Raw genomic sequence first — 56,070 nt, 5'->3', positions numbered from 1 at the left:
GGCTGGGGCGCCCTGCACACCGTCGTGTGCGCCGGTGGCGCCGTCGCCCTCGGCACGGCGGCCGCACGCGCCGTACGCCCCTCCCGCGCCCTCTCCGTCGCACTGACCGCCGCCGCCACCTGGTCGGTCGTCGGCGGCACCTCGCTCGCCCGGGAGGCCCGCACCATCGGGCGCGCCCTGGAGCGCGGCGACGTCGAGGCGGCCCGCGCGCGGCTGCCGCACCTGTGCGGCCGGGACCCGCAGGCGCTGGACGCCGACGGGATAGCCCGGGCCGTGGTCGAGTCGGTCGCCGAGAACACCTCCGACGCCGTCGTGGGCGCCCTGGTCTGGGGCGCCGTGGCCGGCGTGCCCGGGCTGCTCGGGTTCCGGGCGGTCAACACCCTCGACGCGATGGTCGGTCACACGTCGCCCCGGTACCGGCGCTTCGGCTGGGCCTCCGCCCGCCTCGACGACGTGGCCGGCTGGCCCGGCGCCCGGCTGACCGCCGTACTCGCCGCCGCGGCCGGACCCGATCCGCGCGGTGCCCTGCGCGCCTGGCGGGCCGACGCCCACCGCCACCCGAGCCCCAACGCGGGCCCGGTGGAGGCGTCCTTCGCGGGCGCCCTCGGGGTCCGGCTGGGCGGCACCCTCTCCTACGGCGGCCGGGTCGAGCACCGGCCCGTGCTCAACGGCGGCGCGGGACGGGCGGTCCGGGTCACCGACATCGACCGGGCCGTACGGCTCTCCCGCCGGGTCGGCCTCCTCGCGCTCGGCGTCACGGCCGCCGCGCGCCTCATCGTGAAGGGACGCGGGAAGTGAACGGTGGTCTCCTCGTCGCCGGCACCACCTCCGACGCGGGCAAGAGCGTCGTGACGGCCGGAATCTGCCGGTGGCTGGTGCGCCAGGGCGTGAAGGTCGCGCCGTTCAAGGCGCAGAACATGTCCCTCAACTCCTTCGTCACCCGGGAGGGCGCGGAGATCGGACGGGCCCAGGCCATGCAGGCCCAGGCCTGCCGGACCGAACCGACCGCGCTGATGAACCCGGTGCTGCTGAAGCCGGGCGGCGAACAGAGCAGCCAGGTGGTGCTGATGGGCAAGCCCGTCGGCGAACTGAGCGCCCGCGGCTACCACGGCGGCCGGCAGCAGAAGCTGCTCGGCACGGTGCTGGACTGCCTGGCCGAGTTGCGGGGCACGTATGACGCGGTGATCTGTGAGGGGGCGGGCAGCCCGGCGGAGATCAACCTGCGCCGGACCGACATCGTGAACATGGGCATCGCCCGCAACGCGCGGCTGCCCGTGCTGGTGGTCGGGGACATCGACCGCGGGGGCGTCTTCGCCTCCTTCTTCGGCACGGTCGCCCTGCTGTCCCCCGAGGACCAGGAACTGGTCGCCGGGTTCCTGGTCAACAAGTTCCGCGGGGACGTCTCCCTGCTGGAGCCCGGCCTGGACATGCTGCACGGCCTCACCGGGCGGCGCACGTACGGCGTGCTGCCCTTCCGGCACGGGCTCGGCATCGACGAGGAGGACGGGCTGCGGGTGTCCCTGCGGGGCACGGTCCGCGAGTCCACCGTCACTCCCCCGCTCGGCGCGGACGTGCTGCGGGTCGCCGTGTGCGCGATCCCGCTGATGTCCAACTTCACCGACGTGGACGCGCTGGCCGCCGAACCGGGCGTGGTGGTGCGGTTCGTGGACCGCCCCGAGGAGCTGGCCGACGCCGACCTCGTGGTGATCCCGGGCACCCGCGGCACCGTGCGCGCGCTGGAGTGGCTGCGCGAGCGCGGGCTCGCCGACGCCCTCGTGCGCAGGGCCGCCGAGGAACGCCCGATCCTCGGCATCTGCGGCGGCTTCCAGATCCTCGGCGCGCACATCGAGGACGAGGTCGAGAGCCGCACGGGACAGGTGGACGGCCTCGGACTCCTGCCCGTACGGGTGCGGTTCGCCCGCGAGAAGACCCTCACCCGGCCCAGCGGGCACGCCCTGGGCGAGCCGGTCGAGGGGTACGAGATCCACCACGGGGTGGCCACCGTCGAGGGCGGCGAGCCCTTCCTGGACGGCTGCCGGGTCGGCCACACCTGGGGCACCCACTGGCACGGCTCGCTGGAGTCGGACGGCTTCCGGCGGGCCTTCCTGCGCGAGGTGGCCGGCGCCGCGGGCCGCCGCTTCGTGCCGGCCCCCGACACCTCCTTCGCCGCGCTGCGCGAGGAGCAGCTCGACCGGCTCGGCGACCTGATCGAACAGCACGCGGACACGGACGCGCTCTGGCGGCTCATCGAGTCGGGCGCGCCGCAAGGACTGCCTTTCATTCCACCGGGAGCGCCCGCATGAGCACAGTGTTGTTGTTGTCGACCGCCGACACGGATCTGCTGGCGGCCCGGGCCTCCGGCGCCGGCTACCGCATCGGCAACCCGACCCGGGTCGACGTCACCGAGGAGCTGCCCGGCCTGATCCGGGGCGCCGACCTCGCGGTCGTACGGCTGCTCGGCGGCAAGCGCGCCTGGGAGGACGGGCTCGCCGTGCTGAAGGCGTCCGGGATCCCGACCGTGCTGCTGGGCGGCGAGAGCGTGCCGGACGCCGAGCTGATGGCCGAGTCCTCGGTGCCCGCCGGTGTCGTCGCGGAGGCCCTGAAGTACCTGGTCGAGGGCGGCCCCGCCAACCTCCTGGAGCTGTCCCGGTTCCTGTCGGACACCGTGCTGCTGACCGGCGAGGGCTTCGAGGAGCCGCGGAAGATGCCGGAGTACGGCGTCCACGGCTCGTACGAGCGTGCGGACGGCCGTCCGACCGTGGGCGTGCTCTTCTACCGGGCGCACGAGCTGAGCGGCAACACCGGCTTCGTGGACACCCTGTGCGAGGCGATCGAGGCGCAGGGAGCCAACGCCCTGCCCGTCTACTGCGGTTCGCTGCGCGGTGCCGACGCCGGGCTGTACGAGCTGCTGGGCCGGGCCGACGCGCTGGTGGCCACCGTGCTCGCGGCCGGCGGCACCCACGCCTCGCAGGCGTCCGCGGGCGGCGACGAGGAGGCCTGGGACATCGGCGCGCTCGCCGAGCTGAACATCCCGGTGCTGCAAGGCCTCTGCCTCACCTCCTCGCGGGCCGCCTGGGACGAGTCCGACGCGGCCCTGTCCCCCATGGACGCGGCGATGCAGGTCGCCATCCCGGAGTTCGACGGCCGGCTGATCACCGTGCCGTTCTCCTTCAAGGAGCAGGGCCCGGACGAGGTCCCGGTGTACGTCGCCGACCCCGAGCGTGCCGCCCGGGTGGCCGGGATCGCCGTACGCCACGCCCGGCTGAAGCACAAGCCGAACCCGGACAAGAAGATCGCGCTGGTCTTCACGGCCTACCCGACCAAGCACTCCCGCGTCGGCAACGCGGTCGGTCTGGACACCCCCGCCTCGGCGGTCCGGGTGCTGGACGCGCTCCGGGACGCCGGGTACGGGGTCGACGGCTACCCCGACAACGGCGACGAGCTGATCCACCGGCTGATCGAGGCCGGCGGCCACGACGTGGAGTGGCTGACCGAGGACCAGCTGCGCGCCGCGCCCGCGCGGGTGCCGCTGGCCGACTACCGGGCCTGGTTCGAGAAGCTGGACCCGGAGCTGCGGGAGGCGATGCGCGAGGCGTGGGGCGAGCCGCCGGGCAGCCTGTACGTCGACGGCGACGACATCGTCCTGGCCTCCTTGCAGTTCGGGAACGTCGTGGTCATGATCCAGCCGCCGCGCGGCTTCGGGGAGAACCCGATCGCGATCTACCACGACCCCGACATGCCGCCCTCGCACCACTACATGGCCGCCTACCGCTGGCTGGACCACAGCTTCGGCGCGGACGCGATCGTGCACATGGGCAAGCACGGCACGATGGAGTGGCTGCCGGGCAAGGGGCTCGGGCTGGGCGCCGGGTGCGCCCCGGACGCGGTCCTCGGCGACCTGCCGCTGATCTACCCGTTCATCGTCAACGACCCCGGCGAGGGCACCCAGGCCAAGCGGCGCGGCCACGCCACGGTGGTCGACCACCTGGTGCCGCCGATGGCCCGCGCGGACACCTACGGCGACCTGGCCAAGCTGGAACAGCTGCTGGACGAGTACGCGCTCGTCTCCGACCTGGACCCGACGAAGGCACCGGCGGTCCGCGCGCAGATCTGGACGCTGGTCAAGGCGGCCGAGCTGCACCACGACCTGCATGTGGACGAGCAGCCGGACGAGGACGAGTTCGACGAGTTCGTCATGCACATCGACGGCTATCTGTGCGAGATCAAGGACGTGCAGATCCGTGACGGCCTGCACGTCCTCGGCGGCGGCCCGGTGGGCGAACCGCGGGTCAACCTGGTCCTCGCCGTGCTGCGGGCGTCCCAGGTGTGGGGCGGGCAGGCGAACGCGCTGCCCGGTCTGCGGGCCTGTCTGGCGGCCCACTTCGGACTGGCCGAGAAGGAGCTGCTGGCCGAGCCGGGCGCGCCGGTGAAGGTGCCGGTGGAGCTGACCGACCTGGTGGACGGTCCGGCGCGGACCGCGTCCGACGCGATCGACCTGCTGGAGCAGCTGTGCCGGCGGATCGCGGAGGAGCTGGAGGCCCGGGCGTGGGACCGCACGGTCGCCGCCGCCGTGCTGCGGGGCGTCCTCGGCACCGAACTCCCCGACGCCGTCGCGGTGCTGGAGTTCGCCTGCGAGGAGGTCGTACCCCGGCTGGCGCGCACCACCGACGAGATCGGGCACATCCTGCGGGCCCTGGACGGCGGCTACGTCCCGGCCGGCCCCTCCGGCTCCCCGACCCGCGGCCTGGTCAACGTCCTTCCGACCGGCCGGAACTTCTACTCCGTCGACCCCAAGGCGATCCCGTCCCGGCTGAGCTGGGAGGTCGGACAGGCGCTGGCCGACTCCCTGGTCGCCCGCTATCTCCAGGACACCGGCGCGTACCCGAGGTCCGTGGGCCTGACCGTGTGGGGCACGTCCGCGATGCGCACCCAGGGTGACGACATCGCCGAGATCCTCGCGCTGCTGGGCTGCCGCCCGGTCTGGGACGACGCCTCGCGCCGGGTGACCGGCTTCGAGGTGATCCCGCTCGCGGAGCTGGGGCGGCCGCGCATCGATGTCACGGTCCGCATCTCCGGCTTCTTCCGGGACGCGTTCCCGCACGTGGTGGGGCTGATCGACGACGCGGTACGGGCGGTGGCCGAGCTGGACGAGCCGGCCGAGTCCAACTTCGTCCGGGCGCACGTGGAGGAGGACGCGGCCCAGCACGGCGACCGGCGGCGCGCCACGGCCCGTGTCTTCGGCTCGAAGCCGGGCGCGTACGGCGCGGGCCTGCTGCCGCTGATCGACGCGCGGAACTGGCGCAGCGACGCGGACCTCGCCGAGGTCTACGCGGTCTGGGGCGGCTACGCCTACGGCCGCGGGCTCGACGGGCGGGCGGCGCGCGGGGACATGGAGACGGCGTTCCGGCGGATCGCGGTGGCGGCGAAGAACGTCGACACGCGCGAGCACGACCTGGTCGACGCGGACGACTACTTCCAGTACCACGGCGGCATGGTCGCCATGGTCCGGCACCTGACCGGCGAGAACCCCGAGGCGTACGTCGGCGACTCCGCCACCCCGGACCAGGTGAAGACCCGGACGCTGGGTGAGGAGACGCACCGGGTGTTCCGTGCGCGAGTGGTCAACCCGCGCTGGATGGCGGCCATGCGCCGGCACGGCTACAAGGGCGCCTTCGAGATGGCGGCGACCGTGGACTACCTGTTCGGCTACGACGCCACGGCCGGCGTGGTGGACGACTGGATGTACGAGAAGCTCAGCGCCGAGTACGTCTTCGACCCGGAGAACCGGGACTTCATGAAGAAGTCCAACCCGTGGGCGCTGCGCGGCATCACCGAGCGCCTGCTGGAGGCGGCGGACCGCGGGCTGTGGGCGGAGCCGGACGCGGACACCCTGGAGCGGCTGCGCGCCACCTACCTCGAGCTGGAGGGCGACTTGGAGGGCGACGACCAGTGACCACCCCCTTTCCTTTCACGGCCGTCGTCGGCCAGGACGATCTGCGGCTCGCGCTGCTGCTGAACGCGGTCAGCCCCGCCGTCGGCGGTGTGCTGGTGCGCGGCGAGAAGGGCACCGCCAAGTCGACGGCCGTGCGTGCCCTTTCGGCGCTGCTGCCCGAGGTGGCCGTGGTGCCCGGGTGCCGGTTCTCCTGTGACCCCGGCTCGCCCGACCCGGCGTGCCCGGACGGGCCGCACGAGCCGGGGGCCGGTGCGGCGCGGCCCGCGCGGATGGTCGAGCTGCCGGTCGGCGCCTCCGAGGACCGGCTGGTCGGTGCGCTGGACATCGAGCGGGCGCTGGCGGAGGGCGTGAAGGCCTTCGAGCCCGGCCTGCTGGCCGACGCGCACCGCGGGATCCTCTACGTCGACGAGGTCAACCTCCTCCACGACCACCTGGTGGACCTGCTGCTGGACGCGGCGGCGATGGGTGCCTCGTACGTGGAGCGCGAGGGTGTCTCCGTACGGCATGCCGCGCGGTTCCTGCTGGTCGGCACCATGAACCCCGAAGAGGGCGAGCTGCGGCCGCAGTTGCTGGACCGGTTCGGGCTGACCGTCGAGGTCGCCGCCTCGCGGGAGCCGGACCAGCGGGTGGAGGTCGTGCGGCGCAGGCTCGCCTACGACGACGATCCGGCCGGTTTCGCCGCGCGTTGGGCGGACGAGGAGGCGGCCGTACGGCAACGGATCGTGGCGGCGAGGGAGTTGCTGCCCTCGGTGCGGCTGGGCGACGGCGCGCTGCGGCAGATCGCGGCGACCTGTGCCGCCTTCGAGGTGGACGGCATGCGGGCCGACATCGTGATGGCGCGTACGGCGACCGCGCTGGCCGCGTGGGCCGGGCGGACCGATGTGCTGGCCGAGGACGTACGGCAGGCGGCGCTGCTGGCGCTGCCGCACCGCAGGCGGCGCAACCCCTTCGACGCTCCCGGTCTGGACGAGGACAAGCTGGACGAGACCCTGGAGCAGTTCTCCGGGGACGACTCCGAGGGCGACGAGGACCCCGATCCCGACGGTCCCGGCGGGGGCGGCGGACAGCCGCAGCCCGATTCCGGTCCGCAGGGCGGCGGGGACACCGCCGCGCGGCCGGAGGCCGGTGAGGGCGGGGAGCCGCAGGCGTCCGGGGCGAAGGAGCAGTCGCCCGTGCGGGCGGCCGAGCCGTTCCGGACCAAGGCGCTGAGCGTGCCCGGGATCGGCGAGGGCGCCGCCGGGCGGCGCTCGCGGGCGCGGACCGAGCACGGGCGCACCACCGGCGCCCGGCGGCCGCAGGGGGCGCTGACCAAGCTGCATCTGGCGGCGACCGTGCAGGCGGCGGCGCCGCACCAGCGGGCGCGCGGCCGGTCCGGTCCCGGGCTGGTGGTCCGCCGGGACGATCTGCGGCAGGCGACCCGGGAGGGGCGCGAGGGCAACCTCGTGCTGTTCGTGGTGGACGCCTCCGGGTCGATGGCGGCCCGGCAGCGGATGGGCGCGGTGAAGGGTGCCGTGCTGTCGCTGCTGCTCGACGCCTATCAGCGGCGGGACAAAGTGGGGCTGGTGACCTTCCGGGGCGCCGGTGCGGAGGTGGCGCTGCCGCCGACGTCCTCGGTGGACGCCGCCGCCGTACGGCTGGAGTCGCTGCCGACCGGGGGCCGTACGCCGCTGGCGGCCGGGCTGCTGAAGGCGCATGACGTGCTGCGGGTGGAGCGGCTGCGGGATCCGGCGCGGCGGGCGCTGGTCGTCGTGGTGACGGACGGACGGGCCACCGGGGGTCCGGAGCCGGTGGCGCTGGCCGGGCGGGCGGCGCGGCTGTTCGCGGCCGAGGGGGTCGCGTCGGTGGTCGTGGACTGCGAGACCGGGCCGGTGCGGCTGGGGCTCGCCGGGCAGCTGGCCGGTGAGCTGGGCGGTACGGCCGTCACGCTGGACGAGCTGCGGGCCGACTCGATCGCCGGGCTGGTCAGGGATGTGCAGGGGACGTCGAGGAGGGCCGCGTAATGCCGCAGGGACAGCCGAGTGTGGTGCCGGACGACGGTCTGACGACGCGTCAGCGTCGTAACCGGCCGCTGGTGGTCGTGCACACCGGGATCGGCAAGGGCAAGTCGACCGCCGCGTTCGGGCTCGCGCTGCGTGCCTGGAACCAGGGGTGGCCCATCGGGGTGTTCCAGTTCGTCAAGTCGGCGAAGTGGAAGGTCGGCGAGGAGAACGCGCTGCGGGTGCTCGGTGCCTCGGGCGAGGGCGGCACGGTCGACTGGCACAAGATGGGCGAGGGCTGGTCGTGGGTGCAGCGGGACGCCCAGATGGACAACGAGGAGAAGGCCCGGGAGGGCTGGGAGCAGGTCAAGCGGGACCTGGCCGCCGAGACGTACCGGCTGTACGTGCTGGACGAGTTCGCCTATCCGATGCACTGGGGGTGGGTGGACACCGATGAGGTGGTCGAGGTGCTGCGGGACCGTCCGGGCACCCAGCACGTCGTCATCACCGGGCGGAACGCGCCGGAGAAGCTGGTGGACTTCGCGGATCTGGTGACCGACATGTCCAAGGTGAAGCACCCCATGGACGTGGGGCAGAAGGGCCAGAAGGGCATCGAGTGGTGATGTCGTCGGTGCCTCGGCTGGTCATCGCCGCGCCCGCCTCGGGGAGCGGCAAGACCACCGTGGCCACGGGGCTGATGGCCGCGTTCGCCGCGCGGGGGCTCGCCGTGTCCCCGCACAAGGTCGGGCCGGACTACATCGACCCCGGGTACCACGCGCTCGCGACCGGGCGGGTGGGGCGCAACCTCGACGCGTATCTGTGCGGGCCGGAGCTGGTCGCTCCGCTGTTCCTGCACGGGGCGCGGGGGTGTGACCTCGCGGTCGTCGAGGGTGTGATGGGGCTGTACGACGGGGCGGCGGGGGAGGGCGAGCTGGCCTCCACCGCCCATGTGGCCAAGCTGTTGGGCGCTCCGGTGGTGCTGGTCGTCGACGCGTCGTCGCAGTCCCGGTCCGTCGCCGCGCTGGTGCACGGGTTCGTGTCCTGGGATCCGGAGGTGCGGGTCGGGGGCGTGATCCTGAACAAGGTGGGGTCCGACCGGCACGAGGCGCTGTTGCGGGAGGCGCTGGAGTCGGTGGGCGTGCCGGTGGTGGGCGCCTTGCGGCGGGCTCAGCAGGTCTCGACGCCCTCTCGGCATCTGGGGTTGGTGCCGGTCGCCGAACGGCGTTCCGCTGCGGTCGACGCCGTCGCTGATATGGCGGCGCTGGTGGCTCGGGGATGTGACCTGGAGGCCCTCGAAGCGCTTGCCCGTGCTGCCGGTCCCCTCCCAGGGGGCTCCGCCCCCTGGACCCCCGCCTCGCCCACCCTCCACCCGACTCGGTCGGCCGGGAGGCCGGACGGCCTGTCCGCGTCGGCCCCCGTCGTCGCCGTCGCCGGCGGGTCCGCCTTCACCTTCTCCTACGCCGAGCACACCGAGCTGCTCACCGCCGCCGGTGCCGAGGTCGTCACCTTCGATCCGCTGCGGGACGAGGAACTCCCGGAGGGCACCGCGGGGCTGGTCGTCGGCGGCGGCTTTCCCGAGGTGTACGCGGCCGAGCTGTCCGCCAACGAGCCGCTGCGCAAGGCCGTCGCCGAGCTGGCGGGCAGCGGCGCCCCGGTCGCGGCGGAGTGCGCCGGGCTGCTGTATCTCTGCCGGGAGCTGGACGGGCAGCCGATGTGCGGAGTGCTGGACGCCTCCGCGCGGATGACCGAACGGCTGACGCTCGGCTATCGGGACGCCGTGGCCGTCGGGGACAGTGTGCTGGCCGCCGCGGGGACCCGGATGCGGGGGCACGAGTTCCATCGCACGGTCGTCGAGCCGGGTGCCGGCGCCGCTCCCGCGTGGGGGGTGCGGGCCCCCGTACGGCGGGTCGAAGGTTTCGTACAGCAGGGCGTGCACGCGAGTTATCTGCACACGCACTGGGCCGCGCGGCCCGGTGTCGCCCGTCGGTTCGTGGAGAGGTGCCGGACGTCATGAGCAGCAGGCTGGTCGGGGTCGGGGTCGGTCCCGGGGATCCGGAGCTGGTGACCGTCAAGGGGGTCAACGCGCTGCGGGCCGCCGAGGTCGTCGTCGTACCGGTGATGGACACCGGTGAGCGGGGGCGGGCGGAGGCGACCGTGCTGCACTACGTGGCGCCGGAGAAGGTCGTCCGGGTGGTGTTCGCGCTGAACGAGCGGGAGGACCGGGCGCGCCGGGAGGCGGCCTGGGACGCGGCCGGTGCCACCGTCGCCGGGCTGCTGGAGCGGCATGGCTCGGTCGCCTTCGCGACCATCGGGGACCCGAACGTGTACTCGACGTTCACCTATCTCGCGCAGACCATCGCGGAGCTGGTGCCGGGGGTGGTGGTGGAGACGGTGCCGGGGATCACCGCGATGCAGGATCTGGCGGCGCGGTCGGGTGCGGTGCTGACCGAGGGCACCGAGCCGCTGACCCTGGTGCCGGTCACCGCCGGGTCGGCGGTGCTGAAGGAGGCGTTGGCCGGGCCGGGGACCGTGGTGGCGTACAAGTTCGGGCGGCAGGCGGCGGAGGTCGCGGCGGCGCTCGCGGAGACCGGACGGCTCGGGGACGCGGTGTGGGGCTCGGCGCTGGGTCTGCCGGAGGAGTCGGTGCGGCCGGCCGCCGAGCTGGACGGCGCTCCGCTGCCGTATCTGTCGACGCTGATCGCGCCGCCGCGGCGGGACGGCGGGCGGGGCGGCAAGCTGTGAGACCCCGTCCGCGCTCCCGGCGGCGGCACGCGCTCGTGCCGTCAGCCGGACAGGCCCACCACCAGCCAGATGAAGGCCACGCCGGCCACCGTGCACAGCAGGGTGGAGCGGGCGGGGTGTTCGTGGTGGGCCTCGGGGAGGATCTCGGCGGCGGCGAGATAGAGCAGGACGCCGCCGAAGAGGCCCAGATATCCGCCGAGCAGCGGCTCGGGGATGTGGAAGAACACCGTCGACAGGACGCCCAGCAGGGGTGCCAGGGCGTCGGCGACGAGCATGCCGATGGCGCGCCGACGGGCGTTGCCGTAGAGGCTGGTGATGGTGAAGGTGTTGAAGCCGTCGGCGAAGTCGTGGGCGATCACGGCGAGCGCGACGGCGGCGCCCATGCCTTCACCCACCTGGAAGGCGGCGCCGATCGCCACCCCGTCCATCGCGCTGTGCCCCACCATCGCGCCGGCCGCCACGAGGCCCACCTCGGGCGCGCGGTGGTCATGGCCCTCGGCGCCGCCGTGTGCGGCCTGCCGGGCGGCCAGGGTGCGCTCCACCAGATGGGCGAGCAGGAAGCCGGCCACGAAGAGCAGCAGCGCGGCGGGCACGCCGAAGACCTCGCGGTCGGCCGCGTGCAGTGCCTCCGGCAGCAGGTCCAGGCCGACCACGCCCAGCATGAGACCGCCGGCCAGCCCGAGCACCAGGTGCCGGCGGTCGGTCACGCGCTGAGCCGTCCAGCCGCCGGCCAGCGTCATCAGGAACGCGCCGAGCGCGACGAAGACCGCCATAGGCCCTTGCTATCCGATCGGTGACCGGTCACGCATGTCCGACAGCAACAACCCGCAGTACTCGTAGGAGAGGACCCATCCCATGGCCGATGCCCCCACCGGCAAGGTGACCTTCGTCGGTGCCGGCCCCGGCGCCGCCGATCTGCTGACGTTCCGTGCCGCGCGTGCCATCGCGGAGGCGGACGTGGTGATCTGGGCGGCCAGCCTGGTGCAGGAGGAGGTCCTCCAGCACGCCCGGGAGGGCGCGGAGATCCTCGACTCGGCGACGATGTCGCTGGAGGACGTGGTCGCCGTCTACCGGCGCGCCCACGCGGAGGGGCTGCGGGTCGCCCGCATCCATTCGGGTGACCCCGCCCTGTGGGGCGGCACGCAGGAGCAGGTCGACCGGTGTGCGGAGATCGGCATCGAGACGGAGGTCGTGCCCGGGGTGTCCTCGTTCTCCGCGGTGGCCGCGCTGGCCCAGCGGGAGCTGACCATCCCGGAGGTCGCGCAGTCCGTGGTGCTGACCCGGCTGGGCGGCGGCAAGACGCCGATGCCGCCCGGTGAGGAGGTGCGCGAGTTCGCCCGGCACGGCACCACCATGGCGATCTTCCTGTCGGCGGCGCGCAGCGGGCAGCTGGTGCGGGAGCTGCTGGAGGGCGGTTACCCGACCTCGACCCCGGTGGTCGTCGCCTACCAGGCGACCTGGCCGGAGGAGCTGGTCGTCCGGTGCACGATCGGCACGCTGGAGGACACGGTCAAGGAGCACAAGCTCTGGAAGCACACGCTGTTCCTGGTCGGTCCGGCGCTGGACGCGCAGGGCACCCGTTCGCACCTGTACCACCCGGGGCACTTCCACGGCTTCCGCAAGGCGGACCCGGAGGCCCGGCGGGCGCTGCGCGAGCGGGGGGCGAGCAGTTGATCACGGTGGTCGGGGCGGGGACGGGCGCGCCGGTCGGGGCGGACGTCCTCGCCGGGGCCGCGCTCGTCGTCGGCGGGCGGCGGCACCTGGACGCCGTACGGCTGCCGGAGGGCGCCGAGCGGGTGGTGCTGGGGCCGCTGGCGCCCGCCCTGGACACGATCGCCGAGTATGTCGGCAAGGAGTTGCCGGTGACCGTGCTGGCCTCCGGTGATCCCGGGTTCTTCGGGATCGTGCGGGCGCTGGCGGAGCGGTTCGGGTCCGCGTGCCTCGATGTGCGGCCGGGGGTGTCCTCGGTGGCGGGGGCGTTCGCGCGGGTCGGGCTGCCCTGGGACGACGCGGTCGTGGTGAGCGCGCACGGCCGGGAGCTGCGGACGGCGGTCAACGTGTGCCGGGCGCGGCCCAAGGTGGCGGTGCTGACCGGTCCGGGCGCCGGGCCCGCCGAGCTGGGTGCGGCGCTCGCGGGCCGGGACCGGGTGCTGGTCGTGGTGAGCGCGCTGGGCGATCCGGAGCGGGAGCGGGTGGAGCGGGTGACGCCCGCCGAGGCGGCGGCCCGGGACTGGGGTGCGGCGGTGAGCGTGGTGCTGTGCCTGGACGAGGCGCGGGCGCTCGGCGCGGTGCGCACGGTCGCCGGGGTGCCGGAGCCGCCGGCCGGCTGGGCGCTGGACGAGGGGGCGTTCGCGCACCGGGACTCGATGATCACCAAGTTCGAGGTGCGGGCGCTGGCGCTGTCCCGGCTCGGGCCGCGGCTGGGCGATCTGGTGTGGGACGTCGGGGCCGGTTCCGGTTCGGTGGCGGTGGAGTGCGCGCGGCTCGGCGCGGCCGTGGTCGCGGTCGAGAAGACCGGTGACGGGGTCGGGCGGATCCGGGCCAACGCGGCCGCGCACGGCGTCGATGTGACGGTCGTCCAGGGGGCGGCGCCGCAGGCGCTGGCCGGGCTGGACGACGATCCGGACGCGGTGTTCGTGGGCGGCGGGGGGCGGGAGCTGCCCGCGATCGTCGGCGCGTGCGCGCGGCGGGCGCGGCGGACGGTCGTCGTCGCGATGGCCGCCCTGGACCGGGTGCCTCAGGCGCGTGCGGCGCTCACGGCGGCCGGGCTGGTCTGCGACGGGGTGCTGCTCCAGTCCTCGCGGCTGGCTCCGCTGCCGGGCGATGTGACCCGGCTCGCGGCGACCAATCCTGTGTTTCTGCTGTGGGGCGTACGACCCCCGGCGACTAGCGAAGGAGTAAGTCAGTGATCGGCCTCATTTCCGCCACCGCGGCGGGGGCGGCGGCGCGGGACCGGCTGGCCGCGGCCTGGCCGGACCGGACGCGGGTGTACGAGGGTCCCGTGGGCGAGGCCGTGCGGGCCGCGTTCGCGGAGTGCGAGCAGCTGGTGTGCTTCCTCGCGACGGGCGCGGTGGTGCGGCTGGTGGCGCCGCTGCTCGGCGGCAAGGCGGCCGACCCGGGTGTGGTGTGCGTGGACGAGGGCGGCCGGTTCGCGGTGTCGCTGCTCGGCGGCCACGGCGGCGGCGCCAATGAACTCGCCTCGCGGGTCGGGGAGGTGCTGGGCGCGGAGCCGGTGGTGACGACCGCCACGGACGCGGTCGGGCTGCCCGGTCTGGACATGCTCGGCCTGCCCTTCGAGGGGTCGGTCGCGCTGGTCTCGCGTGCGCTGCTGGACGGTGAGCCGGTCGCGCTCAAGGCCGAGGTGCCGTGGCCGCTGCCGCCGCTGCCGACCGCGCCGCAGGGGTCGTACACGATCCGGGTGACCGACCGGGCGGTGCCGGCGGGCGAGCGGGAGGTGCTGCTGCGGCCGCCGTCGCTGGTGGTCGGGGTCGGCGCGTCCCGGGGCGCGCCGGCCGAGGAGGTCCTCGCGCTGGTCGAGGGGGCGCTGGCGGAGGCGGGGCTGTCGGTGCGGTCGGTGGCCGAGCTGGCCACCGTGGACGCCAAGGCGGAGGAACCGGGTCTGCTGGCCGCCGCCGAGCGGCTGGGGGTGCCGCTGGTGACGTACCCGGCCGAGGAGCTGGCCGCCGTGGCGGTGCCGAACCCGTCCGACGCGCCGCTCGCGGCGGTCGGCACGCCGTCGGTCGCGGAGGCCGCCGCGCTGCTGCGCGGTGGTGAACTCCTCGTGCCCAAGCGGAAGTCGGCCATGGCGACCTGTGCCGTGGTACGGCGTCCGGGGCGCGGGCGGCTCGCGGTGGTCGGGCTCGGCCCGGGCGCCCGGGACCTGCTCACCCCGCGCGCGGTGGCCGAGCTGCGGCGGGCGTCGGTGCTGGTCGGCCTGGACCAGTACGTGGACCAGATCCGCGATCTGCTGCGGCCCGGCACCCGGGTGCTGGAGTCGGGGCTCGGCGCGGAGGAGGAGCGGGCCCGTACGGCCGTGGCGGAGGCCCGGCGCGGGCAGGCGGTGGCGCTGATCGGCAGCGGTGACGCGGGGGTGTACGCCATGGCCTCGCCGGCGCTCGCCGAGGCGTCCGACGACATCGACGTGGTCGGGGTGCCGGGGGTGACGGCGGCGCTGGCCGCCGGGGCGATCCTGGGCGCGCCGCTGGGCCACGACCATGTCTCCATCAGCCTGTCCGATCTGCACACGCCGTGGGAGGTCATCGAGCGGCGGGTGCGGGCGGCGGCCGAGTCGGACCTGGTGGTCACCTTCTACAACCCGCGCTCGCGGGGCCGGGACTGGCAGCTGCCCAAGGCGCTCGGCATCCTCGCCGAGCACCGGGAGCCGACCACTCCGGTCGGTGTGGTGCGCAACGCGTCCCGGCCGGACGGGACGAGCCGGGTCACCACCCTGGCCGGGCTGGATCCGGCGACGGTCGACATGATGACGGTCGTGACCGTGGGCAACACCGCGACCCGCGTCATCGCGGGCCGCATGGTGACCCCGCGCGGCTACCGCTGGCAGGCATCGCAGGAGGAGACCGCGTGAGCCGCGTCGTCCACCCCATCGAGCAGGAGTCCTTCCGGCGGCTGCGCGCCCGCCTGGACACCTCGCACTTCCCGCCGCTGACCCGGGCGGTGGTGGAGCGGGTCATCCACTCCGCCGCCGACCTCGAGTACGCGACCGATCTCGTCATGGCCGAGGACGACCTGGTGGCGGCGCATGCCGCGCTGCACGCCGGGGCGCCGGTGGTGGTGGACGTGGAGATGGTCGCGGCCGGCATCACCCGGCGGGAGACCGTGTGCCGGCTGAAGGAAGCGAAGGCCGGTCCGGGGCTGACCCGTTCGGCGCACGCGATCCGGCTCGCCTACGAGCAGGTCGGCCCGGGCGCGCTGTGGGTGATCGGCTGTGCGCCGACCGCCCTGGAGGAGCTGTTGACCCTGGACGCCTCCCCCGCACTCGTCATCGGTCTGCCCGTCGGTTTCGTCGGCGCGGCCGAGTCCAAGGCCGCGTTGCGGGAGAGCGGACTGCCCGCCGTGAGCAACGTGTCCGAGAAGGGCGGGTCGGCGGTCGCCGCCGCCGCGCTCAACGCCCTGCTGTACCACCCCGTTTCGTCTGAGGAGATCTCGTGACCACCCCGCCCGCCCTGCTCATCGCCGGACACGGCACGCGTGACGACGCCGGCGCCGAGGCGTTCCGCGACTTCGTACGGGAACTGGGGCGCCGCCACCCGGAGCTGCCCGTCGCGGGCGGCTTCATCGAACTGTCCCCGCCGCCGCTGGGCGAGGCCGTCACCGAGCTGGTGCAGCGGGGGGTGCGGCGGTTCGCCGCGGTGCCGCTGATGCTGGTGTCCGCCGGGCACGCCAAGGGTGACATCCCGGCCGCGCTGGCCCGGGAGAAGGAGCGGCACCCGGGCATCTCGTACACCTACGGCCGTCCGCTCGGCCCGCACCCGGCGCTGCTGGGTGTGCTGGAGCGGCGGCTGGACGAGGTGCTGGACGGTGTGGACCGCGCGGAGGTGACGGTGCTGCTGGTCGGGCGCGGCTCGACCGACCCGGACGCCAACGCGGAGGTGCACAAGGCGGCGCGGCTGCTGTGGGAGGGCCGCGGGTACGCCGGGGTGGAGACGGCGTTCGTGTCGCTCGCGGCGCCGGACGTGCCGAGCGGGCTGGACCGGTGCGCGCGGCTGGGCGCGCGGCGGATCGTCGTCCTGCCGTACTTCCTGTTCACCGGCATCCTGCCGGACCGGGTGCGGCAGCAGACCGAGGAGTGGGCGGCCGCGCATCCGGAGACCGAGGTGCGGTCGGCCGACGTCATCGGGCCGGAGCCGGAGCTGCTGGACCTGGTGATGGAGCGGTACGCGGAGGCCGTCAAGGGCGATCTGCGCATGAACTGCGACTCGTGCGTGTACCGGATCGCGCTGCCGGGCTTCGAGGACAAGGTGGGGCTGCCGCAGCAGCCGCACTTCCACCCGGACGACGACGGCCACGACCACGGGCATGGACACGGGCACCACCATCACGGGGGGCACTCGCACAGCCATGCGCACTGAGGGCACGGGGCCGGATCTGCGGCATCACGGGGACGCGGAGGTACGGGACGACGGGGCGGCGCTGGTCGACCTCGCCGTCAACGTCCGTGCCGACACGCCCCCCACGTGGCTGCGGGAGCGGATTGCCGCGTCCCTGCCGTCCCTCGCGGCCTACCCGGACGGGCGGGCCGCGCGGGCGGCGGTGGCGGCGCGGCACGGGCTGCCGGTGGACCGGGTGCTGCTGACGGCGGGGGCGGCGGAGGCGTTCGTGCTGCTCGCCCGCGCTCTGAAGGTGCGCCGGCCGGTCGTGGTGCACCCGCAGTTCACCGAGCCGGAGGCCGCGCTGCGGGACGCCGGGCACACCGTGGACCGGGTGCTGCTGCGCGCGGAGGACGGGTTCCGGCTGGATCCGGCGGCGGTGCCGGAGGACGCCGATCTGGTGGTCGTCGGCAACCCGACGAACCCGACGTCCGTGCTGCACCCGGCCGGCCTGGTCGCCCGGCTGGCCCGGCCGGGCCGCACGCTGGTGGTGGACGAGGCGTTCATGGACGCGGTGCCGGGTGAGCGGGAGGCGCTGGCCGGGCGGACGGATGTGCCGGGTCTGGTGGTGCTGCGGAGCCTGACCAAGACCTGGGGGCTGGCCGGGCTGCGGATCGGGTACGTGCTGGCCGCGCCGGAGACCGTCGCCGCGCTGGAGCGGGCCCAGCCGCTGTGGCCGGTGTCGACCCCGGCGCTGGCCGCGGCGGAGGCGTGTGTGACGCCGAGGGCTTTGGCGGAGGCGGGGCACGCGGCGCACCGGATCGCCGCGGACCGGGCCCATCTGGTGGCGGGGCTGGCGGAGTTCGCGGCGCGGGGGGTGCGGGTGGTGTCCCCCGCGGAGGGCCCGTTCGTGCTGGCGCGGATGCCGGATGCCGCCGTGGTACGGCGCCGGTTGCGGGACCTCGGTTACGCGGTGCGGCGGGGGGACACGTTTCCGGGGCTCGGTGCGGAGTGGGTGCGGATCGCCGTGCGGGACCGTGCCACCGTCACCGGGTTTCTGACGGCGCTGTCGGCCGCGCTGTCGTAGCCCGGCAGGCCGCTCCCCGGCCGGTGGGACCTCCGGCCGGGGAGCGGCGTACGGGAAGGGTGGTCAGCCCTTGCGGCGGCGGGCCACCAGCGTCACTCCCCCGCCGGCCAGCACCAGGGCGAGCGCGCCGCCCGCCAGGTACGGGGTCGCCGAGCTGCCGCCGGTCTCGGCGAGGTCGGCGCGGGCTCCCTGCGGCCGCACCTCGGCGGCCGGGTCGTGGCTCGGTACCGGGTGGGTGCTCGCCGGGGCGCTCGGCGCGGCCGGGGACTGGCAGGTGGCCTCGGCGAGGGTGACGGTTCCCTCGACGTCGGCCACGTTCAGCTTCAGCGGGTTGACGGAGACCTTGAGCCGGAGGGCGGTCGCGGCGGCCGTGCGGGAGGTGGTGCGCCGCTGCGCGAGGTCGAGGCGGACCTCGCCGACGCCGGGCACCGTGACCTGGGTCGGGCCGCCGGCGGTCAGGGTGACGCGCTTGCCGAGGACGGTGACGGCACCGAGGACGTTCGCCTCGGCGGTCGGCGCCTTGCCGGCCTCGCAGGTGGCCTTGGCGGTGACCGTGTCGACCTCGATCAGGGACAGCAGCGGCAGGCCGGGGACGTGCAGCCGGGCGTGGGCGAGCCGGACCGAGCCCTCGGCGCGCTGTGCGGTCGCCGTGGCCCTGGCCTGGGCGACGTCCGCGCCGAGGACCGTGAAGGGCTTGCCGCCGTCCACGCCGTCGAGCCGGGCGGACAGGGCCGTGCGGTCGGCGCTCTGCGGTGCCCGGACCTCGTTGAGGGAGACCGCGAGCGGGACGTCGACGGTCTTGTTGAGCAGGGACACGTCGAGCCCGGTGCGCAGGACGACGGCGGAGGCGCGACCGTGGTCGGTGGTCGCGTGCGCGGTGCCCGCGCCCAGGGCCGCCGGAGCGGCGGCCAGGGCGGTGACCGTCACGGCGGCGGCCAGCCGGCGTGCGGGCAGGCGGAAGTTGTTGCTGTTCAAGGTGGTGGGACCCCCAGAAGAAACCTGTTTGGGACCCGTCAACCTTGTACCCACTACGGGTGAACGGTCAGCGATCTGCGGCCACTTCACTCATACGTGAATATTCCGCACGGTTCTTCGAATCACCGGGCACAGGCGTTCCGTTACCCGACCACAACCCCGCGCAGCACCACCCGGCGCGGCGCCGCCAGCACCCGTACGTCGGCCCGCGGATCGGACTCGTACACCACCAGGTCGGCCGGCGCCCCCTCCTCCAGGCCGGGGCGGCCGAGCCAGGCACGGGCGGCCCAGCTGGTGGCCGCGAGGGCGTCGACCGGCGGGATGCCGGCGGCGACCAGCTCGGCGACCTCGTCGGCGACCAGGCCGTGGGCCAGCGAGCCGCCGGCGTCGGTGCCGACGAACACCGGGATCCCGGCGTCGTAGGCGCTGCGCACGGTGTCGTAGCGGCGCTCGTGCAGCCGGCGCATATGGGCCGACCAGCGGGGGAACTTGGACTCACCGCCGTCGGCGAGGCGCGGGAAGGTGGCGATGTTGACGAGGGTGGGGACGATCGCGACCCCCCGCTCGGCGAACAGGGGGATCAGCTCCTCGGTCAGGCCGGTCGCGTGCTCGATGCAGTCGATGCCCGCCTCGACCAGGTCGCGCAGCGAGCTTTCGGCGAAGCAGTGGGCGGTGACCCGGGCGCCGAGCCGGTGTGCCTCGGCGATGGCCGCCGCCACCGCCTCGCGGGGCCAGCAGGGGGCGAGGTCGCCGAGGTCGCGGTCGATCCAGTCGCCGACCAGCTTGACCCAGCCGTCGCCGCGCCGGGCCTCCTGGGCGACGTAGCCGACCAGGCCGTCCGGTTCGGTCTCCCAAGCGTAGTTGCGGATGTAGCGGCGGGTGCGGGCGATGTGCCGGCCGGCCCGGATGATCCGGGGCAGGTCGGCGCGGTCGTCGATCCAGCGGGTGTCGGAGGGCGAGCCCGCGTCCCGGATCAGCAGGGTGCCGGCCTCCCGGTCGGTGAGCGCCTGCTTCTCGGCGGTCTCCGCGTCCACCGGGCCGTGCGCGTCGAGGCCCACATGGCAGTGCGCGTCGACCAGGCCGGGCAGCGCCCAGCCCTCGACGGTCCGGACGTCCCGGGCGCCGGCGGGACGCTCGTAGGCGACCCGGCCCCCGACCACCCACAGCTCGTCGCGGACGTCCTCGGGCCCGGCGAGGACCCGGCCCTTCACATGCAGCACCGGCTGATCGCTCATACCGGCACCTTAGTGAGCGCTGCCCCGGGGTGGTGAGTGAGCTATGCCTCGGTCTTGCCGACCTGGTCGGAGGTTTCCTCCTCGACCTCGGCCATCGCCGGGTCGAGCAGCCGGGAGAGGAAGTGGCGGGTGCGTTCGTGCTGCGGGTCGCCGATGACCTGCTCGGGCCGGCCGTCCTCGACGATCACTCCGCCGTCCATGAAGACGACCCGGTCGGCGACCTCGCGGGCGAAGCTCATCTCATGGGTGACGACCATCATGGTCATGCCCTCCCGGGCGAGCCTGCGCATCACCGCGAGGACGTCCCCGACCAGCTCGGGGTCGAGCGCGGAGGTCGGCTCGTCGAAGAGCATCACCTCGGGGCCCATGGCGAGGGCGCGGGCGATGGCGACGCGCTGCTGCTGGCCGCCGGAGAGGGAGGCCGGGTAGGCGTCCGCCTTCTCGGCCAGACCGACGCGGTCCAGGTTCTCCGCGGCGATCCTCTCGGCGGTCGCCTTGTCCCGCTTGAGGACCCGGCGCTGCGGCAGCGTGAGGTTCTCGGTGACGCTCAGGTGCGGGAAGAGGTTGAACTGCTGGAAGACCATGCCGATCCGGCGGCGTACGGCGTCGATGTCGACGTCGGGGTCCGTCAGCTCGGTGCCGCCGACGAACACCCGCCCCCGGGTCGGCTCCTCCAGCAGGTTCACACAGCGCAGCAGGGTCGACTTGCCGGAGCCGGAGGGCCCGATCACACAGACGACCTCGCCCTGTTGGATCTCCAGGTCGATGCCGCGCAGGACCTGGTTGTCACCGAAGGACTTGTGCAGGTCCTGGACGCGGATCTCGGGGCGGGTCACCGGATCTCCCTACGGGCCTTGGTTTCCATACGGCGCACGACGAGGCTGAGCGGGATCGTGATCAGCAGATAGCACAGGCCCGCGACCAGGATCGGCGTGGAGTTGGCGGTCTGGCTGGCCAGGTCGTTGCCGAACTTGGACAGTTCGCGCTCCTCCAGGGTGACCCCCAGGAACAGCACCAGTGAGGAGTCCTTGAAGAGCAGCACGAGTTCGTTGGTCAGGGGCGGCAGGATGATCCGGAAGGCCTGCGGCAGGATGATCGAGACCATGGCCCGCGCGGGCGAGAAGCCGAGCGAGCGGGCCGCCTCCATCTGCCCCTTGGGCACGGCCTGGATGCCGGCGCGGATCGTCTCCGCCATGTACGCGGCGGAGACCAGCCCCAGCGCGACGGCGACCTTTCCGTAGGTACCGCCCGGGTACTGGACGCTGGGGAAGGCGAGCGGCACGCCGACGCCGACGAAGATGAAGATCAGCAGCGCGGGCAGGCCCCGGAAGACCTCGATGTAGATGCCGGCGAGCCAGCGGTACGGCCCCACGGACGACAGCCGCATCAGCGCGATGACCATGCCGAGGGCCAGGCCGACGGCGAAGCCGGACAGCGTGTACAGCACGGTGTTCTTCAGGGCCACCGTGATGAGGTCCGGGAACAGCTGCTCGGCGATGTGGACCTGGGCGAACTGGTTCTTCAGCCGGCCCCAGTCCGCGGCGACCGCGAAGGCGATCACCGCGGCGACGAAGACGGCGTACTGCGCGGCCCGGGAGACCCGGCGCTTCTGCCGCCGGGTCAGTCCCTTCTTCTTCGGCTGTACCTCGGTGTCCGACGCGGTCATGAGGCGGCGGGAGAGGCCACGGAGGAGTCGTACGGGCCGATCCACTGCTCGTAGAGCTTCTTGTAGGTGCCGTCGGCCTTGGCCTGCTTCAGCGCCTTGTCGATGGCCTCGCGCAGGGCCGTGTTGCCCTTCTTGACCGTGAAGCCGTACTGCTCGCCGGTCTTGAGGTTGTCGACGACCTTGAACTTGTCGGCGTTGGCCTTGTCCTTCAGCCAGCCCTGGACCACCGGGTAGTCGATGACGACGGCCTGGACCTGGCCGGTGCGCAGGCCGTTGAGGACGGCGTCGGAGGAGGCGAAGGAGACCGGGTCGAAGCCCTTGCTCTTGACGTAGTCCTCACCGGTCGTCTGCGCCTGGGCGCCGAGCTTCTTGCCCTTGGTCTTCACATCGGCGAGCGAGGTGATGCCGCTGCTCTTGTCGACCAGGACCGCCTGGGTCGCCTCGAAGTAGGGGTCCGAGAAGTCGACGTTCTTCTTGCGCTCGGCGGTGATGGTCATGCCGGCGGCGGCCAGGTCGCACTGGCCGGAGTTCAGGAAGGCGCCGGTCTTGAAGTTCTCGAACGGCGTGTCGAGGATCTGCTGCTTGACGCCGAGGTCCTTGGCGACGAGGTCGATCAGGGAGACGTCGAAGCCCTGCACCTTGCCGTTGATCTCCGACTGGAACGGCGGGTACGGCAGATGGGTGCAGGTGGTCAGCTGCCCGGCCTTGACCAGGTGGACGCCCTTGACGGTGGTCTTGCCCCCCGAGTCGCTGGAGGAGCAGCCGGCCGCGACGAGCACGAGTCCGGCGGTCGCGGTGGTGGCGGCCAGAAGGCGGGTCCGGCGCCCGAGGACGGATTTCATGGGGGCTCTCCAGTGGGGGGAACAGTGGCTTCCGATTATAAGGAGATGTTTGAGGCTCTCAAATCAAACCGATGGTCACAAGCTGCTTCGACCTAAGATCGAGGGAGTTGACCTTGGCAGTTGTCCGTCCGGGACCGACCGATACCGACTTCCGACACCGAAAAGAGATGCCGTCGTGACCCATCCCCTCCTCGACCTGCCCCCGCTGAGTGCCGAGCGCTTCGCCGCCATCGAGGACCGGGTGGCGCGGCTGCTGGACACCCGGCAGGACGTGCTGATCACCCAGGGTGAGGCGCTGCTGCCGCTGGAGGGCGCGATCCGCGCGGCGGCCGGTCCGGGCACGGTGGCGCTGAACGTGATCACCGGCCCGTACGGGCAGACCTTCGGGAACTGGCTGCGGGACGCGGGGGCGACGGTGCACGACCTCTCCGTCCCCTTCCACACGGCCGTGACCGCCGAGCAGATCCGGGAGGCGCTGACCGAGCACCCGGAGACCGACTTCGTCTCGCTGGTGCACGCGGAGGCGGCGACCGGCAACACCAACCCGGTCGCGGAGATCGGCGCGGTGGTCCGGGAGCACGGCGCGCTCTTCTACCTGGACGCGGTGGCCTCCGTGGGCGCGGAGCCGGTGCTGCCGGACGCGTGGGGCGTGGACCTGTGTGTGATCGGGGCGCAGAAGGCGATGGGCGGGCCGGCCGGGGTGTCGGCGATCTCGGTGAGCGAGCGGGCGTGGGCCCGGATGGCGGCGAACCCGAACGCGCCGCGCCGCTCCTACCTCTCCCTGCTGGACTGGAAGGAGCGCTGGCTGGACGCCGGCCGCACGGCGCTGCCGCACGCTCCGGCGCAGCTGGAGATGCTGGCACTGGACGCCTGTCTGGAGCGGATCGAGTCGGTGGGGCTGGACGCGTGGACGGCCCGGCACCGCGATGCCGCGCTGGCCGCGCGGGCGGGTGCGGTGGCCCTGGGCCTGGGGTTCGAGCCGTATGTGTACGAGGAGCGGGACGCGGCGCCGGTCGCCACGACCCTGCGGGTGCCGGCGGGAGCCGTGGCGTCGGAGGTGGTGGCCCGGGCGCTGGCGGCCGACCCGGCGCTGCCGCTCGCGGCCGGCGGCGGCACGCTGGCCAAGGAGATGATCCGGGTCAACCACTACGGGGCGGACGCGCGCCCCGAGGTGGTCGAGGCCTGCCTCGCCGCTCTGGGCACGGCCCTCACGCAGTCGCGGTGACCCGCGCCCGGCCCGGCCGGGCACACGGTCCGATGTCAGTGGCGGCTGCCATCCTCGCGGCATGACCACAGACCACGGCAACACCCCGCAGACCCTTCCCGACGGCCGCCCGATCCCGCTGCTGACCGGCCCCGAGGCGGCCGTGCTGGAGAGCTGGCTGGACTTCCACCGGGCCACGCTGGAGCTGAAGTGCCGGGGGCTGGACGACGCGCAGCTCCGGCGGGCCTCGGCCGAGCCGTCGGAGCTGACCCTGCTGGGACTGGTGCAGCACCTCGCCGAGGTGGAGCGGCACTGGTTCCAGCGGGTGCTGGCGGGGCTGGACGTGCCGCCGGTCTTCGACGAGGAGACCGGGTACGCCCTCGATCCGGGACGCGGCCCGGAGCAGGCGCTGGCGGCGTGGCGGCGGGAGGTCGCCCGGGGACGCGAACTGAGCGCGGGGCGGTCGCCGGACGACACCGGGCGGATGGTCGACGGACCGGCGGCGGGGGCGGAGGTCAGTCTGCGGTGGGTGCTCATCCATCTCATCGAGGAATACGCCCGGCACAACGGGCATGCCGACATTCTTCGGGAACGCATCGACGGCGCCACCGGCGTGTGAATTCAATTCACCTACACAACCCCCGCGAATTCTCCGAATTCCTCGGCAGATAGCTTCCCGTCTTCTTCTGCCCGCTTTTTGCAAGGCTAAACAACCAAGATTTCCGATGGGTTTCGGGGCTGTGACACACCCCACAGCAGGGTAGATTTGTCCGGGTTTGCCGTGGGGCAAACCCGGCATATCGCCAAGGGCGATCAGCACCCCGGCGATCACGCCCGTGCATTTTCTAATTCGCCTCGCTAAATTCGTGCCGCATGACCGCCGCACCCGCAGACCTGTTGATCGACCGACCGGAGACAGCCGACGGAGCCGCGCTCTGGCGGCTCGCCAAGGAATCGAAAACCCTCGACCTGAACTCCTCGTACAGCTATCTGCTGTGGTGCCGGGACTTCGCCGGCACCTCGGCGGTGGCACGGGGTGCGGACGGCACTCCCGTCGGTTTCGTCACCGGGTACGTGCGGCCCGACCGCCCCCGCACCCTGCTCGTCTGGCAGGTGGCCGTCGACTCCGCCCACCGCGGCCGGGGCATCGCCGCGGCGCTGCTGGACGGGCTGACCGCCCGGCTGACCGCCGAGCGCGGCATCACGGACGTGGAGACCACGATCACGCCCGGCAACACCGCCTCCGAGCGGCTGTTCACCTCGTTCGCCGCCCGGCACGGCGCGGGCTGCGAGCGCGAGGTGCTGTTCCCCGCCGACCTGTTCCCGGACGGCGCGCACGACCCCGAAGTCCTTTACCGCATCGGCCCGTTGACCGACTCCACCGCCCACTGAGGAGCGATTCACCGTGACCATCACCCAGCCCGACCTGAGCGTCTTCGAGACCCTCGAGTCCGAGGTGCGCAGCTACTGCCGCGGCTGGCCCACCGTCTTCGACCGTGCGCAGGGCAGCCGGATGTACGACGAGGACGGCCATGCGTACCTCGACTTCTTCGCCGGGGCCGGCTCACTCAACTACGGCCACAACAACCCCGTACTCAAACGGGCGTTGATCGACTACCTCGACCGGGACGGGGTGGTGCACGGCCTGGACATGTCGACCACGGCCAAGCGCACCTTCCTCCAGACCTTCCAGGACCTGGTGCTACGCCCGCGGGACCTGCCGTACAAGGTCATGTTCCCGGGGCCGACCGGCACCAACGCGGTCGAGTCGGCGCTGAAGCTGGCCCGCAAGGTCAAGGGCCGGGAGGCGATCGTGTCGTTCACGAACGCCTTCCACGGGATGTCCCTGGGCTCCCTCGCCGTCACCGGAAACGCCTTCAAACGGGCCGGCGCCGGCATCCCGCTGGTGCACGGCACCCCGATGCCGTTCGACAACTACTTCGACGGCACGGTCCCGGACTTCCTCTGGTTCGAGCGGCTGCTGGAGGACCAGGGCTCCGGGCTCAACAAGCCCGCGGCCGTGATCGTGGAGACCGTGCAGGGCGAGGGCGGCATCAACGTGGCCCGCGCGGAGTGGCTGCGGGCGCTCGCCGAGCTGTGCGAGCGGCAGGACATGCTGCTGATCGTCGACGACATCCAGATGGGCTGCGGCCGTACCGGCGCCTTCTTCTCCTTCGAGGAGGCCGGGATCACCCCGGACATCGTCACGGTGTCCAAGTCCATCAGCGGCTACGGGCTGCCGATGTCGCTGTGCCTGTTCAAGCCCGAGCTGGACATCTGGGAGCCGGGCGAGCACAACGGCACCTTCCGCGGCAACAACCCGGCGTTCGTCACCGCCACCGCGGCCCTGGAGACGTACTGGACCGACGGCTCCGCCATGGAGAAGCAGACCCGTACCCGGGGCGAGCAGATCGAACAGGCGCTGATCTCCATCACCGAGGAGAACCTCTCCGACGTGCGGGAGTACCGCGGCCGCGGTCTGGTGTGGGGCCTGGAGTTCCACGAGAAGGCGCGCGCCTCGCGGGTGGCCCGGCGCGCCTTCGAGCTGGGGCTGCTGATCGAGACGTCCGGCCCGGAGAGCGAGGTCGTCAAGCTGCTGCCCGCGCTCACCATCACCCCGGACGAGCTGGACGAGGGCCTGCGGGTGCTCGCCCGCGCCGTCCGTGAAACCGTCTGAACCACCGACAGGAAGTACGCACACGTGATCGTCCGATCGTTCAAGGAGATCGAAGGCACCGACCGGCACGTCAAGGCCCGGTCAGGCACCTGGGAGAGCAAGCGGATCGTCCTCGCCAGGGAACGGGTCGGCTTCTCCCTGCACGAGACCGTCCTGTACGCCGGGACGGAGACGTCGATGTGGTACGCCAACCACATCGAGGCCGTCGTCTGCACCAGGGGCGAGGCCGAACTCACCGACCACGAGACCGGGCGGACGTACACCATCACGCCCGGCACCATGTACCTCCTCGACGGCCACGAGCGGCACACGCTGAAGGTCAAGGAGGACTTCCACTGCCTCTGCGTGTTCAACCCGCCCGTCACCGGACGCGAGGACCACGACGAGAACGGCGTCTACCCGCTGCTCACCGAGCCCGAGGAGGTGTGAGAACCCATGACCACCGTCACCGATCTCTACCCCAGCCGCGGCACCACCGAGGTGACCGTCCCGCGCCAGGACCCGGTCGTCTGGGGGTCCCCCGACACGCCCGGCCCGATCGCGACCGCCGACCTCCAGCGGTACGAGCGTGACGGCTTCCTCGCCGTCGACCAGCTGATCACCCCGGACGAGGTCGCCGTCTACCGGCGCGAGCTGGACCGGCTGGTGAACGACCCGGCGATCCGCGCCGACGAGCGGTCCATCGTCGAGCCGAAGTCCAAGGAGATCCGCTCGGTCTTCGAGGTGCACCGGATCAGCGAGGTGTTCGCGGAGCTGGTGCGCGATCCCCGGGTGGTCGGCCGGGCCCGGCAGATCCTCGGCTCGGACGTGTATGTCCACCAGTCCCGGATCAACGTCAAGCCCGGGTTCGGCGCGAGCGGCTTCTACTGGCACTCGGACTTCGAGACCTGGCACGCCGAGGACGGCCTGCCGCGCATGCGCACGGTGTCCGTCTCGATCGCGCTGACCGAGAACTACGACACCAACGGCGGCCTCATGATCATGCCGGGCTCGCACCGGACGTTCCTGGGCTGCGCCGGTGCCACGCCGAAGGACAACTACAAGAAGTCGCTCCAGATGCAGGACGCGGGCACCCCGTCCGACGAGGCGCTGACGCAGCTGGCGGGCGAGTACGGCATCCGGCTGTTCACCGGCAGGGCCGGCTCGGCGACCTGGTTCGACTGCAACTGCATGCACGGCTCGGGCGACAACATCACCCCGTTCCCGCGCAGCAATGTGTTCATCGTGTTCAACAGCGTGGAGAACACGGCGGTGGAGCCCTTCGCCGCCCCGGTGCGCCGGCCGGAGTTCATCGGCGCGCGGGACTTCACCCCGGTGAGGTGACCCGCTGAGCACCGGGCCGGGGCCTTCTCGTGTGGGACGGAAGGCCCCGGCCCGGCTCGTGCCCTCAGCCGGCCAGCGCGTCCAGCAGCCGGTCCACGTCCGCCTCGGTGTTGTAGAGGTGGAAGGAGGCGCGCAGATTGCCCGCGCGGTCGGAGACCTCGATCCCGGCCCGGCTCAACTCGCCCTGCCGGGAGCCGAGTCCGGGCACGGAGACGATCGCCGAGCCGGGGGCGGGCAGCGGCGGGTGGCCGAGCGCCGCGAGCCCCTGCCGGAAGCGGTCGGCGAGCCCCAGGTCATGGGCGTGTACGGCGGCCACGCCCAGCTCCTCGATCAGCGCGAGGGAGTGCCGCACCCCGGTGTAGGTGAACAGGGCGGGGCTCACATCGAACCGGCGGGCGGAGTGGGCGAGTTCGGTGACCGGGCCGTAGCAGCTGTTCCAGGGCTCCTCTGCCGCGACCCAGCCCGCGAGCAGCGGGGAGAGGCCGCCGAAGTCCTCGGGCACGACGAGGAAGGCGGCGCCGTGCGGGCCGAGCAGCCACTTGAAGGTGGTGCACACGGTGAAGTCGTAGGCGCCGGCGTCCATCGGCAGCCAGCCCGCGGCCTGGGAGAAGTCGACGCAGGTGCGGGCGCCGTGGGTGCGGGCGGCCTCGCGCAGCGCGGGCAGGTCGGCGATCCGGCCGTCGGCGGACTGGGCGGCGCTGACCGAGACGAGCGCGGTGCCGGGCCGCACGGACTCGGCGAGCCGCTCCAGCGGGACCGCGCGCACCTTGAGGTCGCCGCGGCTGTGGAAGGGGTTCACCACGGAGGCGAAGTCGTCCTCTGCGGTGAGCACTTCGGCGCCCGCGGGCAGCGAGGCGGCGACCAGCCCGGTCTGGCTGGCCACGGAGGCCCCCGCCGCCACCCGGGACACCGGCACTCCGGCGAGCCGGGCGAACGCGGCACGGGCCAGCTCCACATCCTCGAACAGCGGGTCGAGCGGGCGGCCATCGGCCCTGATCTCCGCCGCCGCCCGCAGGGCGGCGACGGTGCGGGCGGGCAGCAGCCCGCTGCTCGCGGTGTTCAGGAAGGTGTTCTTCGGGCTGAACTCGGCGCGCACGAGGCTCTCGAAGGTCTCCATGCCCCCACTCTGCGGGCCATGGAACCCCTCGTCCATTGCGAATTTTTGCGTGGATCCGCTTAGCAGGGCTTATACATCCGCGCCGACCTGCGGTTCCGTCCCGCCTCAGCCCGGCTGCGGCACCGCGCACCCGTCCGGGCCGCAGGCCTCGGCGTCGCCCTGCCGGACCAGCTTCAGCGGCGAGCGCTCGCCCCAGGCCTGGGTCAGCGCCTGGGTGAAGACCTCGGCGGGCTGGGCGCCGGAGACGCCGTAGGTGCGGTCGAGGACGAAGAACGGCACACCGGTCGCGCCGAGCTGGGCGGCCTCCTGCTCGTCGGCGCGGACCTCGGCGGCGTAGGCGTCCGGGTCGGCGAGCACCGCGCGGGCGGCCGCCGCGTCCAGGCCCGCCTCGACGGCCAGCTCCACCAGCCGCTCGTCGCCCTCGGTGAACACGGAGCGCTCCTCGGCGAAGTTCGCCCGGTACAGGATCTGGATCAGCTCGTCCTGCCGGCCGTGCTCCTTGGCGAGGTGCAGCAGCCGGTGCATGTCGAAGGTGTTGCCGTGGTCCCGGCCCCGGGTGCGGTACTCCAGGCCCTCGGCCGCGGCCTGCACGCCCAGGTTGTCCTCGCCCGCCTGGGCCTGCGCCTCGCTGATGCCGTACTTCTTCGCGATCATCGGGACGACCGGCCCGGTGTCGCCCTTGGCGCGGCCCGGGTCCAGCTCGAAGGAGCGGTGCACCACCTCGACCTCGTCGCGGTGCGGGAAGGCAGCCAGCGCCTTCTCGAAGCGGGCCTTGCCCACGTAGCACCAGGGGCAGGCGATGTCGCTCCAGATCTCGACGCGCATTCTTCGGCTCTCTCCAGGTCGTACCGGTCGCGGAGGCTGTCTCCGCCCGGTAGGTGAACGTTCAAGGAGGAACGTTTCATTCCCCCGGGGCGACGGCGTACCGCAGGAACAGGTGGTGATCGCCGTCCGCGGGCGGGTTCTCGGGATCCGGGACCCAGCCCTGGCGGGCGTAGAAGGCCTGGGCGCGCCGGTTGTCCACGTGCACGTCGAGGACGGCCGCGCGCCGGCCGTCGGCCCGCCACTCCGCCACGCAGGCCGCGTGCAGGGCCGTACCGATGCCGGAGCGCCAGCGGTCGGGGTCGACGTGGAACTGGTACAGCCTGACGGTGTCGGCGGGGCCGTCCGGCGCGGGCCGGATCGAGGCGATGGCGGTGATGGCGCCCTGTTCGACGGCGCACAGCACCCGTCCGTCGGGCCGCTCGATCGCGCCCCGCCAGGAGGCGGACCAGTCGATGCCGTCGTCCGGCAGGCCGTCCGGGTAGTACGTCGACCGCGCCCGGTGGTGCAGCGCGGCGATCGTCCCGGCCTCGGCGGGCAGGGCCGTGCGGATGACGAGGGTCCCCTTCACACGCTCACTGATCATGCGACGGAGGACGCGGCGTCGGGGGTGCCGGTTCCATGGCGGCTGAACTGGGCCCGGTAGGCGCTCGGGGTGAGGCCGGTGCGGCGGACCAGGTGGGCGCGGAGCGAGTCGGCGGTGCCGAGGCCGCAGGCGGCGGCCACCTGGTCCATCGGCAGCCGGGTGGTCTCCAGCAGCTCCTTGGCCCGCTCGACGCGCTGGTGCAGCAGCCACTGGAGGGGGCTGACCCCGCTCTCCGCGTGGAAGCGGCGGGTCAGGGTGCGCACCGAGACCCCGGCGTGCCGGGCGAGGTCGGTGAGGGTGAGCGGCTTGTCCAGGTTGCGCATGGCCCAGCCGCGCGTGTCGGCGCAGGCGGTGCCGCGCTCCGGGGGCAGCGGGGTCTGGGTGAACTGGGTCTGGCCGCCGGGCCGCACCGGGGCGACCAGGGCGAGCCGGGCGACCTCGTTGGCGACGGCGGCGCCGTAGTCGGTGCGGATGAGATGCAGGCAGAGGTCGATGCCGGCCGCGTAGCCGGAGGAGGTCAGGATCGGGCCGTCCTGGGCGTAGAGGACGTCGCCCTGGACCTGGACGTCGGGGTGGCGGCGGCGCAGCTCGTCGGCGTGCGCCCAGTAGGTGGTGGCCTTGCGGCCCTTGAGCAGTCCGGCCTCGGCGAGCAGGAAGGCGCCGGAGCAGATGGAGGCGATGCGCAGTCCGGTCCCGGCCGCCGTGCGCAGGGCCGTCACCACGCGCGGGTCGGCGGCGAAGGGTTCCCCGGTGCCCGCGACGATCACCAGGTCGGCGTCCCGCAGCACCTCCAGGCCGTGCGGCACATGCAGGTCGAGCGCGCCGGAGGTGGCCACGCGACCCGGGTCGGGGGCGCAGATCACCACCTCGTACCCGGGCCGCCCGTCCACCCGCACCTTGTCGAAGAGCAGCTCGGGGATGGCGAGGTTGAACATCGACACGGGCGGCGACGCGACGACGGCGACACGCAGCATGGCCAGAACCTCCGGATGCATGGCATTCAGGTCACTACTCTATGCCGGAAACGATCAGCAGCATGGAGCACATGTCCACGAACCAGACCCGCCAGGAACCCGAAGTCACCGCCTCAGGCGATGAGTTGACCCCTCGTCCCGCGCCCGCCCGCTCCCTGCTCGCCGCCCTGCTGGGCTTCTCGCTGATCACCCTCGACGCCTCCGTGGTGAACGTGGCGCTCCCGGCGATCGGTTCGTCCCTCGGCGGCGGCATGTCCGGTCTCCAGTGGGTGGTGGACGCCTACACCCTGGCCTTTGCCGCGCTGATGCTGTCCACCGGCGCGTTCGCGGACCGGGCCGGCGCGAGCCGGGCGTACGCCCTCGGCATCGCGGTCTTCACGCTCGCCTCGGCGGCCTGCGGTCTGGCACCGAACCTGCCCGCGCTGATCGGCGCGCGGGTGGTGCAGGGGGTCTCGGCGGCCGTGGTGCTGCCCGCCTCCCTCGCCCTGGTGCGGCAGGCGTACGGCGATCCGGCGCAGCGGGCCAGGGCGGTGTCGCTGTGGGCGGCCGGCGGCTCGGTCGCGGTGGCGCTCGGCCCGGTGGCGGGCGGCGCGCTGACCACCGCCTGGGACTGGCGGGGGATCTTCTTCATCAACCTGCCGCTCGGTGTGGTCGCCCTGGCCCTGCTGCTGCGCGCCCCGCGCTCCGAGCGCCGGCCCGCGCCCCTGGACCTGCCGGGCCAGCTGACGGCGGTGGTCGCGCTGACGGCGCTGACCTTCGGGGTGATCGAGGGCGGTACGACGGGTGCCGCGGCCTTCGCCGTCGCGGTGGCGGCCGCCGCGCTGTTCGTCCGGATCGAGGGCCGGCAGGCGCACCCGGTGGTGCCGCTCGGGCTGTTCCGGGACCGGGCGGTGCGGGTGGCCGTGGCGGCCGGTTCGGCGTGCAGCGTGGCCTTCTACGGCGTGGTGTTCCTCTTCTCCCTCTTCTTCCAGCAGCTCCAGGGGCGTTCGGCGCTGTACGCCGGGCTGATGTTCCTGCCGATGTCCGGGCTGATCGCGGTGACCAACGTGGCCGCCGGGAAGCTGGCCGGCCGGTTCGGTCCCCGGCTGCCGATGCTGGCAGGCCAGGCGCTGGCGGCGGCCGGTCTGCTGGGCCTGCTCTGCGTCCGCCCGGACACGCCCGCCCCGTTGGCCGCCGTCCTGCTGATCCCGGTGGCCCTGGGCTGCGCGCTGACCGTCCCGCCGCTGACGGCCGTGATGATGGACGCCGTACCGGCCGAGCGGGCGGGCCTGGCGGCCGGAGTGCTCAACGCCGCCCGGCAGGTGGCGGGCGGCCTCGGCATCGCGGTGTTCGGCGCCCTGGTGAACGGCGGCTTCACCAGCGGCCTGCGGGTGAGCCTGACCCTGGCGGCAGCCCTGTTCACCCTGACCTTCCTGCTCAGCCGCCGTCCTCTCGACTAGCGCTCCAGGACCCCGTTGAACCGCCGCGGCAGGCCCAGGGGGTTGTCGTCGCGCAGCTCGGGCGGCAGCAGGGCGGCGGGGGCGTTCTGGTAGGCGACCGGTCGCAGCCAGCGCTCGATCGCCGTACCGCCGACGGAGGTGGAGGTGGAGGTGGTCGCGGGGTAGGGCCCGCCGTGGTGCTGGGCCGGCGCCACGGCGACCCCGGTGGGCCAGCCGTTGACCAGCACGCGCCCGGCCAGCGGGGTCAGTTCCGCGAGGATCTGCGTACCGCGGCCCGCGCCGGCGGCCTCCTCCGCGGACAGCTGGACGGTGGCCGTGAGGTTGCCCGGCAGCCGGGACAGCACGGCGGTGGCGTCGTCCTCGTCCTCGTACCGGACCACCACGGTCACCGGCCCGAAGCACTCCTCCAGGAGCAGGTCGTACGCCCCCTCCTCGGTCAGGCTGCTCGCCGGGACGGTCAGGAAGCCGGGGCTCACCGTGTGCTCGCCGGCCGCGCCCGGTGTCACCGGCGACTCCACGCCGTCCAGGCGGCAGCGCTCGGCGACCCCGGCGATGAAGTTGTCCCGCATGCGGTGGTCGAGCAGGACGCCGGACGCGGTGCCGGCGACCGCGTCGGTCAGGGACTTCACCAGCCGGTCTCCCCCGGCGCCGGAGGGCACCAGCACCAGACCGGGCTTGACGCAGAACTGTCCCACGCCGAGCGTCATCGACCCGGCGAGCCCGGTGCCGATCTCCTCCGCCCGCTCGGCCGCGGCCGCCTCGGTCACCAGAACCGGGTTGAGCGAACCGAGTTCGCCGTGGAACGGGATCGGCACCGGCCGGGCGGCGGCCGCGTCGAAGAGGGCCCGTCCGCCGCGCACCGAACCGGTGAAGCCGGCGGCGGCGACCAGCGGGTGCCGGATCAGCTCGACGCCCGCCTCGAAGCCGTGCACCACACCGACGACGCCCTCGGGGATGCCGTGCTCGGCGGCGGCCCGGCGCAGCACCGTGGCGACCAGCTCGGACAGCGCCGGGTGGTCGGGGTGCGCCTTGACGACGACCGGGCACCCCGCGGCCAGCGCGCTCGCGGTGTCGCCGCCGGCGACGGAGAAGGCGAAGGGGAAGTTGGAGGCGGAGTAGACGGCGACGACACCGAGCGGCACCTTGTACCGGCGCAGGTCCGGGATCGGCGGGGTGGCGGTGTCGTCGGGGTGGTTGATGACGACGTCCAGGAAGGCGCCCTCGTCGACGATGTCGGCGAAGGCCCGCAACTGGTAGGCGGTCCGGGCGAGTTCGCCGGTCAGCCGGACCGGGCCGAGCGCGGTCTCGGCGTCGGCGGTCTCGACCAGACCGTCCTTGGCCGCGTCCAGGCCCGCCGCGGCCGAGCGCAGGAAGGCGGCGCGGACCGTGCGGTCGGCGAGTGCGCCGCGCGCGGCGTGGGCCGCGCGGACGGCCGCGTCCACCTCCTGGGCCGTGGCCTCCACCGCGACCTGTTCACGCTGCTTCCCGGTGCGCGGGTCGACACTCCAGACTGGTGCTGCTGCCACCGCGGGTCCCTCCAGATAAGGCCGCAATAACTAGGGAATCACTTGGGTCATCGATCAGCCGCGTTCGATATACTGAACACCGTCTCTGATGATGAATATGCTGCTCGGAGACTATTTCCCGGCGATCGAAGGGGTCAAGGCCGATGTCGGCAGGCGAGACAGGCGGGGCGCAGGTCAAGTCCGCGGTGCGGACGGTCGAATTGCTCGAGTACTTCGCCGGAAAGCCCGGCATGCACTCCCTCGCGGCCGTCCAGGAGGCGGTGGGGTACCCCAAGTCGAGCCTGTACATGCTGCTGCGCACCCTGGTGGACCTGGGCTGGGTGGAGACGGACTCGACCGGCACCCGGTACGGCATCGGGGTGCGGGCGCTGCTCGTGGGCACCTCCTACATCGACGGCGACGAGGTGGTGGCCGCCGCCCGCCCGACCCTGGACCGGCTCTCCGACGACACCACGGAGACCATCCACCTGGCCCGGCTCGACGGCACCAACGTCGTCTATCTGGCCACCCGCCAGTCCCAGCACTATCTGCGCCCCTTCACCCGGGTCGGGCGCCGGCTGCCGGCCCACTCGACCTCCCTCGGCAAGGCGATCCTCGCCACCTACTCCGACGAGCAGGTGCGCAAGCTGCTGCCGGAGACGCTGCCCGCGCTCACCGAGCACACGCTCACCGACCGGGAGCGGCTCATCGAGGAGCTGCACCAGGTGCGGGAGCAGGGCTTCGCCGTGGACCGCGAGGAGAACACGCTGGGCCTGCGCTGCTTCGGCGTGGCGATCCCGTACCGCACGCCCGCCCGGGACGCCATCAGCTGCTCGGTGCCGGTGGCCCGGCTGACCCCCGCCCACGAGCAGATGATCAAGGACGCGCTGTTCGACGCGCGGGACCGGCTGACCCTCGCGACCCGGCGGCTCTGAGCCCGGCGCGGTCCCCGGCTCCGGGTCTGGGGAGTCGTAGGCTCGGGGTCCATGGATATCGCGCTGCGCGCCGTGCAGGACGACGACCTGCCGGCGCTGTTCCGGCAGATGAGCGACCCGGAGTCGGTCCGGATGGCCGCGTTCGGCCCGGAGGACCCGTACGATCCGGACTCCTTCGCCGTCCACTGGCGGCGCCTGGAAACCTGCTCGCACGTGCTGCGCACGGTGCTGGCCGACGGGACCGTGGCGGGCAGCGCGGCGGTCTACGGCGAGGCCGGCGAACGCGAGGTGACGTACTGGATCGACCGCGCGTACTGGGGCCGGGGCGTGGCCACGGCCGCGTTGCGGGCGCTCCTCGCCGAGGTGGCGGAACGCCCGCTGTACGCGCGGGCCGCCGCCGACAACGCCGCGTCGCTGCGGGTGCTGCACAAGTGCGGGTTCCGCGAGCGGGCGCGGGCCCGGGGGTACGCGGGCGGGCGGCGCGAGGAGATCGACGAGGTGGTCCTCGCCCTGGAGGACTGACCCCGGATTCCTGAGCAGTTCATGAGAATGCCGGCGATCGGGAACGGCGGCCCCGGCCCGCTCGTCTTTTGTTCGGGATGAACAAGACGATCAGGCGGGCGTCCGTCTTCGCGCTGCTGCTCGTGCTCGCTCTGCTGGTCAGGGCGACCTGGGTGCAGTTCTACGACGGCAAGGCCCTCGCGGACGACAACGACAACCGGCGGAACGCGATCGCGACGTACTCACGGCCGCTCGGGAACATCATCGTGGCCGGGAACGCGATCACCGGCTCCGCCCGGACGACGGGGGGCGACCTCGCCTACAAGCGGACGTACACGGACGGCAGGCTGTACGCGGCGGTGACGGGCTACGCCTCGCAGGCCTACGCCCCGACCCAGCTGGAAGGCATCTACAAGGAGCTGCTCAACGGCACGGACCCGCAGCTGAAGACGGTGATGGACACCCTCACCGGAAAGCGCTCCGACCCGGGCGACGTGCTCACCACGATCGACCCGGCGGTGCAGAAGGCGGGCTACCGCGCCCTGGGGAGCACCAAGGGCGGCGCCGTCGCCATCGACCCGAAGACCGGCAGGATCCTCGCCATGGTGTCGACCCCGTCGTACGACCCCTCGTCCCTGACCGACGCGAACACGGCCGGGGGTGCCTGGAAGCGGCTGACCGCGGACAAGGACAAGCCGCTGACCAACCGCGCGCTGCGCCAGCCGCTGCCGCCCGGTTCCACCTTCAAGCTGGTCGTGGCGGCGGCCGCGCTGGAGAGCGGGCTGTACAGGAACGTGGACGAACACACCCGCAGCCCGGACCCCTACATCATGCCCGGCACCACCAGGCCGCTGGCGAACGAGAACAAGTCGGCGCCGTGCCGGAACGCCCCCATCCGCGTCGCCCTCCAGTACTCCTGCAACAACGTCTTCGGCAAGATGGCCGTCGACCTCGGCCAGGACAAGGTGCGGGCGATGGCGGAGAAGTTCGGCTTCAACGACGACCAGCAGGACGTGCCGGTGCGCGCCTACGCCAGCGTCTACCCGAAGGACATGGACAAGGCGCAGACCGCCCTGTCCGGCATCGGCCAGTTCGACGTGACCGCGACCCCGCTCCAGATGGCCATGGTGTCCGCCGCCCTGGCCAACGGCGGCAAGCTGGTCTCGCCGCACATGGTGTCGAAGACCACCGACAGCGGCGGCGATGTGCTGAAGGACTACGACTCCGACGCCGGCAGCGAGCAGATCGTCAGCTCCACCACCGCCGCGCAGCTCCGGTCGGCGATGCAGACGGTGGTCAAGGACGGTACCGGTACGAACGCGCTGATCGACGGGGTGACCGTCGGCGGCAAGACCGGCACCGCCCAGCACGGCGAGAACAACAGCAAGACGCCGTACGCCTGGTTCACCGCCTACGGCACCTCCGACAGCACCGGCAAGCAGGTCGCCGTCGCGGTGATGGTCGAGCAGTCGGACGCGGCCCGCTCGGAGGTCAGCGGCAACGGGCTGGCCGCGCCGGTGGCCCGGGCGATGATGCAGGCGGCGCTGAAGTGACGCCGTGCGCGGCGGCGCCGGCTACTTCAGGCCCAGCAGCTGCTCCACCGGATCGATCGCGAAGTAGACGAGGAACAGCGCCGAGACGCCCCACAGCAGCCAGTTGATCTCCCGCGCCTTGCCCAGGACCGTGTTGATCACGACGTAGGCGAGGAAGCCCGCGCCGATGCCGTCGGTGATGGAGTAGGTGAACGGCATCGCGGCGATGGTGAGGAACGCCGGTACGGCGATCTCGTACCGGTCCCAGTCGATGTGCTTGACGTGGGTCATCATCAGGAAGCCCACCGCGATCAGCGCGGGCGCCGCCGCCTGGAGCGGGACGATGGTGAGCAGCGGGGTGAGGAAGAGGGCGAGGCCGAACAGGCCGCCGGTGACCAGGTTGGCGAAGCCGGTGCGGGCGCCCTCGCCGACGCCGGCGGCGGACTCGATGTAGGCGGTGTTGGAGGAGGCGGAGCCGAGGCCGCCCGCGACGGCGGCGGCGCCGTCGATGAACAGGACGCGGCCGATGCCGGGCACCCGGCCCTGCTCGTCCAGCAGTCCGGCCTCCGCGCTGATGCCGACGATGGTGCCCATGGCGTCGAAGAAGTCCGACAGGATGAGGGTGAAGACCAGCAGCACGGCGGTGAGGACACCGGCCTTGGCGAAGCCGCCGAACAGGCTGAAGTGACCGATCAGCCCGAAGTCCGGGGCGGCGACGAGCTTGTCCGGGACCTCGGGCGTGGTCAGGCCCCAGTTCTTGACGCCGGCGACGGAGTCGATGCCGATCGCGACGAGGGTCATCGTCACGATGCTGATCAGGATCGCGCCCTTCACCCTGCGGGCGAGCAGCGCGACGGTCAGCAGCACGCCCAGGCAGAAGACGAGCACCGGCCAGCCGGTCAGCCGGCCGACGGAGCCGAGCTGCACGGGCACAGTGGTGTGGGCGGCGTCCGGGATCCGGCTGACGAACCCGGCGTCGACGAACCCGATGAACGCGATGAACAGGCCGATGCCGACGCCGATGGCCTGCTTCAGCTGGTGCGGGATCGCGTTCATGATCGCTTCCCGCAGGCCGGTGAGGACCAGCAGACAGATGACCAGGCCCTCCAGGACGACCAGGCCCATCGCGTCGGACCAGCTCATCAGCGGGGCGAGCTGGAAGGCGACGACGGCGTTGAGGCCGAGGCCGGCGGCGATGGCGAGGGGGAGGTTGCCGCCGACCCCCATGACGACCGTCATCACACAGGCGACCAGCGCGGTGGCGGTGACGAGTTGTCCGGTGTCGAGGGAGTGGCCGAACTTGTCCTTGGCGCTGCCCAGGATGATCGGATTCAGGACAAGGATGTAGGCCATGGTGAAGAACGTGGCGAGGCCGCCGCGTATCTCCCGGCCGAACGTGGATCCCCGTTCGGTGATGCGGAAGTACCGGTCGACGCCGTTCCGGGCAGGTGGCGCGGGCTCCCGCCGGCTGTCCACCGTCTGTGTCTCGGTCATGGTCCAACTCCTCGGTGCCTGATGGGCGGGTGCGCGGATGCTGGCTGGATTGTTCCCCCCGTGAACTCTGTTCAGGTTTTCTCCGTGTTACGGAATCGGGTTCGATGGGCCATACGACGTCCGAACCCCCGTACACGTCCGTCGCATCGTCGCTGCTACGCTTCCGGATCTCCGTCCGGCCCCCCTCCGGACCTTCACCTGTCATTCACATGACACCCACAGAGCCGTATCGAGAAGAGGTCACCCGTGGGCACAGTCGTCGACGACGCCGCCTCCGTGGAGTTCCATGCCTTCTTCGACCGCCACTACGCGGAACTCGCCCGGCTGGCCCATCTGTTGACCGGTGAGGCGGACGCCGCCGACGATCTGGCGGCGGACGCCCTGCTGGCCCTGTGGCACCGCTGGGACCGGGTGCGCGCGGCCGACCACCCGGTGGCCTACGCGCGCGGTGTGGTCGCCAATCTGGCCCGCACCCGGATCCGCAGCGCGGTGCGCGAGCGCCGGCGGATCGCGCTGTTCTGGTCGCACCGCGAGGAGCGGACCGAGAACCCGGACGTCGCCGGGGTGGTGGACGTCCAGGCGGCGCTGCGCAGACTGCCGTTCCGGAAACGGGCGTGCGTGGTACTCCGGCACGCCTTCGACCTCTCGGAGAAGGACACCGCGCTCGCGCTCGGGGTGTCGGTGGGTACGGTTAAGAGCCAGACGTCCAAGGGCATGGCCGAGCTGGCCAGGCTGCTCGGCGCCCAGGGTGCGCCGCAGAAGGTGCACGCGGCGATGGTCCGGGGCGGCGAGAGCGGAGGAAGGAACCGATGAGGCAGCAGGACGTGCACGACGAGCTGCGCGCCCGGCTGCACGAGGCGGCCGAGGCCCACGAGCCCGACCGCGCAGCGATGCTGGCCCGGGTGGAACGCGGCATGGCCGCACGACGCAGCATGGCCGCACGACGCAGCATGGCCGCACGACGCGGCATGGCCGCACGGTCCCGCCCCGATCACCGGGCGGTCCGGCCGCCGCTGTTCGGCTGGGTGCGCGTGGTCGGCGCCACCGCGGCGGTCGCCGGGGTGCTCGCCGCCGGCGGATACGCGGTGGCGTCCGCGGTGAAGGAACGGCCCCCGGCGCAGGAGCGCACGGTCGCGGTCTCCCCCACGCCCCGTGCCACGCCGGACCCGACGGCGTCCCGGTCCCCCGCCCGCACCACCGGCCCGGCGCCCGGCGCGGGCACCACCCGTCCCTCCCGGCCGGCCGGCACCCCGTCCTCCCCCGCGGCCCCCTCCACCCGGCCGCCCGTGGCTCATCGCGAGCAGAGCGGGCCGCTGTGGTCGGACGGCTCGGTGGACCTGCACAGCAACGACTTCTGGGCGCAGAGCAACGTCACCCTGAAGACGTCCCGGCCCCTCACCTCCCTCACCGTCCGGCTGAAGGTGGCGCAGACCGGCGGGGTGACGTCGACGGGGGCGTGGCGGTCCCTGCCGGAGGCGGACTTCACCCAGACCGTCCAGGAACAGGACGGCTTCCTCGTCTACGTCTGGACCCTCAAGGAGGGGCGCACGGTACCGGCCGGGCAGTGGGTGTTCGCCGGGCAGTACAACCACCAGCGCGGCGGCCGGGACGCGAAGGACGACAGCTACACCCTCACGGGCACGGCGGACGGCCGCGCGTACACGGTGACCGGCGACTTCGCCGTACACCGGACCGGCGACGGCGGCTAGGGCCCATCTCTCGCCCTGGCCGGCCACCGGCCGCGGCCGGCCGCCTGCCCGGAAGGGGTCAGCCGACGAAGTACGTCGGGTTCGGCAGCTTGTAGGTGCGGCCGGTGTAACCGCCGTCGAGGTCCGAGTACTGGTCGCCGAAGTCGGCGATGATCGTGTACCCGAGGTCGTCCTCGATGTGCTTGCGGGTGCCGGACTTGTACTGCACGGTGGTGCAGTTCCAGGCGCCCGCGGTGGCGCAGTCGCTCAGGTAGGCCGGCGGGTTGGCCTTGTCCTTGAGGAACATGTGGTCGGTGTCGAGGTTCACGTCGGAGCCGACCTTCTTCAGGTTCTCCACGGCACCGGCGCGCTGGGCCTCGCTCAGCCCGGAGTTGTAGAAGACCTCGACACCCTTGGACGCGGCGTACTGCACCAGCTCGGGGCTGCCGAAGACCTCGGGGCGGTCGGCCTTGTTCACGTAGTCGTTCCACGTGGTGGGGTTGAACGTGTAGTTGTAGCGCTTCTCGTAGTCGAGGCTGAGCAGCAGCGTGTCGTCGATGTCGAAGACGACGGCCGGCTTCTCGCCGTGGCGCAGCGCCTTGCGGGCCGCCTTGTCTATGTAGCGCTTGGCGTCGGCGTCGATGTCGGCCAGGTCCTGCGCGTACGGGCTGTCCGGCGAGGCCTGGTACACGCCGTTGGCGTCGGCGTGGGTGCCGTAGTAGGTGTCGATGTCCTTCACCAGCTGCCCGATGTTGTAGGGCTCGTGGGTGGAGTTCGCCGTCGACTGGTGGGCGGTGGCGGCGCCGGCCCCGAACAGGACGCCGCCGGCCAGGGCGCAGCTCGCGGCGACAGCAGCGATTCGCAGTGTTTTATGCATGACAGGTTTTCTACGCGCGTCACCGCGGGTAGCGCGAGCACCGTTGCCCGATCGATATCAAGCCATCCGCCGAACGGGCCCTCGCCGCCGCTGCGTTGCCGTCGGTTCATCGTGGCGCCGACTGGGAGTCGGTCAGCCCGCGTAGGGGTCCGGCACCCGGCCGGGCCGGGCCAGGAACGCGAAGTCGCAGCCGGAGTCGGCCTGGGTGATCTGCCCGGTGTAGAGGGCGCCGTAGCCGCGCTCGTACCGGGCGGGCGGCGGCGTCCAGGCGGCCTTGCGGCGGGCCAGCTCCGCGTCGTCCACATGGAGGTGCAGGCGGCGGGCGTCGACGTCCAGGGTGATGAGGTCGCCGGTGCGCACCAGCGCGAGCGGGCCGCCGACGTACGACTCGGGGGCCACGTGCAGCACACAGGCGCCGTAGCTGGTGCCGCTCATCCGGGCGTCGGAGATCCGGACCATGTCGCGCACGCCCTGCTGGAGCAGGTGGTCCGGGATGGGCAGCATGCCGTACTCGGGCATGCCCGGCCCGCCCTTGGGTCCGGCGCCGCGCAGCACCAGCACGCTGTCGGCGGTGATGCCGAGCGCGGGGTCGTCGATGGTGCGCTGCATGGTCCGGTAGTCGTCGAAGACGACGGCCGGGCCGGTGTGCTTCAGCAGCTGCGGCTCGGCGGCGATGTGCTTGATGACCGCGCCGTCCGGGCAGAGGTTGCCGCGCAGCACCGCGACCCCGCCCTCGCCCGCGACCGGGTTGCCGCGGGGCCGGATGACGTCGTCGTCGTGCACCCGGGCGCCCGCGAGCTGCTCGCGCAGCGTGTCGTACGAGACGGTCGGCCGGTCCAGGTGGAGCAGGTCCGGGATCCGGGAGAGGAAGCCCGGCAGGCCGCCTGCGAAGTGGAAGTCCTCCATCAGGTAGGTCCGGCCGCCGGGGCGGACGTTGGCGAGGACGGGCACGGTGCGGGCGATGCGGTCGAAGTCGTCCAGGGTGAGCTTCACCCCGGCGCGGCCGGCCATGGCGATCAGGTGGATCACGGCGTTGGTGGAGCCGCCGAGGCCGAGCACGGTGGTGACGGCGTCCTCGAACGCCTCACGGGTGAGGATGTCGCCCAGCCTGCGGTCCATGTGGACCAGTTCGACGATCCGGAGCCCCGCCCTGGCGGCCATCCGGTCGTGCCCGGAGTCCACCGCCGGGATGCTGGACGCGCCCGGCACGGTCACCCCGAGCGCCTCGGCGGCGGCCGTCAGCGTGGACGCCGTACCCATGGTCATGCAGTGGCCGGGCGAACGGGCCAGGCCGCTCTCCAGCTCGGCCAGCTCGCAGTCGCCGATGAGACCGGCGCGCCTGTCGTCCCAGTACTTCCACATGTCGGTGCCGGAGCCGAGCACCTCGCCGCGCCAGTGGCCGGGGAGCATGGGGCCGGCGGGCACGAACACGGTCGGCAGGCCGACGCTCGCGGCGCCCATCAGCAGGGCCGGCGTGGTCTTGTCGCAGCCGCCCATGAGCACGGCGCCGTCCACGGGGTAGGACCGCAGCAGCTCCTCGGTCTCCATGGCGAGCAGGTTGCGGTAGAGCATCGGGGTCGGCTTCTGGAAGGTCTCGCTGAGCGTCGAGACCGGGAACTCCAGCGGGAAGCCGCCGGCCTGCCACACCCCGCGCTTGACGGCCTGGGCGCGGTCCCGCAGGTGCGCATGGCAGGGGTTGATGTCGGACCAGGTGTTGAGGATCGCGACGACCGGCTTGCCGAGGTGCTCCTCGGGCAGATAGCCGAGCTGGCGGGTGCGGGCGCGGTGGCTGAAGGAGCGCAGCCCGTCGGTGCCGTACCACTGGTGGCTGCGCAGCTCCTCCGGCCGCCTGCGGGGGCCGGTCATATGGACCACCCCTCGGCGATGGCGGCCACCTCGGCGCGCTCGTCCTCGGGCAGCAGGCTGCTCGGCGGGCGGACGTCCCGGCGGCACAGGCCGAGTGCGGCGAGGGCCTCCTTGACGACGGTGACGTTGTGGGCGGAGCCGTGCGCGGCGCGCAGTTCCTCGAAGCGCCGGATCCGCTCCCAGACCTTCATGGCGGCCGGGTAGTCGCCGGAGCGCAGCGCTTCGAGCATGGTGCGCGAGAGAGCCGGGGCGACGTTCACGAGTCCGGAGGTGAAGCCGGTGGCGCCCGCCGAGAAGTAGGAGGGGGCGTAGGGCTCGGCGAGCCCGGCGACCCAGACGAAGCGGTCGAGGCCGGCGTCGCGGGCGAAGGCGGCGAACCGGGCGGCGTCCGGTACGGCGTACTTGACGCCGATGACGTTCGGGCAGTGGCCGGCGAGTTCGGCGAGCCGGGCGCCGGGCAGCCGGTCGTTGCGGATGTACGGGACCACGCCCAGCTCTGGCACGGCCTCGGCGACGGCGCGGTGGTAGTCGACCCAGCCGGCGGCCGACCCGTAGGGGTGCACGGGCTGGTGGACCATCACCATCCCGGCGCCGAGGTCCCGGGCGTGCCGGGCGGAGGCGACGGCGGTGGGCACGTCGTGCCCGACCCCGACCAGGATCTCGGCCCGCTCCCCGGCCTCGTCGACGGTCAGCTCGGTGACCAGACGGCGCTCCTCGGGGGTGAGGGCGTAGAACTCGCCGGTGTTGCCGTTCGGGGTGAGGGTCCTGATCCCGCCGTCGAGCAGGCGGCGCAGCAGGGCCCGGAGGGTGTCCCCGGCGACGGAGCCGTCCTCGGCGAAGGGGGTCACCGGGATGGCCACGACATCGGCGAGGGCCGCCCGTTGGGTCTCGAACGTCATGCTGCTCATGAAGGTCCTTCGGGGAAGGCACGGCGGACGAAGGACGCGATGTGGGCGTGCAGGGCACCCGCGGCGCCGTCGGCGTCGCCGTCCAGCGCGAGCCGCAGGATCTCCCGGTGCTCGGCGGCCTCCCGCTCCCAGGAGGGCTCGGCGGCCCAGGCGACGGCGGCGACCAGGGCGGCCTGGTCGCGGACCTCGTCCAGCATCCGGCCGAGCAGCGGGTTGCCGCACGGCAGGTAGAGGGCGCGGTGGAAGTCGCGGTTGGCGAGGGAGCGTTCGGCGGTGTCGGTGGCGCCGTCGGCGCGGGCCAGCGCGTCGCGCGCGGCGTCGAGGGAGGCGCCGCGCCGTACGGCCCGGTGCAGGGCCTCCGGTTCCAGCAGCAGCCGCACGTCGTAGACCTCGCGTGCCATGTCCGCGTCCACCCTGCGCACCGTGACGCCCTTGTACTGGCTCAGCACGACGAGTCCGGTCCCGGCGAGGGTCTTCAGCGCCTCCCGCACGGGGGTCTTGGACACCCCGAACTGTGCGGCCAGCTCGGTCTCGACCAGCGCCTGACCGGGCGTCAGCAGGCCGGTCAGGATGCGGTGTTTGATCGCGTCCAGCACGAACTGCGTCCGGGACGGGATCGGTGTGGGCACAGAGGTCATGCGGCCCTCTCGGATCTCACATATCGCGTCTCATATATGACGTATGAAGTACGACGCGACGAAGGTAGGAGAGGGCCGGGAGTTCGTCAACGCTTCTGACAAAAGAAGTCGGGCGGGGGTTCAGACGGTGCGCGACTCGCCCTCCCGGGCGGTGCCGGTGGGCCGGCCGGCGACGGCGGCGGCGCGTGCGGTGGCCGCCTCGCGGCTCAGCCCGGGACCGACGTGGGTGATGAGCAGCTCGCGCACATGGGCCTCCCGGGCGATCCGGCCGGCGTCCTCCGGCGTCAGATGCACCTGTTCGCCTTCGCGACGCGTGTCGAGGTCGGCCTCGCACAGGAACAGGTCGGCGCGGGCGGCGAGTTCGGTGAGCGCGACACAGGGCCCGCTGTCCCCGGAGTAGGCGAGCACGCTGCCCTGGCACTCGGCGCGCAGTCCGTAGGCCTCGGTGTCGTGGGCGACGGCACGGGCGGTCAGGCGGAGGTTCCAGTGCCGGACGTCATGGCCGTCGTACAGGGGGCGGAAGTCGAAGACATCCTTGAGGAAGCCGGTGTCCGGCCGGCCGAGGAAGCCGGCCAGCCGCTGGGCGCAGTCCTGCGGGGCGTAGAGCGGGATGGGCGCGGCCGGGGCCATCCCGCCGAAGGCGAAGGCGTAGGCGGCGGACAGCAGGTCGGCGCTGTGGTCGGCGTGCAGGTGGGAGATCCAGATCGCGGTGAGCCGCGCGGGATCCGTGTGCCGCTGCAACGCGGCGAAGGTACCGGGACCCGCGTCCACCCACACCTCGGCGCCCCCGCCGGACAGCAGGTATCCGGAGCAGGGCCGGTCGGGGCCCGGGTGCGGGGAGGCGGTGCCGAGGACGGTGAGCGTGAGGGGCATGACAGGGAGCGTACGACGCCTCGCACCGGGCTCCCGACCGAACCCGGCACGGACCTGCGAACCCGGTGCGGATCCGGACGATGGCCACCCTCGGATCGTCAGCGTGCGGCGAGTGCCTCCCGTACCGCCGCCAGGTCCGCGTCCGACGCCAGTCCTGCGTGGTACAGCCGCAGTTCCGTCGCGCCCTCGTCGCGCGCGCGGGCCGCGTCCGCCGCGAGGGTGCGGGGGCTGCCGCCCATGCCGGAGACGACGGTGAGGTTGGCGGCCAGCACGCTGGTGTCGCGGGCGTGCCCGGCGAACGGCGCCAGCAGGGCCGTACCGCCCGTGCACGGCACGACCACGCCGTCGGCGACGGAGAGGATGTGGGCGGGATCGACGCCCGGGTTGGCGCCGCAGTGGTAGGAGACCGGGTCGGCGTGGAGCAGGACCTGGAAGGCGGGGGGTGCGGCGGCGCGGACGGCGGTGACGGCCGCCTCCTGGAGGGTGCGGGCCGCCGTCTCGCGCCACGCGCGCGTGGCGGCCGCCGTCTCCTCGCCGAGCAGTGTGCCGACCGTGGGCCAGCCCTCGTCGTCCGCCGTGCCGCGCCACAGTGGCTCCAGCGCGGACCGTACGGCCCGCGCCAGCTCCTCGGCGTCCAGGCCGTGTTCGCCGTAGCCGGCCGCGCAGGCGGGGCAGAAGCACAGGGACATCAGGTACTGCCCGGCGTCCCCGAGGGCCACGCCGGAGGTCTTGTCGTGGGCGTGCAGATGCTGGAGTCCGTACCAGCCGAGGGACTCGAGTTCGGTGCCGCGCGCCCCGGGGCGTACGGCGGCCTCGGCGGCGAGGTCGGTCAGGTACGCGCGCGTGGCGGGCTGGGCGATGCAGGGCGCCCAGGGGTAGCGGTCGCCGTAGGCGTTCCGCACGGAGGTGTCGGGGTGTTCGGCGCCCAGGCGGGAGTTGTGGGCGAGCACCACCCAGCTGTGCACCTCCAGGCCCGCCGCCGCGAGCGCCTCGGCCGCCTCGCCGTAGGCGTCGCGGGGGGCCCAGCGGCCGGCCGGGTACGGCCTGAGGGCGCGGCCGGTCCAGCGGCCGTCCGGCGGGTAGAGGACGGCCGCGTGCTCGGCGGTGACGATGCGGTGCTGCGGATGGCGGGGGGTCAGCGCGCGGGTGGAGTGGTAGGCGACGGCGAGGGTCACCTGCTCGACGCCGAGTGCGGCGATGCGCGCGGGGGCCCCGGGGTCCCCGTTGACGTCCCAGGGGTAGAGGAACGCCGACGCCTTCACGCGCCCTCCTCCAGCAGCGCGTACCCCCGCTCGATCAGCCGGGCGAGCTGCTTGACGTGCTCGTCCGCCGGTTCGTGCAGGGGCGGACGGACCTCGCCGACGTCCAGACCGCGCAGCCGTACCCCCGCCTTGACCAGGGAGACGGCATAGCCGCGGCCCTGTGCGCGCAGCTCCACGAACGGGCGGTAGAAGCCGTCCAGGAGGCGGCGGACCGTGGCCTCGTCGCCCGCTTCCAGCGCCCGGTGGTAGGCGAGGGCGAGTTCCGGGGCGAAGCAGAACACCGCCGAGGAGTAGAGGGTGATGCCGAGGGCGCGGTAGGCGAGCTGGGTCTGCTCGGCGGTGGGCAGGCCGTTGAAGTAGAGGAAGTCGCCGGGGACCTCGGTGCGGACGGCGCTGACGATCCGCTGCATGAGGTCCAGGTCGCCGAGGCCGTCCTTGAGGCCGATGATCCCCTCGATGCGGGCGAGTGCGACCACGGTGTCCGGGGTGAAGACCGCGTTGTCGCGTTGGTAGACGACGACCGGCAGCGGGGTGGCGGCGGCGATCTCCCGGTAGTGCCGCAGCAGGCCCTCCTGTCCGGCGACGACCAGGTACGGCGGCAGGGCGAGCAGCCCGTCGGCGCCCGCCCGCTCGGCGAGGCGGGCGTAGCGGACGGCGAGCGCGGTGCCGTACCCGGCGCCGGCGACGACCGGGACCCGGCCCTCGGCCGCCTCCACGGCCGCCCGGACGCAGTCCTCGAACTCCTCCGGCAGCAGCGCGTGGAACTCGCCGGTGCCGCAGCAGGCGAACACGGCGGCCGCGCCCGCGTCGATGCCCCGGCGCACATGCGCGCGGTAGGCGTCGAGGTCGGGCGAGCCGTCGGAGCCGTAGGCCGTGACGGGGAAGAAGAGCGGCCCGCGGGGGTCGCGGAGCCGGGCGGCGAGCGGGGCAGGCGTCACGGGCGCTCCCTGTGTGCATGTTTCTGATCGTCGTCTATATTTCTGAACGATCTCACGCTAAGGGCCCACCAGGGAGCGGGTCAAGCACCCGAACAGGCATCCCGGCAGCGGATTTGCCCCTGTCACGGCACACTTGACGGGGCATGCGGGCGCTCCCTAGCGTGTCCACGCATGTGAATTCTGTCCACGCATGCGGCCGTCGGTGTCGAGGAGACGGCCCTGGAGGCCAAGGAGACCGAGGATGCCCGCTCCCCGTACCGTTCTGCTCACCGGTGCCGCCGGCGGGCTCGGCACCCTGATGCGGTCCCTGCTGCCGGAGTACGGCTACACCCTGCGCCTGTTCGACGTGCGCCCCATCGAGGACGCGCCGGACGCGATCACCGGCGACCTCACCGACCCGGCGGCGGTGCGCGAGGCGGTGCGGGGCGTGGACGCGGTCCTCCATCTCGCGGGCATCTCCCTGGAAGCCCCCTTCGACAAGATCCTCCGGTCGAACATCGAGGGCACGTACCACCTCTACGAGGCCGCCCGCCAGGAAGGCGTGCGCCGGATCGTCTTCGCCTCCTCCAACCACGCCGTCGGGTACACCCCGGCCCCGCGCGCGGGCGAGCCGCCGATCCCGGTGGACACCCCGCACCGCCCGGACACCTTCTACGGCCTGTCGAAGGCCTTCGGCGAGGACCTGGCCCAGCTCTACTGGGACAAGCACGGCCTGGAGACCGTCTCGGTGCGCATCGGCTCCTGCTTCCCGGAGCCGACCACCGTGCGCATGCTCTCGGTGTGGATGAGCCCGGCCGACGGCGCCCGGCTCTTCCACGCGGCCCTGACCGCCGAGCAGGTCGGCCACACCGTGGTCTACGGCTCCTCCGCCAACACCCGCCTGTGGTGGGACCTCGGCAGCGCGCGGGCGCTCGGCTACGAACCCCGGGACGACTCCGAGCCGTACGCCGAGAAGCTGATCGCCGAGCAGGGCGAGCTGGACCCGGACAACCCGGCCCACCGGAACCTGGGCGGGCACTTCGTCACCGACCCGCCCATCTGGCCGTACTGAGCCCCTGGCCGGATCCGCCGGGTAAGGGAACGGTAAAGCGGGCTCGTTCGTTCACCCGGCATGACAGCTATGACCCCAGGCTCGAACATCCCTCTGCCGGCCGCCCGCGTGACGGTGGACGTCACCGCCCCGGTGCGGCTCGACGTGTCGGGCCTGCTGCTCACCGCCGACGGCAAGGTGCGTTCGGACGACGACTTCATCTTCTACAACCAGCCGGCCGGGCCCGGCGTGACCTACCGGTCCGGCGGCGGTGCCGGGCCGGACGCGATCACGGTCGACACCGGCGCGGTCCCGCCGGACATCGAGAAGATCGTGGTCACGGCCAGCCCGGACGCCGCCGGGCAGACCTTCCAGGGCATCGAGCCGACGGCCACCCTCCACGACGCGGACACCGGCGCGGTGCTGGCCACGTTCACCCCGCCCCGGCTCGGCACCGAGACCGCGCTGGTCGTGGTGGAGCTCTACCGCCGGGGCGGCGGCTGGAAGGCCCGCGCGGTCGGTCAGGGATACGCCGACGGCCTGGCCGGCATCGCCACCGACTTCGGGGTGACGGTGGAGGAACCGGCGGCCCCCGCGGCCCCGGCGACCCCGGCCACCCCGGCCGCCCCCGCACCGGCAGCCCCCGCGGCCCCGGCGACCCCGGCCACCCCGGCCGCCCCCGCACCGGCAGCTCCCGCGGCCCCGGCGACCCCGGCCACCCCGGCCGCCCCCGCACCGGCAGCTCCCGCGGCCCCGGCCGCCCCCGCCCCCGGTGCCGGGAAGGTCAACCTGGACAAGGGCCGGGTCAGCCTCCAGAAGAACCAGACGGTGTCGCTGGTCAAGGGCGGCCGCCCGCTGCTGTCCCGGGTGCAGATGGGCCTCGGCTGGGAGCCCGCGTTCCACGGCAGTGACATCGACCTGGACGCCTCGGTCATCGCCTACGGCCCGCAGCGCGACCACGTGGACAGCTGCTACTTCGGCAAGCTGACCGTCCTGGACGGCGCGATCAGCCACTCCGGGGACAACCTCACCGGCGAGGGCGCGGGCGACGACGAGGTGATCACGGTCGACCTCGGCCGGCTCCCCCAGCAGGTCACCGGCCTGGTCTTCACGGTGAACTCCTTCTCCGGCCAGAAGTTCACGGACGTCGCCAAGGCCTACTGCCGGCTGCTCGACGCCTCGACCGGTGAGGAGCTGGTCCGCTTCGACCTCACCCACGCCGAGCCGCACACGGGCGTGATGATGGCCAAGCTGGTCCGCCAGTTCTCCGGGGAGTGGGACATGACCGCGCTGGGCGAGTTCGTGGCGTCCCGGACGGTGCGGACCATGGTGGAGCCGGGGGCGCGGGCGTTGTAGCCCGCCCCACGGGAGGGGTGCGGCAGCGACCGGCGTGACCGCTGCGCTACGGCCGCAACCCCTCCACCAGCAGCGACAGATACCGCCCGAGCTGCCGCCCCTGCCCGCCCGCCAGCTCGGAGGCCGTGGCGACCCCGTGGGCCAGCCGCAGCAGCTCGATCGGTTCCAGGTCGGCCCGCAGGGCACCCTCCGCCCGGGCCGCCGCCACCAGGCGGGTCGCGGCGCCCTGCACCGCCGTACCGCACGGCGTCACCGCGGCCGGGCCGCCGTCCGTGACCGCCGAGCCCAGCAGGGCCCGCGTGCCGCGCACCTGGATGGTGGCGACGCACAGCTCGTGCAGCCACTCCAGCAGCGCCTCGCCCGGCGGCAGCTCCTGCGCCAGCTCGTCGGCCCGCCGGCCCAGCGCCTCGATCCGGTCGACGTACGCCGCCTGCAACAGCGCCTGCCGGGTCGGGAAGTGCCGGTAGAGCGTCCCCGAGCCGACGCCCGCCCGCTTGGCGATGTCATCCAGCGACGCGTTCTCCCCATGCTCGGCGAAGGCCTCCGCCGCCACCCTCAGCAGCCGCTCGTAGTTGCGCCGAGCGTCCGCGCGCATGGGCCTGATCTGCGTCATCCACCCACTCCTTGCCGCCGTGGCCCTCTGCGCATGCTAGCCACAAAGGGCGCCCGGAGGCCGCGGCCGGCGGTGCGGGGAGCGGTTACCGCTGCTGCCGCCTCCACGGCCCGGTGATGGCGAGCATGATCCCGGGCTCCTGGATGTTGGCGAACAGGGTGCTGCCGTCGGGCGAGAAGGTGACGCCGGTGAACTCGCTGTACTCGGGCTTCTCCGCCGTGCCGATGTTCAGCTCGTTGCGGGCGATCGGGTACGTACGGCCGCTGTCGGTGGCCCCGAACAGATGCTGGACGCCCTCGCCGTCCTCGGCGATGACCAGTCCGCCGTACGGCGAGACGGTGATGTTGTCCGGGCCGTCGAAGGCGCCGTCCGCGGCCGGGTCCGGGTTCACCCCGAGGAGCACCTTCAGGGTGAGGGTGCGGCGCCGGGGGTCGTAGAACCAGACCTGGCCGTCGTGCTGGACCGGGCTCTCCGCGCGGGCGTAGGACGAGACGATGTAGGCGCCGCCGTCGCCCCACCACATGCCCTCCAGCTTGCGGGCGCGGGTGACCTGGCCGTCGGCGAACTGCTTGCGCACCGACACGCTGCGGGCGTCGCGGTCGGGGACGTCCACCCAGTCCACGCCGTAGACGGTGCCGGTCCTGGTGGCGCGGGACAGGTCGTCCACGTAGCGGCCGCCGGAGTCGAAGCAGCGGAAGGCCTGGAGCACACCGGCGTCGTCGGCGAGGGTGCGCAGCCTGCCCCGGCCGTGCCGGAAGCCCTCCGGCGGGGTCCAGCGGTACAGCAGGCCGTTGGGGCCGGCGGCGTCCTCGGTCAGGTACAGATGGCCGCGCCGGGGGTCCACCACGGCGGCTTCGTGGGCGTACCGGCCGAGCGCCTTGACCGGCTGGGGGGCGCGGCCCGCCCGGCGGTCGGCGGGGTCGACCTCGAAGACATAGCCGTGGTCCTTGGTCATGCCGTTCTGGCCGGCCTTGTCCTCGGTCTCCTCGCAGGTCAGCCAGGTGCCCCAAGGTGTCCTGCCGCCGGCGCAGTTGGTGGAGGTGCCGGCGATGCCCACCCACTCCGCCACCTGATCGCGGCGGACCTCGACGACCGTGCAGCCACCGGCGGCGGCGGGGTCGTAGACCAGGCCCTCGACGAGCGGGACCGGGTGCGCCCAGGCGGAGCGCGGGCCCTTCAGCTCGTGGTTGTTGACGAGCAGGGTGGCGCCCCGCGGGCCGTCGAAGGCGGCGGTGCCGTCGTGGTTCGACGGGGTGAACTCGCCGGACTCCAGCCGGGTCCTGCCGCTGTAGGTGACGACCCGGTAGGAGAAGCCCGCGGGCAGGGCGAGGATGCCGTCGGGGTCGGGGAGCAGCGGGCCGTAGCCGACCCCGCCCGGGCCGCCGTGTCCGGACTCCGTGGCGGCGAGGGCGCCGGGCGCGCTGGCCAGGGCGCCGACGCTGCCCGCCAGGGCGATCCCGGCACCGCTGAGCGCTGAGGTTCTGGCGAAGTCCCTGCGGGTGAGCGACATGGTGTCTCCTGAGACGGTGGGAGTGCCGTGGAGGGTGGCGGACCTCGGTGCGCCGCACACGCTCCCGCCCACGTCTGAACACCGGCTGAACACGGGGGTACTTCAGCGGTCCTTGTTCAAGAAACCGTATGCCCGGCCCCATGACTTCCTTTTCCGCTGCGTGGACCCCGGTGGCCCCGTGGGCTCAGCCCGCCTGCTGCGAACGGGCCTTGAACGCGGCCTTCCGCGCCTCCTTCGCCACCTTCTTGTCCGGGTGCAGCCGGCCCATCGCCTCCAGCACATCGGCCGTCGCCGGGTGGTCCACCCGCCAGGCCGTCGCGAAGAACCCGCTGTGCTGCGAGGCCAGTCCGGCCACCAGCGCCCGCAGTTCCTCGGAGTTGCCCTCGGCCTGGAGCTGCGCCGCCACGGTGTCGATGGTCAGCCAGAACACCAGGTCCTCGGAGGGCGCGGGCACCTGTGCGGCGCCCCGCTCGCTCAGCCACACCCGGGCCAGACCGCCCAGCTCCGGGTCGTCCAGCACCTCCCGCAGCGCGGGCTCGGCCTCCGCGCCGACCAGGGACAGGGCCTGCTGGCAGCGCAGCCGGCGCAGCGGCGCGCCCGGATCCGCACCGCGCGCGGCGGACAGCAACTCACGGGCGGCGACGAGCGGTTCCCGCAGTTCCAGCCACTGCTCGGTCTCGGCCCGGGCGGCGGACTGCCCGAACCGCGCGGTGCCGTCGAGCAGCACGTCGGCGCCCTTGTCGGCGAGTTCACCGACGGCCGGCGCGTCGAAGCCGGCCTCCAGCAGCCGGGCCCGCAGACCGTAGGCGCCGAGCGGGGTCAGGCGGACCATGCCGTACCGCGCGACGTCGTCCTCCCCCACCGGTACGGCGGGCTCCTCGTCGGCGTCGGCCATCAGCTCCTCGTCCACCGGCCGGTACTCCACGAGCCCGACCGGCTCCAGCATCCGGAACTGGTCGTCGAGCCGCATCATCGCGTCGGAGACCTGCTCCAGGACGTCGTTGGTGGGCTCGCCCATGTCGTCGGGCACGATCATGGAGGCGGCGAGCGCGGGCAGCGGGACGGGACCCTCGCCGGGGCCGTCCTCACTGACGGTCAGCAGATAGAGGTTGCCGAGGACGCCGTCGAGGAACTCCGCCTCGGCCTCCGGGTCCCAGTCGAGTGACGAGAAATCGACCTCGCCGCCCTCCTCCATGGCGTCGACCAGACCGTCCAGGTCCGGCACGCTCGCGTCGGCGAGCACGGTCTCCAGCGCGGCCAGCCACACGGTGAGCACATCGGCCGGGGAGCCCCCGGTGAGCAGCTTCAGATCCTCGCCGGCCCGGACGGTGCCGGCCGCCTCGTCCACGATCTCCACCAGCCCGGCGTCCACCGCGACCCGCCAGGCCTCGCTGGCGTACGCGGCGGCGTCGTCACCGGACAGCCCGAGCAGTTCGGCGGCGGCCGGAAGCTGCTCCTCCACCAGTCCCCCGCCGGCGTCCACCCGGGTGTCGGGCCCGGCCCAGCGGGCGAGACGGGCGGCCCGGGAGAGCAGGGGCGTGGACAGCGCGGCGCGCGCCAGCTCCGGTTCGGGGTGCAGCCGTACGGGCGGCAGGGGGGAGCTGTCTGACATCGGCTGGTTCTCCTCGGACCGTGAAAGTACTCAGCCGCTCAGCCTAGACGGATTTCCACCCATGCCGCCCGGTTCATCTCCCCGTCGGCCGCCGTACATGGCTGAAACCTTGACAACTACCCGTGCCAGGCAGGAGATTGACGCGCGTAGAGGTTCGGGGGACAACTGTTCACTCGGCTCTACGCGTGTCACAGAGGGCGACGAGCCCCGCACGCTCCCGTTCCACCCTCGTCCCGGCGCATCGTCACGTCCCCGGAGGGAACCCTTGCCGAGCAGGTCTTCCGCGCGCCTCGCCGCGCTCACCGTCGCCGCTGTGTGCAGCGCCGCGTCCGCCGTCGTCCTCACCTCCCCGGCGCACGCCGACTCCGTGCGCATCCACGACATCCAGGGCACCACCCGGATCTCGCCGTACGCCGGGCAGCAGGTGACGAACGTGCCGGGCATCGTCACGGCCACGCGCGCCTACGGCTCCTCCAAGGGCTTCTGGATGCAGGACCCGAACGCGGACGACGACCCGCGCACCAGCGAGGGCGTGTTCGTCTTCACCAGCTCCGCGCCGAAGGTGGCCGTGGGCGACTCGGTGACGGTGACCGGCACGGTCTCCGAGTTCACCCCGGGCGGCACCTCGTCCGGCAACCAGTCGGTCACGGAGATCACCAAGCCGGCCGTCACCACCGTCTCCAAGGGCAACGCGGTCCCGGCGCCGGTCGTGCTCGACGAGGACTCGGTCCCGGACGTGTACGCCCCCGAGGGCGACCCCGCGGCCGGCGGCTCGATCAACGGCCTGACCTTGGACCCGTCGGCGTACGCCCTGGACGCCTACGAGTCCCTGGAGGGCATGAACGTCCAGGTCACCGATGCCCGCGTGGTCGGCGCCACCGACCCGTACAGCGAGCTGTGGGTCACGGTGAAGCCGGACGAGCACACGAGCAGCCGCGGGGGCACGGTCTACGGCTCCTACGACTCCCAGAACACCGGCCGGCTCCAGATCCAGACCCTGGGCCCGACCGCCTCCTTCCCGAAGGCCAACGTCGGCGACACCCTGGAGGGCACCACCACCGGCCCGCTGGACTTCAACCAGTTCGGCGGCTACACCCTGGTGGCCAACCAGCTCGGCACGCTGGAGAGCGGCGGCCTGGAGCGCGAGACGACCCGCAAGCAGTCCCGCCGCGAGCTGGCGCTGGCGACGTACAACGTCGAGAACCTCGACCCGTCCGACACCACCTTCGCCGCACACGCCGCCGCCATCGTGAACAACCTCCAGTCGCCGGACATCGTGTCCCTGGAGGAGATCCAGGACGACAACGGCGTCACCGACGACGGCACGGTCGACGCGAGCGCGACGGTGAACAAGCTGATCGACGCGATCGTGGCGGCCGGCGGCCCGAAGTACGACTGGCGCTCGATCGACCCGGTCAACGACCAGGACGGCGGCCAGCCCGGCGGCAACATCCGCCAGGTGTTCCTGTTCAACCCGGAGCGGGTGTCCTTCGTGGACCGGCCGGGCGGCGACTCCACCACCGCGGTGGGCGTCACCAAGGTGAACGGCAAGGCCGAGCTGACCGCCTCGCCGGGCCGGATCGACCCGGCGAACGCGGCCTGGAAGGACAGCCGCAAGCCGCTGGCCGGCGAGTTCGTCTTCCGCGGCAAGACGGTCTTCGTGATCGCCAACCACCTCACCTCCAAGGGCGGCGACCAGGGCCTGACCTCCCAGTACCAGCCGCCGACGCGCAGCTCGGAGATACAGCGGCACGCGCAGGCCACCGAGGTCAACGCGTTCGTCAAGGACATCCTGGCCGTCCAGAAGAACGCGAACGTCGTCGCGCTCGGCGACATGAACGACTTCGAGTTCTCCGAGACCGCGAAGATCCTGGAGGGTGACGGCGAGCTGTGGTCGGCGATCAAGTCGCTGCCGCGGAGCGAGCGGTACACCTACGACTACCAGGGCAACGAGCAGGTGCTGGACCAGATCCTGGTCAGCCCGGCGATCCGGCGCGGCTGCGACCTCGACTACGACAGCGTGCACGTCAACGCCGAGTTCAACGACCAGATCAGCGACCACGACCCGCAGGTGCTGCGGTTCCGTCCGTGATGAGGTGGCAGGGCGTCCGTCCGTGATCGGACGGCGGGGCGTCCGTTCCTGACAGGTGGCGGGGCCGGCCGTTCCTGACAGGTGGCGGGGCCGGCCGTTCCTGACAGGTGGCGGGGGCGGCCGGACAGCGGTGTCCAGCCAGACCCACCAACCCCCAGCCACCGGCCGACCCCGT

50 protein-coding genes (1 of these 50 only partly in view) are annotated in these 56,070 nt (G+C 73.0%); 28 read left to right on the top strand and 22 right to left on the bottom strand.

What is annotated here, in order from left to right:
- The 7 genes in view from ACZ5CZ_RS34110 to cobI are tightly spaced (each overlapping or abutting the next) and all read left to right on the top strand, a layout consistent with a single transcriptional unit that may run on beyond the window.
- On the top strand, positions 1-798 hold the 3' portion of the coding sequence (locus tag ACZ5CZ_RS34110) for a cobalamin biosynthesis protein (protein ID WP_468948420.1). 147 nt of this gene lie to the left of the window's left edge; 798 of the gene's 945 nt are visible here — the last part of the coding sequence; its start codon lies off the left edge, out of view; it ends in the stop codon at positions 796-798.
- Entirely contained in the window at positions 795-2,303 is a 1,509-nt protein-coding gene (locus ACZ5CZ_RS34105) for a cobyric acid synthase (protein ID WP_468948418.1), read from the top strand. The genes ACZ5CZ_RS34110 and ACZ5CZ_RS34105 overlap by 4 nt, the downstream gene beginning before the upstream one ends.
- The gene (cobN, locus tag ACZ5CZ_RS34100; protein ID WP_468948416.1) at positions 2,300-5,953 is read left to right on the top strand and encodes a cobaltochelatase subunit CobN; all 3,654 of its coding nucleotides are present in this window, start codon (positions 2,300-2,302) and stop codon (positions 5,951-5,953) included. Before ACZ5CZ_RS34105 ends, cobN begins: the two co-directional genes overlap by 4 nt.
- On the top strand, positions 5,950-7,953 hold the full coding sequence (locus tag ACZ5CZ_RS34095) for a putative cobaltochelatase (protein ID WP_468948414.1): 2,004 nt from the start codon (positions 5,950-5,952) through the stop codon (positions 7,951-7,953). Before cobN ends, ACZ5CZ_RS34095 begins: the two co-directional genes overlap by 4 nt.
- Entirely contained in the window at positions 7,953-8,552 is a 600-nt protein-coding gene (gene cobO / locus ACZ5CZ_RS34090) for a cob(I)yrinic acid a,c-diamide adenosyltransferase (protein WP_385843216.1), read from the top strand. The genes ACZ5CZ_RS34095 and cobO overlap by 1 nt, the downstream gene beginning before the upstream one ends.
- Positions 8,552-9,943, top strand: a complete 1,392-nt coding sequence (locus ACZ5CZ_RS34085; protein WP_468948412.1) for a cobyrinate a,c-diamide synthase — start codon at positions 8,552-8,554, stop codon at positions 9,941-9,943. The genes cobO and ACZ5CZ_RS34085 overlap by 1 nt, the downstream gene beginning before the upstream one ends.
- Entirely contained in the window at positions 9,940-10,671 is a 732-nt protein-coding gene (gene cobI / locus ACZ5CZ_RS34080; protein WP_467542273.1) for a precorrin-2 C(20)-methyltransferase, read from the top strand. The genes ACZ5CZ_RS34085 and cobI overlap by 4 nt, the downstream gene beginning before the upstream one ends.
- A 41-nt stretch (positions 10,672-10,712) precedes the next feature.
- On the opposite strand, the gene ACZ5CZ_RS34075 is transcribed toward cobI, so the two are convergent.
- A complete protein-coding gene (locus ACZ5CZ_RS34075) occupies positions 10,713-11,444 on the bottom strand; it encodes a ZIP family metal transporter (RefSeq protein WP_385843213.1) in 732 nt (243 codons plus the stop codon).
- Between the two features lie 82 nt (positions 11,445-11,526).
- Here ACZ5CZ_RS34075 and cobM point away from each other — a divergent pair, with 82 nt between their 5' ends.
- Genes cobM through cobC form a run of 6 tightly spaced genes read left to right on the top strand, consistent with a single transcriptional unit; the run spans position 11,527 to position 17,805 of the window.
- Positions 11,527-12,345 (top strand): precorrin-4 C(11)-methyltransferase, encoded by an 819-nt coding sequence (cobM, locus tag ACZ5CZ_RS34070; RefSeq protein ID WP_385843211.1) that lies wholly within the window; start codon positions 11,527-11,529, stop codon positions 12,343-12,345.
- Complete coding sequence (cbiE, locus tag ACZ5CZ_RS34065; RefSeq protein WP_385843210.1) at positions 12,342-13,580, top strand: precorrin-6y C5,15-methyltransferase (decarboxylating) subunit CbiE; 1,239 nt, start codon at positions 12,342-12,344, stop codon at positions 13,578-13,580. Before cobM ends, cbiE begins: the two co-directional genes overlap by 4 nt.
- Positions 13,577-15,256 carry a precorrin-3B C(17)-methyltransferase gene (cobJ, locus tag ACZ5CZ_RS34060; RefSeq protein ID WP_385843209.1) on the top strand — a complete coding sequence of 560 codons (1,680 nt, stop codon included), beginning with the start codon at positions 13,577-13,579 and terminating at the stop codon, positions 15,254-15,256. The genes cbiE and cobJ overlap by 4 nt, the downstream gene beginning before the upstream one ends.
- Positions 15,253-15,840 (top strand): precorrin-8X methylmutase, encoded by a 588-nt coding sequence (locus ACZ5CZ_RS34055; RefSeq protein ID WP_385843208.1) that lies wholly within the window; start codon positions 15,253-15,255, stop codon positions 15,838-15,840. The genes cobJ and ACZ5CZ_RS34055 overlap by 4 nt, the downstream gene beginning before the upstream one ends.
- Positions 15,837-16,760, top strand: coding sequence for a sirohydrochlorin chelatase (locus tag ACZ5CZ_RS34050; protein WP_385843206.1), 924 nt, complete (start codon positions 15,837-15,839; stop codon positions 16,758-16,760). The genes ACZ5CZ_RS34055 and ACZ5CZ_RS34050 overlap by 4 nt, the downstream gene beginning before the upstream one ends.
- Entirely contained in the window at positions 16,750-17,805 is a 1,056-nt protein-coding gene (cobC, locus tag ACZ5CZ_RS34045) for an Rv2231c family pyridoxal phosphate-dependent protein CobC (RefSeq protein ID WP_468948409.1), read from the top strand. The genes ACZ5CZ_RS34050 and cobC overlap by 11 nt, the downstream gene beginning before the upstream one ends.
- A gap of 63 nt (positions 17,806-17,868) precedes the next feature.
- On the opposite strand, the gene ACZ5CZ_RS34040 is transcribed toward cobC, so the two are convergent.
- The 5 genes from ACZ5CZ_RS34040 to ACZ5CZ_RS34020 form a co-directional block, all read right to left on the bottom strand.
- On the bottom strand, positions 17,869-18,780 hold the full coding sequence (locus ACZ5CZ_RS34040) for an SCO1860 family LAETG-anchored protein (RefSeq protein WP_385843204.1): 912 nt from the start codon (positions 18,778-18,780) through the stop codon (positions 17,869-17,871).
- A 143-nt stretch (positions 18,781-18,923) separates the two neighbouring features.
- Positions 18,924-20,015 carry an amidohydrolase family protein gene (locus ACZ5CZ_RS34035; RefSeq protein ID WP_385843203.1) on the bottom strand — a complete coding sequence of 364 codons (1,092 nt, stop codon included), beginning with the start codon at positions 20,013-20,015 and terminating at the stop codon, positions 18,924-18,926.
- Positions 20,016-20,056: 41 nt separating this feature from the next.
- The gene (locus ACZ5CZ_RS34030) at positions 20,057-20,851 is read right to left on the bottom strand and encodes an amino acid ABC transporter ATP-binding protein (RefSeq protein ID WP_468948406.1); all 795 of its coding nucleotides are present in this window, start codon (positions 20,849-20,851) and stop codon (positions 20,057-20,059) included.
- Positions 20,848-21,681, bottom strand: a complete 834-nt coding sequence (locus ACZ5CZ_RS34025; protein WP_385843200.1) for an amino acid ABC transporter permease — start codon at positions 21,679-21,681, stop codon at positions 20,848-20,850. The genes ACZ5CZ_RS34030 and ACZ5CZ_RS34025 overlap by 4 nt, the downstream gene beginning before the upstream one ends.
- Entirely contained in the window at positions 21,678-22,523 is an 846-nt protein-coding gene (locus ACZ5CZ_RS34020) for a transporter substrate-binding domain-containing protein (RefSeq protein WP_385843199.1), read from the bottom strand. The genes ACZ5CZ_RS34025 and ACZ5CZ_RS34020 overlap by 4 nt, the downstream gene beginning before the upstream one ends.
- Before the next feature lie 175 nt (positions 22,524-22,698).
- Here ACZ5CZ_RS34020 and ACZ5CZ_RS34015 point away from each other — a divergent pair, with 175 nt between their 5' ends.
- From ACZ5CZ_RS34015 to thpD, 6 genes are all read left to right on the top strand, one after another.
- The gene (locus ACZ5CZ_RS34015) at positions 22,699-23,748 is read left to right on the top strand and encodes a pyridoxal-phosphate-dependent aminotransferase family protein (RefSeq protein ID WP_468948404.1); all 1,050 of its coding nucleotides are present in this window, start codon (positions 22,699-22,701) and stop codon (positions 23,746-23,748) included.
- Positions 23,749-23,809: 61 nt separating this feature from the next.
- Positions 23,810-24,346 (top strand): DinB family protein, encoded by a 537-nt coding sequence (locus tag ACZ5CZ_RS34010; RefSeq protein ID WP_385843196.1) that lies wholly within the window; start codon positions 23,810-23,812, stop codon positions 24,344-24,346.
- 254 nt (positions 24,347-24,600) lie between these two features.
- Positions 24,601-25,119 carry a diaminobutyrate acetyltransferase gene (ectA, locus tag ACZ5CZ_RS34005; protein WP_468948402.1) on the top strand — a complete coding sequence of 173 codons (519 nt, stop codon included), beginning with the start codon at positions 24,601-24,603 and terminating at the stop codon, positions 25,117-25,119.
- Positions 25,120-25,132: 13 nt separating this feature from the next.
- Entirely contained in the window at positions 25,133-26,404 is a 1,272-nt protein-coding gene (gene ectB, locus ACZ5CZ_RS34000; RefSeq protein WP_468948400.1) for a diaminobutyrate--2-oxoglutarate transaminase, read from the top strand.
- 24 nt (positions 26,405-26,428) lie between these two features.
- Positions 26,429-26,833 (top strand): ectoine synthase, encoded by a 405-nt coding sequence (locus ACZ5CZ_RS33995; RefSeq protein WP_385843192.1) that lies wholly within the window; start codon positions 26,429-26,431, stop codon positions 26,831-26,833.
- 6 nt (positions 26,834-26,839) lie between these two features.
- Positions 26,840-27,727: an ectoine hydroxylase gene (gene thpD, locus ACZ5CZ_RS33990; protein ID WP_468948398.1), complete on the top strand. Its 888-nt coding sequence runs from the start codon at positions 26,840-26,842 to the stop codon at positions 27,725-27,727.
- Between the two features lie 64 nt (positions 27,728-27,791).
- Here thpD and ACZ5CZ_RS33985 read toward each other — a convergent pair whose 3' ends face one another.
- From ACZ5CZ_RS33985 to ACZ5CZ_RS33970, 4 genes are all read right to left on the bottom strand, one after another.
- Complete coding sequence (locus ACZ5CZ_RS33985; protein ID WP_468948396.1) at positions 27,792-28,844, bottom strand: aminotransferase class V-fold PLP-dependent enzyme; 1,053 nt, start codon at positions 28,842-28,844, stop codon at positions 27,792-27,794.
- 105 nt (positions 28,845-28,949) lie between these two features.
- A complete protein-coding gene (locus tag ACZ5CZ_RS33980; RefSeq protein ID WP_468948394.1) occupies positions 28,950-29,669 on the bottom strand; it encodes a DsbA family oxidoreductase in 720 nt (239 codons plus the stop codon).
- Positions 29,670-29,745: 76 nt separating this feature from the next.
- Entirely contained in the window at positions 29,746-30,252 is a 507-nt protein-coding gene (locus ACZ5CZ_RS33975; protein WP_468948392.1) for a GNAT family N-acetyltransferase, read from the bottom strand.
- Complete coding sequence (locus tag ACZ5CZ_RS33970) at positions 30,249-31,247, bottom strand: GlxA family transcriptional regulator (protein ID WP_468948390.1); 999 nt, start codon at positions 31,245-31,247, stop codon at positions 30,249-30,251. The genes ACZ5CZ_RS33975 and ACZ5CZ_RS33970 overlap by 4 nt, the downstream gene beginning before the upstream one ends.
- A gap of 50 nt (positions 31,248-31,297) precedes the next feature.
- Between ACZ5CZ_RS33970 and ACZ5CZ_RS33965 the strand changes: the two genes are divergently transcribed.
- On the top strand, positions 31,298-32,665 hold the full coding sequence (locus tag ACZ5CZ_RS33965) for an MFS transporter (protein ID WP_468948388.1): 1,368 nt from the start codon (positions 31,298-31,300) through the stop codon (positions 32,663-32,665).
- Here the strand turns inward: ACZ5CZ_RS33965 and ACZ5CZ_RS33960 are convergent.
- Positions 32,662-34,191, bottom strand: a complete 1,530-nt coding sequence (locus tag ACZ5CZ_RS33960; RefSeq protein ID WP_468948386.1) for an aldehyde dehydrogenase (NADP(+)) — start codon at positions 34,189-34,191, stop codon at positions 32,662-32,664. The genes ACZ5CZ_RS33965 and ACZ5CZ_RS33960 overlap by 4 nt on opposite strands.
- Positions 34,192-34,334: 143 nt before the next feature.
- Here ACZ5CZ_RS33960 and ACZ5CZ_RS33955 point away from each other — a divergent pair, with 143 nt between their 5' ends.
- From ACZ5CZ_RS33955 to ACZ5CZ_RS33945, 3 genes are all read left to right on the top strand, one after another.
- A complete protein-coding gene (locus ACZ5CZ_RS33955) occupies positions 34,335-35,105 on the top strand; it encodes an IclR family transcriptional regulator (protein WP_385843182.1) in 771 nt (256 codons plus the stop codon).
- 51 nt (positions 35,106-35,156) lie between these two features.
- On the top strand, positions 35,157-35,627 hold the full coding sequence (locus ACZ5CZ_RS33950) for a GNAT family N-acetyltransferase (RefSeq protein ID WP_468948384.1): 471 nt from the start codon (positions 35,157-35,159) through the stop codon (positions 35,625-35,627).
- 77 nt (positions 35,628-35,704) lie between these two features.
- The gene (locus ACZ5CZ_RS33945; RefSeq protein ID WP_385843180.1) at positions 35,705-37,159 is read left to right on the top strand and encodes a peptidoglycan D,D-transpeptidase FtsI family protein; all 1,455 of its coding nucleotides are present in this window, start codon (positions 35,705-35,707) and stop codon (positions 37,157-37,159) included.
- A 21-nt stretch (positions 37,160-37,180) separates the two neighbouring features.
- On the opposite strand, the gene ACZ5CZ_RS33940 is transcribed toward ACZ5CZ_RS33945, so the two are convergent.
- Positions 37,181-38,632 carry an NCS2 family permease gene (locus ACZ5CZ_RS33940; RefSeq protein ID WP_468948381.1) on the bottom strand — a complete coding sequence of 484 codons (1,452 nt, stop codon included), beginning with the start codon at positions 38,630-38,632 and terminating at the stop codon, positions 37,181-37,183.
- Positions 38,633-38,878: 246 nt separating this feature from the next.
- Between ACZ5CZ_RS33940 and ACZ5CZ_RS33935 the strand changes: the two genes are divergently transcribed.
- Positions 38,879-39,445: a SigE family RNA polymerase sigma factor gene (locus ACZ5CZ_RS33935; RefSeq protein ID WP_385843178.1), complete on the top strand. Its 567-nt coding sequence runs from the start codon at positions 38,879-38,881 to the stop codon at positions 39,443-39,445.
- Positions 39,442-40,341 carry a hypothetical protein gene (locus ACZ5CZ_RS33930; protein WP_468948379.1) on the top strand — a complete coding sequence of 300 codons (900 nt, stop codon included), beginning with the start codon at positions 39,442-39,444 and terminating at the stop codon, positions 40,339-40,341. Before ACZ5CZ_RS33935 ends, ACZ5CZ_RS33930 begins: the two co-directional genes overlap by 4 nt.
- Positions 40,342-40,399: 58 nt before the next feature.
- Here the strand turns inward: ACZ5CZ_RS33930 and ACZ5CZ_RS33925 are convergent, their stop codons facing one another.
- From ACZ5CZ_RS33925 to ACZ5CZ_RS33895, 7 genes are all read right to left on the bottom strand, one after another.
- Positions 40,400-41,197, bottom strand: coding sequence for an HAD family acid phosphatase (locus tag ACZ5CZ_RS33925; protein ID WP_385843176.1), 798 nt, complete (start codon positions 41,195-41,197; stop codon positions 40,400-40,402).
- Between the two features lie 132 nt (positions 41,198-41,329).
- On the bottom strand, positions 41,330-43,063 hold the full coding sequence (araD, locus tag ACZ5CZ_RS33920; protein ID WP_468948377.1) for an L-arabinonate dehydratase: 1,734 nt from the start codon (positions 43,061-43,063) through the stop codon (positions 41,330-41,332).
- Positions 43,060-43,971, bottom strand: a complete 912-nt coding sequence (locus tag ACZ5CZ_RS33915; protein WP_468948375.1) for a dihydrodipicolinate synthase family protein — start codon at positions 43,969-43,971, stop codon at positions 43,060-43,062. Before ACZ5CZ_RS33915 ends, araD begins: the two co-directional genes overlap by 4 nt.
- The gene (locus tag ACZ5CZ_RS33910; protein ID WP_385843173.1) at positions 43,968-44,609 is read right to left on the bottom strand and encodes a GntR family transcriptional regulator; all 642 of its coding nucleotides are present in this window, start codon (positions 44,607-44,609) and stop codon (positions 43,968-43,970) included. The genes ACZ5CZ_RS33915 and ACZ5CZ_RS33910 overlap by 4 nt, the downstream gene beginning before the upstream one ends.
- Positions 44,610-44,729: 120 nt before the next feature.
- On the bottom strand, positions 44,730-45,482 hold the full coding sequence (locus ACZ5CZ_RS33905; RefSeq protein WP_385843172.1) for an MBL fold metallo-hydrolase: 753 nt from the start codon (positions 45,480-45,482) through the stop codon (positions 44,730-44,732).
- Positions 45,483-45,580: 98 nt separating this feature from the next.
- A complete protein-coding gene (locus ACZ5CZ_RS33900) occupies positions 45,581-46,744 on the bottom strand; it encodes a hypothetical protein (RefSeq protein WP_468948372.1) in 1,164 nt (387 codons plus the stop codon).
- Complete coding sequence (locus tag ACZ5CZ_RS33895; RefSeq protein ID WP_468948370.1) at positions 46,741-47,682, bottom strand: 5-dehydro-4-deoxyglucarate dehydratase; 942 nt, start codon at positions 47,680-47,682, stop codon at positions 46,741-46,743. Before ACZ5CZ_RS33895 ends, ACZ5CZ_RS33900 begins: the two co-directional genes overlap by 4 nt.
- Before the next feature lie 241 nt (positions 47,683-47,923).
- Here ACZ5CZ_RS33895 and ACZ5CZ_RS33890 point away from each other — a divergent pair, with 241 nt between their 5' ends.
- Positions 47,924-48,733: an NAD-dependent epimerase/dehydratase family protein gene (locus tag ACZ5CZ_RS33890; protein WP_385843169.1), complete on the top strand. Its 810-nt coding sequence runs from the start codon at positions 47,924-47,926 to the stop codon at positions 48,731-48,733.
- Positions 48,734-48,802: 69 nt separating this feature from the next.
- Positions 48,803-50,068, top strand: coding sequence for a TerD family protein (locus ACZ5CZ_RS33885; RefSeq protein ID WP_468948367.1), 1,266 nt, complete (start codon positions 48,803-48,805; stop codon positions 50,066-50,068).
- 46 nt (positions 50,069-50,114) lie between these two features.
- Here the strand turns inward: ACZ5CZ_RS33885 and ACZ5CZ_RS33880 are convergent, their stop codons facing one another.
- The 3 genes from ACZ5CZ_RS33880 to ACZ5CZ_RS33870 all read right to left on the bottom strand — a co-directional run bounded on the left by ACZ5CZ_RS33880 (position 50,115) and on the right by ACZ5CZ_RS33870 (position 53,803).
- A complete protein-coding gene (locus ACZ5CZ_RS33880; protein ID WP_468948365.1) occupies positions 50,115-50,681 on the bottom strand; it encodes a TetR/AcrR family transcriptional regulator in 567 nt (188 codons plus the stop codon).
- Positions 50,682-50,766: 85 nt separating this feature from the next.
- Positions 50,767-52,191, bottom strand: coding sequence for an alkaline phosphatase PhoX (locus tag ACZ5CZ_RS33875; protein ID WP_468948363.1), 1,425 nt, complete (start codon positions 52,189-52,191; stop codon positions 50,767-50,769).
- A gap of 184 nt (positions 52,192-52,375) precedes the next feature.
- Positions 52,376-53,803 carry a hypothetical protein gene (locus ACZ5CZ_RS33870; protein ID WP_468948361.1) on the bottom strand — a complete coding sequence of 476 codons (1,428 nt, stop codon included), beginning with the start codon at positions 53,801-53,803 and terminating at the stop codon, positions 52,376-52,378.
- 265 nt (positions 53,804-54,068) lie between these two features.
- Between ACZ5CZ_RS33870 and ACZ5CZ_RS33865 the strand changes: the two genes are divergently transcribed.
- Entirely contained in the window at positions 54,069-55,895 is a 1,827-nt protein-coding gene (locus ACZ5CZ_RS33865) for an endonuclease/exonuclease/phosphatase family protein (protein WP_385843163.1), read from the top strand.
- Positions 55,896-56,070 lie beyond the last annotated feature (175 nt).

Source organism: Streptomyces sp. NPDC031418 (genome assembly GCF_055581605.1).
This window is presented reverse-complemented; position numbering and strand designations above follow the sequence as displayed.

Excerpts from the sequence above, each read along its gene's own strand:
- ACZ5CZ_RS34020 (WP_385843199.1), bottom strand. The coding sequence starts at position 22,523 with ATGAAATCCGTCCTCGGGCGCCGGACCCGCCTTCTGGCCGCCACCACC.
- ACZ5CZ_RS34075 (WP_385843213.1), bottom strand. The coding sequence starts at position 11,444 with ATGGCGGTCTTCGTCGCGCTCGGCGCGTTCCTGATGACGCTGGCCGGC.
- ACZ5CZ_RS34035 (WP_385843203.1), bottom strand. The coding sequence starts at position 20,015 with ATGAGCGATCAGCCGGTGCTGCATGTGAAGGGCCGGGTCCTCGCCGGG.
- ACZ5CZ_RS33885 (WP_468948367.1), top strand. The coding sequence starts at position 48,803 with ATGACCCCAGGCTCGAACATCCCTCTGCCGGCCGCCCGCGTGACGGTG.
- ACZ5CZ_RS33870 (WP_468948361.1), bottom strand. The coding sequence starts at position 53,803 with ATGTCAGACAGCTCCCCCCTGCCGCCCGTACGGCTGCACCCCGAACCG.
- cobN (WP_468948416.1), top strand. The coding sequence starts at position 2,300 with ATGAGCACAGTGTTGTTGTTGTCGACCGCCGACACGGATCTGCTGGCG.
- ACZ5CZ_RS33925 (WP_385843176.1), bottom strand. The coding sequence starts at position 41,197 with ATGCATAAAACACTGCGAATCGCTGCTGTCGCCGCGAGCTGCGCCCTG.
- ACZ5CZ_RS33965 (WP_468948388.1), top strand. The coding sequence starts at position 31,298 with ATGTCCACGAACCAGACCCGCCAGGAACCCGAAGTCACCGCCTCAGGC.
- ACZ5CZ_RS33910 (WP_385843173.1), bottom strand. The coding sequence starts at position 44,609 with ATGACCTCTGTGCCCACACCGATCCCGTCCCGGACGCAGTTCGTGCTG.
- ACZ5CZ_RS33930 (WP_468948379.1), top strand. The coding sequence starts at position 39,442 with ATGAGGCAGCAGGACGTGCACGACGAGCTGCGCGCCCGGCTGCACGAG.
- ACZ5CZ_RS33875 (WP_468948363.1), bottom strand. The coding sequence starts at position 52,191 with ATGTCGCTCACCCGCAGGGACTTCGCCAGAACCTCAGCGCTCAGCGGT.
- ACZ5CZ_RS33970 (WP_468948390.1), bottom strand. The coding sequence starts at position 31,247 with ATGCATCCGGAGGTTCTGGCCATGCTGCGTGTCGCCGTCGTCGCGTCG.
- cobI (WP_467542273.1), top strand. The coding sequence starts at position 9,940 with ATGAGCAGCAGGCTGGTCGGGGTCGGGGTCGGTCCCGGGGATCCGGAG.
- thpD (WP_468948398.1), top strand. The coding sequence starts at position 26,840 with ATGACCACCGTCACCGATCTCTACCCCAGCCGCGGCACCACCGAGGTG.
- ACZ5CZ_RS33985 (WP_468948396.1), bottom strand. The coding sequence starts at position 28,844 with ATGGAGACCTTCGAGAGCCTCGTGCGCGCCGAGTTCAGCCCGAAGAAC.
- ACZ5CZ_RS33955 (WP_385843182.1), top strand. The coding sequence starts at position 34,335 with ATGTCGGCAGGCGAGACAGGCGGGGCGCAGGTCAAGTCCGCGGTGCGG.
- ectA (WP_468948402.1), top strand. The coding sequence starts at position 24,601 with ATGACCGCCGCACCCGCAGACCTGTTGATCGACCGACCGGAGACAGCC.
- cobC (WP_468948409.1), top strand. The coding sequence starts at position 16,750 with ATGCGCACTGAGGGCACGGGGCCGGATCTGCGGCATCACGGGGACGCG.
- ACZ5CZ_RS34085 (WP_468948412.1), top strand. The coding sequence starts at position 8,552 with ATGTCGTCGGTGCCTCGGCTGGTCATCGCCGCGCCCGCCTCGGGGAGC.
- ACZ5CZ_RS33975 (WP_468948392.1), bottom strand. The coding sequence starts at position 30,252 with ATGATCAGTGAGCGTGTGAAGGGGACCCTCGTCATCCGCACGGCCCTG.
- ACZ5CZ_RS33940 (WP_468948381.1), bottom strand. The coding sequence starts at position 38,632 with ATGACCGAGACACAGACGGTGGACAGCCGGCGGGAGCCCGCGCCACCT.
- ACZ5CZ_RS34010 (WP_385843196.1), top strand. The coding sequence starts at position 23,810 with ATGACCACAGACCACGGCAACACCCCGCAGACCCTTCCCGACGGCCGC.
- ACZ5CZ_RS33915 (WP_468948375.1), bottom strand. The coding sequence starts at position 43,971 with ATGAGCAGCATGACGTTCGAGACCCAACGGGCGGCCCTCGCCGATGTC.
- ACZ5CZ_RS34025 (WP_385843200.1), bottom strand. The coding sequence starts at position 21,681 with ATGACCGCGTCGGACACCGAGGTACAGCCGAAGAAGAAGGGACTGACC.
- ACZ5CZ_RS33890 (WP_385843169.1), top strand. The coding sequence starts at position 47,924 with ATGCCCGCTCCCCGTACCGTTCTGCTCACCGGTGCCGCCGGCGGGCTC.
- ACZ5CZ_RS33980 (WP_468948394.1), bottom strand. The coding sequence starts at position 29,669 with ATGCGCGTCGAGATCTGGAGCGACATCGCCTGCCCCTGGTGCTACGTG.
- cobM (WP_385843211.1), top strand. The coding sequence starts at position 11,527 with ATGGCCGATGCCCCCACCGGCAAGGTGACCTTCGTCGGTGCCGGCCCC.
- ACZ5CZ_RS33880 (WP_468948365.1), bottom strand. The coding sequence starts at position 50,681 with ATGACGCAGATCAGGCCCATGCGCGCGGACGCTCGGCGCAACTACGAG.
- ACZ5CZ_RS33905 (WP_385843172.1), bottom strand. The coding sequence starts at position 45,482 with ATGCCCCTCACGCTCACCGTCCTCGGCACCGCCTCCCCGCACCCGGGC.
- araD (WP_468948377.1), bottom strand. The coding sequence starts at position 43,063 with ATGACCGGCCCCCGCAGGCGGCCGGAGGAGCTGCGCAGCCACCAGTGG.
- ACZ5CZ_RS33945 (WP_385843180.1), top strand. The coding sequence starts at position 35,705 with ATGAACAAGACGATCAGGCGGGCGTCCGTCTTCGCGCTGCTGCTCGTG.
- ACZ5CZ_RS33950 (WP_468948384.1), top strand. The coding sequence starts at position 35,157 with ATGGATATCGCGCTGCGCGCCGTGCAGGACGACGACCTGCCGGCGCTG.
- cobO (WP_385843216.1), top strand. The coding sequence starts at position 7,953 with ATGCCGCAGGGACAGCCGAGTGTGGTGCCGGACGACGGTCTGACGACG.